Raw genomic sequence first — 57,048 nt, 5'->3', positions numbered from 1 at the left:
TCCGGATCGAGACTGCTCGACCGGATCCTGAGACGATGACGGGTTCCGAGACACCGCGGGACGGCGCGCCCACCACGCTGTCCTGGCTCTGCCACCCCGTAACCCTGGTCGCGCTGGTCCTGCTGCTGGTCAACGACCATGTGCTGAAGGTGGCCGTCCCTGGCCCGGTGACCGGCAAACTCAGCGACGTCGCCGGCTTGGTGCTGGCACCACCGCTTGTCGCGGTGCTGCTGACTCTCCTAGTGCCACAGCTGCCGTCCCGGGCCGCCGCGCTGGCCGGCCTGGTCGCGGTGGGCGCCGGGTTCGCGGTCGTCAAATCCAGTGGGTACGCCGCCGAACTCGCCTCCTCGGCCTGGACCGTGGTGGCCGGGCCGTCGCTGGTCCGGGCCGACTGGACCGACCTGCTCACCCTGCCGGCGCTGGGCCTGTCCTGGTGGAGTTGGACGCGATCACGTCGCCGCCCGGTACGCCGACGGACCGCCCGACTGGTCCGGTTGCTGGTGGTGCTGCCACCGGCGGTGCTGGCGGTGGCAGCGACCAGCCCCGCCTACTGGCCGTACGCGGTGGGCACCGCGATGCTCGACGACCAGCCGGCAGTGTCGTTCGGCGAGGGTGGCAGCAACCAGGACTGGCCGACCGGAGCCGCGGACGGCGAGTGGTGGGTGGGTGAGCACGGGGGAGCCAGTTGGCGGCCCGCCGAGCCCGCCGAGGAGGGGCGGTTGTCCCGCCAGGCCGTCGGGCAACGACAGGCGTGCGTGCCGACCGAGCCTCAGCGGTGTTACCGGGCGGTCGCCGGTCAGCTGCGGGTGGAGCAGAGTGACGACGCCGGCGTCACCTGGCGGGTGGCCTGGGAGGTGTCGGACGCGCGCCGCGAGGAACTGGCTCGCCGATCCTACGACCCGGGTGACGTCAGCGAGCACTTCGCCTCCCGCGATCTGATCGTCTATCCCGTGGTCGGCGGCGGCCACGAGGTGCTGGTCGCCAACGGCCGGGACGGCATCCTGCGCCGGAATTCAGATGGCTTGTGGCGACGGGACGGCTTCCTGGAGCAGCGGTTCTCCACGTTCCCGGTGTGGGAGGAGCCGCCCCCGCTGGACGGCGGTGGCCCCGGCGATCGCCAGACGGATCTGCTGCTCGCCGTCGCGCTCGCGGTGACCCTCGGCTGCGCGGTCACCGTGCTCGCCGGTCACCTGGCGATCCGGCGCGGTGGCGGTCCGCGCTGGTGGGGTTTCGCCGGCAGCGTGTCATTGCTGGTCGTGGGGATCGTGTTGGCTGCCGCCTGGAATCGCGACGACGACACCCGGACGTTCATGGCCCTGCTGCTCGTTCTGGCAGTGGGCGTCCTGGCCGCGCTGGCTCTGCTTCTCCGCGCCCGCTATGAGGGCGTCCTGCGGCAGTGGACCAGGTGGGCCCTCACCGGGTTTCTGCTCACCGCGTTCCTGTCCGGGCTGCCGCTCGTCGGTTGGCTGTACGGCATCCCGGCGCGCACCCGGTTCGCGGTGGCGCTCGCCCTGCTGGCCACAGTGCCGGGCGTGCTGCTGGCCGTCCGGATCGCGAAGCTGGTCGACCCGGCCCGGGGTTTCGAACGCCGGTACCCGCCGCGCCCGCACTATGCGCCCTATCCGCCGCACGGGCCCTATCCGCCTGCGCCCTACCCCGCGCGCCCGCCGACGGTGCCTGATCCGCCCTACCCGCCGCAGTGATCCCTCCGGCGGGCGGCCGGTCAGCGGCGGGGGGCGGGCGGCGCCAGGGCGGCGATCAGCACTGCCACCATGGTCAGCGCGGCCCCGAGCAGGGTGTTCACACCCGGGTGCGAGGCCGCCGTGGGGAGGATCAGGTCCAGTAGGACCGCGCCCACGATCTGACCGGCGATGGTGGCCAGGCCGAGCAGCAGCACACCCGTGAAGCGCACGATCGCGGCGGCGATCGCGATGAACACGATGCCGATCGGGCCGCCCAGGTAGAGCCACGGCTCGGACGGAAACTGACCGCCGGGCAGGCCGCGTACGGCGATGTCGATCGCGAACGCGACGAGCAGGGTGGTGGTGCCGACGGCGAAGTTCACGAGCGTGGCGGTCAGCGCACTGTCGGCCGCCGCCCGGACCCGGCCATTGACGGCCTGCTGCCAGGCGATACCCACCCCGGCCAGCAGTGGTAGCAGGGCCAGCGCCAGCGCGCCAAGGTCGCCAAGACGGTCGCCGACCGCCAGGCCGACCGCCAGCACGGTGAGCACCGCCCCGGCCAGCCGCTGCCGGGTGACCGGCTGCCGGCCGGTCGGCCCGATCCCGGCCCGGTCCACGGCGAGGCTGCTGCCGGTCTGGCCGGCGACCACCGCCACGGTGAACACCGCCACGCCCAACGTGCCGATGGTCAGGCCCTGGGTGGCCACCAGGAAGGCCCCGCACATCCCGCCGAGGCACTGCCAGGGTCGCAGCGTGCCGGTCCGCAGGGCCCGACGCGTCGCGACCAGACCTCGCCGACCACCGGGGGTCGCGGGCACCAGCACCAGCAGCACCAGCAGACCGACGCCGAACGAGACGACCGCGGCGGCGAAACCGTCGTCGAGGCGTACCCCCAGCTCGCCGTTGATGCGCGACTGCACCGCCACGGCGACCCCGGAGGCCGACGCCAGCGCGACGCCGGTGATCCGGCGGGCGGCCGACAGGGTCTGCGGGGTCGCCGTGTCGGTGGACGTCACTCCTGCTCGGCCAGCGGACGACCGTCGAAGTCGACGGCGGAGTAGAGCGCCAACTTCTCCAACCGGTGGTACGAGTCGATCACCCGGATGGTGCCGCTCTTCGAGCGCATCACGATCGACTGGGTGTACGCGCCGCCCGCCCGGTAACGCACCCCGCGCAGCAGGTCGCCCGAGGTGACCCCGGTCGCCACGAAGAAGCAGTTGTCGCCGGTGACCAGATCATCGGTGCCCAGCACCCGGTCCAGGTCGTGCCCGGCGGCGATCGCCTTCTCCCGTTCCGGCTCGTCGCGCGGCCAGAGCTTGGCCTGCATGGCACCGCCCATGCACTTCAGCGCGCACGCGGAGATGATGCCCTCCGGGGTGCCGCCGATGCCCATCAGCACGTCGACGTCCGACTCGCCCCGGGCCGCCGCGATGGTGCCCGCGATGTCGCCGTCGGAGATGAACCGGATCCCCGCCCCGGCCCGGCGGATCTGCGTCACCAGGTCGTCGTGGCGTGTGCGGTCCAGCACACAGACGGTCACCTCGGAGACGTCGGTGCCCTTGACCTTGGCGATCCGGCGCAGGTTCTCGGCGACACCGGCGTTGATGTCGATCACGTCGGCGTACGCCGGCCCGACCGCGAGCTTCTCCATGTAGAACACGGCGCTGGGGTCGAACATCGCACCGCGCTCGGAGACGGCGAGCACCGCCACCGCGTTCGGCATCCCCTTGCTCATCAGGGTGGTGCCGTCCACAGGGTCGACGGCGACGTCCACCTCCGGGCCTGTGCCGTCGCCGACGTGTTCACCGTTGAAGAGCATCGGGGCGTTGTCCTTCTCGCCCTCGCCGATCACCACCACACCGCGCATCTGGATCGAGTTGATCAGCTTGCGCATCGCGTCGACAGCGGCCCCGTCGCCGCCCTCCTTGTCGCCCCGACCGACCCACCGGCCGGCGGCCATCGCCGCGGCCTCGGTGACCCGGACCAGGTCGAGGGCAAGGTTTCGGTCGAGATCCTGCGGGATCCGCGTCCTGGTGTTCGTCATGACGGCTACTCCTCCTCGCGACGGTGCGGGGACGACCGGCGACGGGGAGGCCCCCACTGCCGGCTTTGTCGCTGATCCTCACACGATGGCCGACCGGGCGTCGGCGCGGGGCGGTGATGGCCTGGATACCGCCGGTCGGGCGGCTGCGAAGATAACGGGGTGGAACCCGCACAGCCTGCCGACCGCGTACCCGCCGACAGCACGCCGCCCGACGGCCAGCCGCCGGCCGACGTCCCCGCCGGCCGCGGTGGTGAGCCCGCCGCGACCGACCCGACCCCACCGCCGACGGCGGTGTCCGGCAAGTCCGAGCGGTCGCCGAAGGACATGGCGATCTCGCTGCTGGTGCTGCTCGTCCCGATCGCGCTGCTCCTGGCGTTCTACCGGGGATTCCTCGGCGGCGACCAGGCCACCACCGTCGATCCTGCGCCCGCCATCGAGCAGGCACGTTCGGCGAACGTCTTCCCGGTGAGCCAGCCACAGGGTCTCGGCGCCGACTGGAAGACGGTCAGCGCCCGCTACCAGACCGTCGAGGGCGGTGCGAACCTGCGGCTCGGGTACCTCACGCCGGAGGGGCGGGGCGTCCAACTGCTGCAGAGCAGCGTCCCGGCGGACCGTCTGCTCCCCGCCGAGCTGACCAGTCAGGGTCAGCCGCAGGGCCCCACCGAGCTGGCCGGGCGCGCGTGGCAGCTCTACACGGCCCGGGGGAACCAGCAGGCGCTGGTCCTGCTGGAGCCGACCCGCACGGTGATCGTCGTCGGCGACGCCCGGGACAACGAACTCCGCGAACTGGCCGGCTCACTGCGCTGACCGGACCCGGTGGGGCGGCCCCGCCGGGGCTGAATCTGGGCAACCGGCCCGAAGGGTGATTGTCCGACGCGTCGACAGGGAACAAGGAGGGGGTGATCCGGGCGCGCTGCTCGGCCCGGATCGCGCGACGCAGCCGACGGTGCTGCTGCGTCGCCGGAGTGTCCGGCGCCGTCCAGGTCGTCGGGTGACCCCCTTGGGAGACACGTATGACTGTTCGACGACTCGGCGCCGGCCTGGTAGCCGCCGCCCTGATCACGCCCGCACTGGCCGCCTGCGCCAGCGGAACCGGCACCGCCGGATCGACCCCGTCCCCGACGGTGAGCGCGTCCGGCACGGCGAGCCCGTCCGGTGCCCCGGTCGCGGGCGACGCCAAGCAGGCGCTGCTCGACTCCACCAAGGAGATCAGCAACGGGAACTTCCGGTTCACCCTGGCCGGCGCCGGGTCGACGGCGGAAGGGCTCGTGCACCAGCCGAGCCAGAGCGCGGCGATGAAGATCGCGATCGGTGGTCCCTCGTCCGACCTGGCGATGAAGCTCGACGTGATCCACTTCAAGCCGGACAGCTGGGTCAAGCTGGAGCTGAGCGGCCCCACCGCCAACAGCCTGCCCGCCATCAAGCAGCTCAATCTCGGCAAGTACCAGCACCTCGACCAGACCCGGATCAAGGGCAACCGCAGCCTCGGCTTCGACTTCGAGAAGGTCGACCCGGCCGGCAGCGCGGTGCTCACCCAGGGCATCACCGAGGTCCGCAGCACCGGCACCGGCGCGTACGCCGGCACCATCGACGTCACCAAGGCCGCCGAGGCGGGCTCCTTGAACGCCGCCACGATCGCCGCGCTGGGCACCCAGGCGAAGACCGTCCCGTTCACCGCGAAGGTCGACCCGCAGGGCCGGCTCAGCGAGCTGGTGCTGCAGATGCCGGCCGCCGGGCAGACCGCCGCCCAGGAGATCAAGATGACGTACTCCGACTACGGTGCCGCCACCGCCGCGCAGAAGCCGCCGGCGGACCAGGTCGTCGAGGCGCCGGCCGAGCTGTACAGCCTGTTCAACTGACGTGCCGAGGTGGGGCGGCTCCGGCCGCCCCACCGGCGGTCGGTCAGGAGGCGGGTTCCTGCCGGGCGGCGTCGATCCGCGCCCGCGCGCCATCCAGCCAGCGTTGACAGATCACCGCCAGCGCCTCGCCGCGCTCCCAGAGGGCCAGCGACTCCTCCAGGGACGTGCCGCCGGCCTCCAGCCGCTCCACAACCGAGGCCAGCTCCGCGCGGGCCTGCTCGTAACTGAGCCGCTCGTCCGGCCCGGCCTTCGTGTCGTCAGTCATCGCGTTCATCTCAGCACACCACTCCCCACCGCGCCGCGTCGCCACTCAGCCGTCGACGGTGGCGGCCAGCTCGCCCTCGGCCAGTCGTACCCGCAGCGGGTCGCCCTTACCGACCTCGGCCGCCGCGCGGACCACGTGGCCGTCCGCGCGCTGCACTATCGCGTACCCCCGGTCCAGGGTGGCGGCGGGGGAGAGGGCGCGGAGTCGGGCGAGGGTGTGCCGCAGGTCGTCCTCGGCGGCCGAGAGCCGGTGCTCAAGGCAACGGCTGGCCCGCTGGCGCAACGCGGTCAGCTCGGTCGCCCGGTGCTCCACCATCACCTGGGGTCGGGCCAGCACCGGTCGGGAACGCAGCCCGTCCAGCCGGTGCGTCTCCCGGTCGATGAGGTTGCGCACCGCCCGTTCCAGGCGGTGCCGGGCCTGTCCGATGAGGCGTACCTCCTCGGTGAGGTCGGGGACGACCCGCTTCGCCGCGTCGGTCGGGGTGGAGGCACGGACGTCGGCGACGTAGTCGATCAAGGGCGCGTCCGTCTCGTGGCCGATCGCGCTGACCACCGGCGTACGACAGCCGAACACCGCGCGACAGAGCGCCTCGTCGGAGAAGGGCAGCAAATCCTCGATGCCGCCGCCACCCCGGGCGATGATGATCACGTCGATGCTCGGGTCGGCGTCCAGCACCTTCAGCGCGTCGACGATCTGTGGCACCGCGGACGGACCCTGCACGGCCACGTTGACAGTGCGGAACTCCACGGCCGGCCAGCGCCGCCGGGCATTTGTCAGCACGTCCCGCTCCGCCGCCGACGCGCGGCCGGTGATGAGCCCGATCCGGCCGGGCAGGAACGGCAGCCGACGCTTGCGGGCGCGGTCGAAGAGCCCTTCGGCGGCGAGCAGCTTCTTGAGCTTCTCCAGTCGGGCCAGCAGCTCCCCGAGCCCCACCTGACGAATCTCGTCGGCCCGCAGGCTCAGCGTGCCCCGGGCGGCGTAGAACTCGGGCTTGGCGTGCAACACCACACGGGCGCCCTCGCGTAGCTCCGGCGCGCCGGAGTCCAGGACGTCCCGGTTGGTGGTGACGGTCAGGCTCAGGTCGGCCGATGGGTCACGCAGGGTGAGGAAGACCGTGCTGGCCCCCGGGCGGCGACTGATCTGCGCCACCTGCCCGTCCACCCACACCCAGCCCAGCTTGGCGATCCAGGCCCCCACCTTCTGGCTGACCACCCGTACCGGCCAAGGCTCCTCGGCGCTGCTAGCCCCGCCGCCCCCGCTGCCCCCGCTGCCGCTTCCCACCCGCCCACCCTCGCTCACCCGCCCACCCTACGGACCTCCCCGGCCTGGCCCGTCGATCATGAGGTTGTTGCCCTCCGTGCCGGCGTGTCGCAGCAACAACTTCATGATCAACGCAAGAGGGGGTGGGGCGCGGGCCGGTGGCGGGTGGTGGGGTGGCACGTACGATGGGGGGGTGACTGAGGCTCAGGCGACTCACCGGACCGGCAAGCGCGTGCTCCTGGCCAAGCCCCGCGGCTACTGCGCGGGTGTCGACCGCGCCGTGCAGACCGTGGAGGAGGCGCTGAAGCTCTACGGCGCACCGATCTACGTGCGCAAGCAGATCGTGCACAACAAGCACGTGGTGCGGACCCTGGAGGCCCAGGGCGCCATCTTCGTCGAGGAGAACGAGGAGGTGCCGGAGGGCGCCACCGTCATCTTCTCCGCGCACGGTGTGGCGCCGGAGGTCCACGAGCAGGCCAAGGCGCGTTCGCTGAAGGCGATCGACGCGACCTGTCCGCTGGTCACCAAGGTGCACCACGAGGCGCGGCGGTTCGCGGCCGAGGACTACGACATCCTCCTCATCGGCCACGAGGGGCACGAGGAGGTCATCGGCACCGCCGGCGAGGCCCCCGCGCACATCCAACTGGTGGACGGCCCGGACGACGCCGACAAGATCACCGTACGTGACCCGGAGAAGGTGGTCTGGCTCTCCCAGACCACGCTCTCGGTCGACGAGACGCTGGAGACGGTGGCCCGCCTCAAGCAGCGGCTGCCGCTGTTGCAGTCCCCGCCCAGCGACGACATCTGCTACGCCACCTCCAACCGGCAGCACGTGGTCAAGGAGATCGCCGCCGACTGTGACGTGATGATCGTGGTCGGCTCGACGAACTCCTCCAACTCGGTTCGCCTGGTCGAGGTCGCCGTGGACGCCGGCGCGCGCGCCGGTCACCTGGTCGACTTCGCGCACGAGATCGACGACGCCTGGCTGGAGGGGGCCACCACGGTTGGCCTGACCTCGGGCGCGAGCGTCCCGGACGACCTGGTCCAGGAGGTGCTGGTCCACCTCGCCGCCCGCGGCTTCACCGACGTCGAGGAGATCACCACCGCCAACGAGCGGCTCACGTTCTCGCTTCCGCAGGAGCTGAGGCGGGACATGAAGGCCGCCGCGGGGCGCGGCTGAAGCACGGGAACGAACTCGGGTCGGCGTACGTCAGATTCGGCATGAGGACTCTTCGGCTCGCCGTCCCCGCGCTGGCCGTCTGCGTGGCGCTGAGCGCCTGCGGCGGCCAGGGTGTCGGGGGCGGCACCCCCACCCCGACACCGACGGGAGCACAGCCGGTGACCAGCCAGCCCACGCCCGACCCGACGCCCTCGCCGGAGACCGGCACCCGGAGCGTGCCGCCCGGTCTGAAAACTCCGAAACCGGGCGGCCCGAGCACGCCCCCGGGCGTCGGGGCCACCACCCTGAGCGGCACCGTGCAGGGCGGTGTGGAGCCCGGCTGCGTGCTGCTCGACGGTTACCTGCTGCTCGGCGGCCCGCGAGAGGTACTGACGCCGGGCGCCCGGGTCGAGGTCACCGGTCGCGTGGAGCCCGGCATGATGACCACCTGCCAGCAGGGCACCCCGTTCGTCGTGACGGCAGCCCACCGGTCCTGACCCTCTCCACCCCGACATGCGGGAGCCCGCCCCCGGACGTGGGGGCGGGCTCCTGCCGGTGTTACGAACGGATCAGTTCACCGCACCGATGGACACGGTGCCGCGACCCACGATCGCACCCTCGCTGGTGACGATCGCCAGTTCACCGGAGAGCTGACGACCGTCGGCCGGGACGGCCACCGCGGTCACCGTGCCGGTGATGGTGGCCGACTCACCGTGCATCAGCGGCACCGCGACGGCCGGAGCGGTGATCGTGCCCAGCGACGCGGACGCGAACGCGTCGTAGTAGTCGTAGGCGGTGCTGGTGCCGGGCCCGTCGACCCCGTACGGCTCCACCACGACGCGGTAGGTGCCAGCGGGCGGGTTGGTCAGCGTGACCGCCTCCTCCGAGTCACCGTCCGCGGCCCGGCCGACCTCGGTGGTACCCCGGTAGACGAACAGGTCCAGGTCGGCGCCCGCGTTGGCGGGGTTGCCGATCCGGGCGGTGAACGTCGACGTACCCGCCGGGATCTCGACGGTCCACTCCTGGTTGGGACCGCCCTCGGTGATGGTCGGACGCTCGGTCCGCACACCGGTCAACGCGCCGCTGCGGCCGCTGACCGAGACCGGACCGAAGGCGTTGGTGACCTTCCAGCTCACCGGGGTCGGCTCGGCGGCCTCGACACTGGGCAGCTCGACCAGCGCCGGCTCGACCGTCAGGCCCTGCACCCGCACCTGGAGCTTGAACGGGTTGTTCAGCGCCGGGGACGTCCGCCGCGACTCCACCTCGATCTCCCAGACCCCGGGAAGCGGGTTCTGGTAGTCACGCTCCTGCGGCTTGCAGACGTTGACGTCGGAGAAGTTGGTGTAGCAGACGGTGCTGGTGGTGGCCTCCACCGGCACACCCAACGGGTTGATCGCGATGAACCGGGTCTGCGAACCGGTGGCGATCCCGGAGAGGTTCACCTGGAGTGCCTTGGCGCCCTCCGGCACCGTGACGAAGTACGACGTGAAGCCGTTGCGGTCGACCGAGCCCTCGTTCGCGTACGAGAAGGTGGGCTTCTTCACGTCGTTCGAGGCCACCACCACGGTGGACACCTCGAAGTCGACCACGTTGGTGGCCGGGTCGTCGATTCGCATGATCGCGCCGTGCGCGCCCTCGGCGGTCGGCTTGGCGGTCACGTTGACGGTGACGGTCTTGTTGAGCGGCAGCGCGACGGTCTTCGGCGCCTTGAACGTGCCGTCGTTGCCCTGGAGCGTGACATCGTGCTTGATGGTGCCGGCCGGACCGCTGGTGCGGGTGAGCTTGACCGGGTAGGTCTTGCTCTGGCCGACCTTGTGGCCGCCCTCTGACGAGGTGCAGCGGTTGTAGACGCCGGTGCCCCGACCCGGGTTCGGCACGAACTTCACGCCGTTCCAGATGGTCAGCTGCTCCGACAGGGGGCTGCAGACCGGCGCGTCGGAGACGTACGACCGGGTTTCGACGCCCTGGCGCAGCAGCTGCCAGGCACCCGGAACGTGGACCATGCCGTAGCCCTGCGCGTACGTCGGCACGTCCGCGATCGGCTTGGCGGAGCTGAACAACGCCCGCCGCAGTGCCGCCGGGCTGACGCCCCGGTCGGTGGCCTTGGCCGCCGAGAGCAGCAACGCGCCGGCACCGGCGGTCTGCGGAGACGCCATCGAGGTGCCGTTGAGCATCGCGTAGCCCGGAGGCAGCGCGTAACCGGCCTCGGCGACCGGGGCTCCGAGCTGCCAGGTCGGTGCGGTGGAGATGGCCGAGCCGGGGGCGGCGATGTTCGGCTTGAAGCCACCGTCCTCGCGCGGGCCACGGGAGGAGAAGTTGAACAGGGCGTTCTTCTTCTTCACGACCGAGCCGTAGTTGGCCAGCCAGGTGTCCTTGCTGATGTTGGCGGCAACGCTGATCACGTTGCTGGCCACCGACGGGTCGCCGACGGTGTTGAGACCCGGGCCGGAGTTGCCGGCCGAGATGACCAACTGCACGCCGTACGTCTCGATCAGTTCGTTGTAGAGGTTCGCCCGCGCGTTGTTGCCGTCGTTCAGGCCCGGGAGGCCGCCGATCGACATGTTGACGATGTCGACGCCACGGTTGGCCACCAGATCGATCATGCCGGTGGTGAGGGCCGCCGCGCTGCAGCCGCCGCCCCAGGAGCAGGCACGGGCGGAGACCAGCTTGGCGCCCGGCGCGGCACCGTCGAAGGCGCCGTTGCCGAGCATGTCGTTGGCGGCGGTGATGCCGGCGACGTGGGTGCCGTGGGTGCTCTCGACGATGCCGATGTTGACGTAGTCGTAGGCGCCCGGCAGGCCGATCGGCGTGGTGTTCACGTTCTTGCGGAACTCGACGACGAAGGGCTGCCGCTCGGCGACCGGGGTCGCCGGGTTGTCGGTACCGAAGTAGCCGATGTCGTACTTCTCCTTGTACGGCCGCATGATCGGGTCGTCGGTGAAGTTGAGGTTCTGGTTGGCGTCCACCCGGATGTTGTTGGTGGCCGGGTCGAAGAGCACACCCCAGGTGTCGGTCGTGTCGCCGTCGCGGTTGACGTCGCCCCGGGCGTCGCTCGCGGTGGTGACCGACTCGCTGAACAGGTTGAACCGGTACGAGCCGGCCGGTGCCGTCCAGGTCCCGCCGGCAATGGTGAACGACGGGCCGGTGACCTCGGCCTGCATCCGCCGCCACGAGCCGTCCTCCAGCGGATCGGTCGCGGTGACCCAGTCGACGATCTTGCGCTCGCCGGTGGTGGTCTGCTGCAACGCCGGGTGGGCCAGGTCCACACCGGAGTCCATGATGCCGATCGTGACGCCCCGGCCGTCCCACTCGGGGTGGGCCGCGGTGAACGCCACCGCGCCGGTCTCGTTCGTCGGCATGTAGGGGTTGTCGGCCGGGGTGGTCTCGCCCGGCGCCGCGACCGCGGCCTGCCGCGCGCCGGCGGTGCCGGTGGCGGTGCGCTCCGGGGCCGGGTCCGGCAGTTGGATGACCTCGTCCAGGTCGACGGCCGAGACGCCGGGCAGCCGCGCCGCCTTGAGGACCCGGTCGGTCGGCACCTTGGCCAGCACGAAGCCGACCCGGTCCTGCCGCTGGCTGACGGTGCCGCCGAGCTTGGTGAGGCTGTCGGCGACGTCCCCCGCCTCACCCTTCTCGGTGGCGACGATCAACGTGACGGTCGGAGCCTTCTTGGCGCGGGCCTCACTGAGCAGTTTGGCGTCGTGCGCGCCCAGCGTCTCGGCGGCGGTGGCCGGGGAAGCGTCCGGTGTGGTGGCGGGGGCGGCGGCCGCGGTGGCGGCACCACCCATCGTCGTCATGGCGCTGGCCGCCAGGGCCGACGCGAAGAGCGCGGCTGAGGTGCGCCGGCTCACATTTCGGAGTCTGCTCACGTTCTCTTTACCTCCAGAGAACAGGGCCCTTCTGAGAAGGGCGCTCGGGTGAGCAGAATCTTTCGGGGTAGCGGCGAGCACTGTCACTACTGGTCAGTCCCTTGTGACCAGTTCGTGACATGCGGGTATACGCACTGTCACATGATTGGCGAGCGGTTCGAGACCTCGTCACCGGCCGGATCGGCCAGCTCGGGTGCCTGCGGTTGCCGGGGCGTCAACTCGACCTGGGCCGGGGTGGCCAACTCGTCGTCCGAGACGCCCAACTCGGCGAGCTTGCGGGCGCTGACCAGCACCCGGGCCTCCAGCGAGCCGACCGCCCGGTTGTAGGCGGTCACCGCACCGGCCAGTGAGGACCCGAGCTTGCCCACGTGGTCGCCGAGGGTGGAGAGCCGGCCGTACAGCTCCCGGGCGAGAGTGTGCACGGCGAGCGCGTTGCGGGCCAGTGCCTCCTGCCGCCAGGAGTAGGCCACGGTACGGAGCAGCGCGACCAGAGTGGCCGGCGTGGCGAGCACCACGTTGCGGGCGAAGGCGTGCTCCAGCAGCGACGGGTCCCGCTGGAGCGCGACGTCGAGGAACGGGTCGGCCGGGACGAACAGCACCACGAACTCGGGTGAGTTGTCGAACGCCGACCAGTACGACTTGGCGGCCAGGGCGTCGACGTGCCCCCGAAGGTGCCGCGCGTGCGCGTCGAGGTGAGTGTCCCGGCCGCGCTCGTCGCGGGCCTCCATGGCTGTCAGGTACGCGTCGAACGGGGCCTTGGCGTCCACCACCACCGATCGACCACCGTGCAGGCGAACCACCAGATCCGGTCGGACGACCTGCTGGTCGGTGGTGGCGGTGACCTGCTCGGAGAAGTCGCAGTGCTCCAGCATCCCGGCGGCCTCGACGATCCGGCGCAACTGGTGCTCGCCCCAGCGGCCCCGCACCTGCGGTGCGCGCAGCGCCGCCACCAACTGCTTGGTCTCGGTGCGCAGCTCACCGGAGACCGTGCTCATCGAGCGGACCTGCTCCCGCAGCTCGGCGTACGCGTCGACGCGGTCGTGCTCCAGCTCGGCCACCCGCTGCTCGTAGCGGCGCAGGGTGTCGTGCAGCGGCGCGACGGCCCGGGCTACCGCCTCCTGGGACTGTGCGGTGGCCTCGTAGCTCAACGCCCGCATGGACTGCTCCAGCCGACCCTCGCCCTCCCGGGTGGCGGCCAGGGTGGCATCCAGCCGGGCGATGTCGGCGGCCGACCGGGACCGGGCCGCGAGCCAGCCCACCGCCCCGCCGGCGCCGAGGCACACGATCACCACAAGCAGCGTCGAGACGTCCATCACCGGAGCTTGCCAGACGGATACGACGTGCGACCCGGGGGTACGTTCGATGACATGGAACTTGTGCTCTGCCTCGCCGTTGTGCTGGTCGGCGCGCTGGGTGCCGCCGCCCTCGTCCGCGCCCAGGCCGGTGCCCGTCGGCGCACCGAGCTCGGCGACGCCCGTGCGGAGGCGCAGCGGTGGTACGAGCGCCTCGGCGGCCAGCTGATGAACCTGCACGGTGACGACCCGGCGGTACGCCAGGCGCTCGCCGACGCCGGTGAGCGGTACAACGCGGCGGGCTCCCAGCTGGAACAGGCGACCACCCCGCACCAGTTCGGGCTGGCCCGGGAGACCGCGCTGGAGGGTCTGGCGTACATCCGGGCGGCGCGCACCGCGCTGGGCATCGATCCGGGCCCCGAGGTGCCGACCCTGGCCGCCGCCCGTGGTGCGGGGCAGCTCACCAAGGAGCGTGAGGTCGACGTGCAGGGGCAGACCTTCCGGGCCGGGCCGCAGCCTGGTCGGGAAACGCCCTACTACTACCCGGGTGGGCGTTATCAGGGTCGACCGGTGCCCGCCGGCTGGTATTCGACGCCCTGGTGGAAGACGGCGCTGGGTGCCGGCGCCGGTGTGCTCGGCGGCATCCTGATCGCCGACGCGCTCTTCTCACCCGCGTTCGCCGACCCCGGGTACGGCTACGACGCCGGCTACCAGGAGGGCTTCGGCGACGGCGTCGACCAGGGCGGAGACCAGGGCGGGGACTTCGGCGGCGGTGACCAGGGCGGCGACTTCGGCGGCGGCGACTACGCCGGCGGTGACTTCGGCGGCGGTGATTTCGGCGGCGGCGGCTTCGGCGGCGGTGACTTCGGGGGCGGCGACTTCTGACCCCGCCCAATCGGGTCGATCATGGAGTTGTGGTGGCCGATCAGCCCCTGTTGGCGGCCTTCGCGAAGCACCACAAACTCCATGATCGGCGAGGCCAGGGCCCCGAGGCCCGGGCCTCGGAACCCGCACTCGTACCCGTTGATCAGCCGGTGTTGCGCATTCCGGCCGCGATGCCGTTCACGGTGGTGAGCAGCGCGCGTTCCAGGGCGGTGCCGTCGCTCGGCGCGCGTCGGCCGCCCGGTGCGGTGGCGACCGCCCGCCCGGCGGCACCCGACTCCCGGTACTGCCGCAGCAGCGCCACCTGGAGATGGTGCAGCGGCTCCAGGTAGGTGTCGCGGACGGCCAGGGTGCGCTGGAGCACCGGTGAGTTCTCCAACAGAGCCGGTGAGGCGGTCACCGCCAGCACCTCCCGCTTGGTCAGCTCGTACTCCTGCTCGATCTGCTCGAAGATCGGGTGCAGCTTCTTCGGCACCAGCGTCTCGACGTACCGGCGGGCGATGCTCAGGTCGGTCTTGGTCAACATCATCTCGACGTTCGACAGGAACGTGCGGAAGAAGTGCCAGTTGCGGTGCATCTCGGCCAGCACGTCCGCCAGACCGGCCTCGCGGGCGGCGGCCAACCCGGAACCGACGCCGAACCAGCCCGGCACGATCTGCCGGGTCTGCGTCCAGCCGAACACCCACGGGATGGCCCGCAGCCCGGACAGCCCGGCGCCGGTGTTCGGGCGCTTCGCCGGCCGGGAGCCGATGTTCAGCGCGCCGAGCAGTTCGGTCGGGGTGGACGCCCAGAAGTACGCGGGCAGGTCCGGGTCCTCGACGAGCGACCGGTAGGACCGGAACGCCGACTCGGAGACCACGTCCATGGTGGCGTCCCAGCGCTCCAACATCTCGGCCGGCTGCCGGGGTGCGGTGTGCAGCAGGGTCGCCTGGAGCACAGCGGCGAGGGTGAGCTCCAGGTTCTCCCGGGCCAGCGAGGGCAGGGTGTACTTGTCGGAGATCACCTCGCCCTGCTCGGTCACCTTGATGGCACCGTCCATGGTGCCGTACGGCTGCGCCAGGATCGCCTCGTGCGTCGGCCCGCCGCCGCGCCCGACAGTGCCGCCCCGGCCGTGGAAGAGCCGCAGGTGCACGCCGTGTCGGGCGGCCACGTCGCGCAGCGCGCGCTGCGCCCGGTGGATCGACCACTGGCTGGTGGTGATCCCGGCTTCCTTGTTCGAGTCGGAGTAGCCGAGCATGACCTCCTGCACGTCGCCCCGGGCCCTGACCAGCGCCCGGTACGCGGGCAGCGACAACAGCTCGTCGAGGAGTTCGCCGCCGGCGTTCAGCTCGGCCGGGGTCTCCAGGAGCGGCACGAACCCGACCCGGGCCCGCCCGCTGTGTACGTCCACCAGGCCGGCCTCGCGCGCCAGCACCACCGCGGCCAGCACGTCGTCGACACCGAGGGTCATCGAGATGATGTACGACTCGATCACCTCGGTGCCGAACCGGTCCTGTGCCTCCCGGATGGTGCCGAACACGTCGAACGTCTTGCGGGCCGGCTCGGACAGCGACGTGTCCAGCGTCGACAACGGACGGCGACCGGTCAGCTCGTCGGCCAGCAGCTTGGTGCGCTCCAGCCGGGTCAGCGCCGGGTAGTCGGAGACCTCACCGACCGCCTCGTAGAGCTGCGCCAGCACCGCGTGGTGCGCCTCGGCGTGCTCCCGGACATCCATGGTGGCCAGGTGCAGGCCGAACGCGGAGACCGTACGGATGGTGGAGGCCAGCCGGCCGACCGCGGTGAGCTGCCCGGAGTTGCGGGCCAGCGAGGCGCGCAGCAGGTCCAGGTCGGCGATCAGCTCGGCCGAGCCCCGGTAGTCCCGGCCCGGTACGTGTGCGGTGCCCTGGCGCAACCGCAGCCGGGTGTTGGCGAGCTTCGCCTTCACGCAGCGCGCCTTGAGCCGGTACGGCTCCTCCGCGTTGACCCGGCGGAAGCGCTGTGCCACCTCGGGCAGCGCGTCCAGGTCGGCGGCGAGGCTGGCGGAGAGGTCCAGGGAAACTCCGCGCAGTCGGCGGGACACCGAGACCTCGTTGATCAGGTGGTCCATCGCCTTCTCGGTGGCGGCGATGCCGTGCTCGTGCTGGATGGTCAGCACCTCGCGGGTGACCGCCGGCGTGACGAACGGGTTGCCGTCGCGGTCGCCGCCGATCCAGGTGCCGAAGCTCAGCGGCCGGGCCGTCGGTGAGGTCTCCACGCCGAGCGTGCGCAAGGTGTCGGCCAGGTCGTCGAGCACCTGCGGGGCGGCCTCGGCGTACAGGTCGCGCAGGTAGTAGATGGCGTTGCGGGCCTCGTCGGTCGGGTCCGGCCGGTCGAGCCGCAGCTCGTCGGTCTGCCACATCAGGTCCAACAACTCGGCCAGCCGGCGGTTGGCCGGGCCCTCGTCGCTGGCGCCGTAGAGGATCGCGTTGGCGGTCTCGGTGTCCAACTCGTCGGCGATCGCCCGCAACTTGGACAGGATCGAGCGTCGAGCCGCCTCGGTCGGGTGCGCGGTGAAGACCGGTCGCACCGCCAGCCGGCGAGCCGCGTTGGCGATCTCCTCGGCCGGCACCCCGCGCTCGGCGATCATCTTGGCGGCCTGGTCCAGCCAACCGCCCTGCACGGCGCGGCGGCGGCGCAGATCCCGTGCCCGGTGCACCTGCTCGGTGATGTTCGCCAGGTGGAAGTAGGTGGAGAAGGCGCGAGCCAGCTTGGTGCCGGTGGTCACGTCGAGCCCGCCGAGGCGCTGGGCGGCCGCCGGGGCGTCGGAGCGGACCTGGGCGCGGATCTCCTCGACGAGGTCGAGCAGCGGGCGACCCTCCTGGCGGGCCAGGGTCTGGCCGAGCAGGGTGCCGAGTCGGCGAATGTCGGCGCGCAGTGCGGCGTCCGGGCCGTCGTGGTCGTGCTGGTCGGTCACGATGCGCTCCCTTACGTGGGTACGAAGGACAGCGCTGTCCGACTTACTGGATGGTATCCGCGCGGAGCGGATGTCTGGAGGGCCCCCTGGTGATCCACTGCCCGGGGAAGGCTGTTTTCCGGGGTGATCTCAAACACCGTTCCGGTCCGCCGAGGGGCCCGAGCGGGTCGTCGCAGGGTCGGAGGGGGCGGACCGGCGACCCCGGACCAGGCTCGCGCTGACCAGTCCGAGCCCGCCGAGCACCGCCCAGATCCCGAGGGCGGAAGCCGGCCAGCCGGCCGACCGCCAGTCGAAGTACACGGCGGCCTTGGTCAGGTCGTTGGCGAGCCCGGGGATGTTCCAGCGGTGCATGCCGCGCAGCACGCCGGGCAGGAGCTCGGGCGCGTAGATGCCACCGGAACCCGGGTTGCCGAGCACCACCAACAGCAGGATGACCAGCGCGGTGCCCGCGACGCCGAGCCAGCCCTGAACGGCGCTGGCGAACATGGCAGCGGCGAAGACGGCCAGCGCGCCGATGGCGGCGATCGTGGGGACGTCGCCGTGCCAGATGTCCAGGACGGGTCCGACCACCACCGCGCCGGCGATGCCGAGCAGCACGCTGTAGACCGCCAGGGCGGCGATCCGCAGTCCGGCTCGTCGCGCCGTACGGGGGGTGGTGCCGGCGGATATCCCGAGCACCGTCGAGGCGAGATAACCGCCGAGGACGTACCCGACGTTCAGGTAGAAGGGCACCACCCCGCGCGGGTCGGCCGGGGTGACCGGCACCTTGTCGACGATCTGGAGCGGGCTGCCGGCACGGGTGGTGGCGGTGCCGAGGACCTCCTTGATCGCGCTGGTGGCGGAGGGGCCGGAGGCGCTCGCCACGGTGAGGAGCAGGCCGTTGTCGGCTCCGGTGCTGAGTACGGCGTACACCGCGCGGCTGAGCAGTGCGTGCTCGGCGGCGGCCGGGTCGTCGTACCCGATGGGTTCGAGGATGGTGGTCTGGGCGCGCACGGCGTCGAGCGTCGCCTGGGCGCGTTGGTCGCCGGAGACGACGCCGATCGGCAGGTCGCGGGGCGTCGGCTGGTGCAACGCGCCGACGTAGGCCGCGATGAACGTCGTGGCCAGTACGAGGGTGCCGAGGAGCAGTCCGATGCTGCGCGGAGCCCAGTCGCGAGCTGTGCCGTGCGATTCCTTGTCCACGTTGTCAGCCTATGATCCGTTTTGCGGACCGCAGGGCGGATCCAGCCCGTCGCCCCGGCGACCGGTGGCGACCGCCGTTGGCCCTGGGGCAGGCGTCGCGGGTGATGTCGGGCGTCCCGGGTGGTGTGCGGCGTCACGGGTCGTGTCAGGCGTCGCGGGTGGTGTCAGGATTGACGACGGCGAAGGCGCGGACCGGGAAGGTGCCCATGCCGGCCACCATCGGCGGGGCCGCGGTGAACCGGAAGCCGGTCGGCGGCAAGGCGTCCAGGCCGGTCAGGTGCTCCACGATCGGGATCCCGGCGGCGAGCAGCGCGCTGTGCGCGGGGCGTACGCCAGCGGCCGTCGGGCTCATGTCGTCGATGTTGATCGAGTCGATGCCGACCAGGGCCGCACCGGCGTCGACAAGCGCCTGGGCGGCGTCGCCGGTCAGGTACGGCGCTTCCGGAGCGCCGTACCGTTCGGTGCCGAAGTGCGCGTCCCACCCGGTGTGCAGCAACACCGCCCGGCTACTCACCTCGTACGGGGCCAGCATCAGCCGGTCCACCGCGCGAACGCCGGCCGGAACCCGGACCACCACCCCCGGCAGGTCGGCGAGACGGTCCAGCGACACAGCGGTCAGGTCGTCCCGGCCGGCCCAGCGGTGGGCGGGCGTGTCCAGGTACGTGCCGGTGTTGGCGATCATCTCGATTCGGGCCACGTGGAACTCGGTGCCCGGGGCGTACCGCTCGCGGGAAGCCGCGAAGGTCAGCCAGTCGGTGATCCGGGGGGCCGGCCATCCGGGCAGGGTGGTCATCCCGTCGCGGATCACGTGGCTCAGCTCGACCAGCCGGCGTTCGGTGCCCGATTCGTCGACCGCGACACCCCGGCCGCCCTTGTGCGGCTCCTCGATGACCGTCTTGGCGCTGATCCGTACGTCGGCGACCATCAGCAGCCCGAGGTGCCGGACGAACAACGCCGCCAGGTCGTCGTCGGTGATCTCCCGACCAGGAATGTCGAGCCGGAACCCCTCGGTACGTAGCCCGCCGCCGTTGGCGAAGTTCACCTCCGCGTCGAACTGTGCCCGCCACTGCTCACCCATCCCGAAACCCGACCACGCCGGCCGGCGAGCGTCAAGATCCGCGAGACACGACGGCAGGTCACCGGGTCCGCGGCCCGGCGGGATCTCCGGGCCGGGTGTCCGGCGGGGCGGCATCCGCGAGCCGGTCCGGCCGGGTCCGTGAAGGCCGGGCCCGGCCCGGCCGGGTCCGTGAAGATCCGCTCAATTGCAGGGAAAGTGCTGCCTCGACGTGCTGTGACCCCGCATGTTCCCCGAAGTTGAGCGGATCTTGGCGCGAAGAAGGCCGATCGGCGGCCCACTCGGACCCAAGATCGCACAACATCCAGGATGTAGTGGTTACGGCGCGTCGCCGATGCCACTACATCCTGGTTCGAGCACGATCTTGGGCGCGGGGCGCGGGGCGCGGGGCGCGGGGCGCGGGGCGCGGGGGCGACGCGCCGTGGTGGCGTCGGACCTCGGCGGAAGAGGGTGGCTGTCGGTCGACGGAGCTAGGCTTGTTGTCGCGCCCCCCCGTCCGGCTGGACGAGGGGCCGCCGTCGTGTGCGTCGACTCCCCGGGAAGGATTTCCCTTGCTCACCGGTCTGTTCACCGCCGCCCTGGCCGACCCCGGGCTGGCCCGGGCGCGTGACCTGGCGCGCTCCGGTGCCGCCCAGGTCGACGGCCTCGACATCACCGCTCCGGCGGCACTGCGCCCGTTCGCCGTCGCGGCGGTCGCCGCGGACAACGACGGCGCCGGGCGACCGGTGCTGGCCGTGACCGCCACCACCCGGGAGGCCGACGACCTGGCCGCCGCGCTGGGCGGGTTGCTGCCGGCCGAGCAGGTGGTCGTCTTCCCCTCCTGGGAGACGCTGCCGCACGAGCGGTTGTCCCCCCGCTCCGACACGGTCGGCCGGCGGCTGGCCGTGCTGCGCCGGTTGGCGCACCCGGAGGCGACCGACGCGCACGGCGGCACCGGGCCCCTGCGAGTGGTCGTGGCCCCGGTCCGTTCGCTGCTCCAGCCGCAGCTGAAGGGGCTCGGCGATCTGGAGCCGGTGCAGCTCGCCGCCGGTGAGGAGGCGGATCTGGAAGAGGTCGCCCGCCGGCTGATCGACATGGCGTACGCCCGGGTCGACCTGGTCACCAAGCGCGGCGAGTTCGCGGTGCGCGGCGGCATCCTCGACGTCTTCCCGCCCACCGACGAGCACCCGTCCCGGGTCGAGTTCTGGGGCGACGAGGTGGAGGAGATCCGCACCTTCGCCGTCGCCGACCAGCGGACCATCGAGCAGGTGCCGCTGCTCTGGGCACCGCCCTGCCGTGAGCTGCTGCTCACCCCGGCCGTCCGCGACCGGGCCGCCGCGCTCGCCGAGCAGCACCCCGAGCTGGCCGAGATCCTCGACAAGCTGGCCGAGGGCATCCCGGTGGAGGGGATGGAGTCGCTGGCCCCGGTGCTGGTCGGCCCCGACTCGCTGGAGCTGCTGCTGGACGCCATGCCGGCCGGCACCCACGTCCTGCTCTGCGACCCGGAGCGGATCCGCACCCGGGCGCACGACCTGGTGCGTACATCGGAGGAGTTCTTGCAGGCCAGCTGGGCCGCCGCCGCGGTCGGCGGCCAGGCCCCGGTGGACGTCGGCGCCGCCGCCTTCCGCACCCTCGGCGAGGTACGCGCCGCAGCGGGCAAGCTCGGTCAGCCGTGGTGGACGCTGTCCCCGTTCGGATTGGTGGAGGGGGAGACCGCCGAGACGAGGCAGCCCTGGGAGGACGCGCCGGAAGAGGCCGCCGTCACCCCGGACGACGCCATCGCGGTGACCCTGGCCGCCCAACCGGCGCCGCTCTATCACGGCGAGACCTCGCGGGTGGTGGAGGACCTGAAGCGCTGGGCCGGCGAGGGTTGGTCGATCGCGCTGGTCTTCGAGGGGCACGGGCCCGCCCAGCGGGCGGTGGAGGTGCTGCGCGACGCCGGCCTGGGCGCCCGGTTGACCGAGGAGGTGCCGACCGCGCCCGTCCCCGGCGAGCTGGTGGTCACCTGCGGTGCGCTGAGCAGCGGGTTCGTCGACGAGGCGTCCCGCTTCGTGCTGCTCACCGGCAACGACGTGACCGGCGGTCGGGGCACCTCGACGCGGGACATGCGCAAGATGCCGAGCCGGCGGCGCAACACCATCGACCCGTTGGAGTTGAAGACCGGCGACCACGTGGTGCACGAGCAGCACGGCATCGGCCGCTACGTCGAGCTGGTGCAGCGCACCGTCAACGGTGCCAGCCGGGAATACCTCGTCATCGAGTACGCGGCCAGCAAGCGGGGCCAGCCCGGCGACCGGTTGTTCGTCCCGACCGACCAGCTCGACCAGCTCTCCCGTTACGTGGGCGGCGAGCAGCCGACCCTGCACAAGATGGGCGGCTCGGACTGGCAGAAGTCCAAGGCCCGCGCCCGCAAGGCGGTCCGGGAGATCGCCGCGCAGCTCATCCAGCTCTACGCCGCCCGCAAGGCGTCCAAGGGGCACTCGTTCGGCCCGGACACCCCGTGGCAGCGGGAGCTGGAGGACGCCTTCCCCTGGCAGGAGACGCCGGACCAGCTCGCCGCGATCGACGAGGTCAAGCGGGACATGGAGCAGACCGTCCCGATGGACCGGCTGATCTGCGGTGACGTCGGCTACGGCAAGACCGAGATCGCGGTCCGGGCGGCGTTCAAGGCGGTGCAGGACGGCAAGCAGGTGGCGGTGCTGGTGCCGACCACCCTGCTGGTGCAGCAGCACTACAACACGTTCGCCGAGCGGATGAGCCAGTTCCCGGTCCAGATCCGGCAGCTGTCCCGGTTCCAGACGGCGAAGGAGACCGAGCGCACGCTGGAGATGGTCGGCGACGGCACCGTCGACATCGTCATCGGTACGCACCGGCTGTTGCAGACGGCGACCCGCTTCAAGCAGCTGGGCCTGGTGATCGTCGACGAGGAGCAGCGCTTCGGTGTCGAGCACAAGGAGCACCTGAAGACGCTGCGCGCGTCGGTCGACGTGCTCAGCATGTCGGCCACCCCGATCCCGCGCACCCTGGAGATGGCGATCACCGGCATCCGGGAGATGTCCACCATCGCCACCCCGCCGGAGGAGCGGCACCCGGTGCTCACCTTCGTCGGCGCGCAGGACGACCGGCAGGTGGCCGCGTCCATCCACCGTGAGCTGCTCCGCGACGGGCAGGTCTTCTACCTGCACAACCGGGTCGAGTCGATCGACCGCGCGGCACGGCGGCTGCGGGAGCTGGTGCCCGAGGCGCGGGTGGCGGTGGCGCACGGCCAGATGAGCGAGGAAGCCCTGGAGAAGGTCATGGTCGGCTTCTGGGAGAAGGAGTTCGACGTCCTGGTCTGCACCACGATCGTCGAGTCGGGCATCGACATCCCGAACGCCAACACGCTGATCGTGGAGCGGGCCGACCTGCTCGGCCTGGCCCAGCTGCACCAGATCAGGGGCCGGGTCGGCCGGGGCCGGGAGCGGGCGTACGCCTACTTCCTCTACCCGCCGGAGAAGCCGCTCACCGAGCACGCCCACGAGCGGTTGGCGACCATCGCCCAGCACACCGAGTTGGGCGCTGGCATGTACGTGGCGATGAAGGACCTGGAGATCCGGGGCGCCGGCAACCTGCTCGGTGGCGAGCAGTCCGGGCACATCGAGGGCGTCGGCTTCGACCTGTACGTGCGGATGGTCGGCGAGGCGGTCTCCGCGTTCAAGGGCGAGCGGCCCGAGGAGGAGACCGACGTCAAGATCGACCTGCCGGTCGACGCGCACCTGCCACACGACTACGTGAGTGTGGAGCGGCTGCGTCTGGAGATGTACCGCAAGCTCGCCGAGGCGCGCGACGAGGAGCGGCTGGGCGAGGTGATCGCCGAGATGACCGACCGGTACGGCGAGCCGCCGGCCCCGGTGCAGAACCTCGTGGAGGTGGCCCGGTTCCGTCTGCTGGCCCGCCGCTACGGCCTGACCGACGTGTCCATGCAGGGCAAGCACGTACGGTTCGGCCCGCTGCCCCTACCGGACTCGAAGCAGTTGCGGCTCAAGCGCTACCACCCGGATGCCGTCTACAAGCAGGCCACCGACCAGGTCAGCGTGCCCCGACCGACCACCCGTCGGATCGGTGGCGAGCCGCTGCGTGACCAGGCGCTGCTCCAGTGGTGCGCGCAACTTCTCTCCGATGTGCTCGGTGCGCCCGCCCCACTCGCCGTGGCCGCGAGCGCCTGAGCCGGCGGTGTGCTCTCGACCAGGGGCGGTCAGCGCGTCGACGCCGTCCCTGGTCGTGGCATGAGCGAAGGTGGGGGGTGTCACAACCCCGGGTGACGGCGTGAGAGAGTGACGGCTATGCGTGCTCGCCGTCTTGCCGCCGTCGCCACTGTGGCGCTCGGCCTCGTCGCCCTCTCCGGTTGCCGTGCTGAGCCTGGTATCGCCGCTTACATCGGTGACCAGCGCATCACCGACGTTCAGGTCTCCACCGCGATGAAGGACCTGCGGACGAAGAACCCGACGCCGGAGTCCTCCGCCAGTGGGCAGCCCGGGGCGGCGCAACCGACCCTGCCCAAGGTGGCCGACGTGGTTCGGACCATGGTGCTGACCAAGGTGTGCGAGAAGCTCTCCGCCGAGAAGAACTACCAGCCGCGCGGGCAGGTGGCACCCGACCAGGCCGCCCAGCAGCTCGGCCTCGACCCGGAGACCGGGCACGTGCGGGAGGTGGCGAAGCTCTTCACCTGCCTGTCGGGGTTGCCGGCCGAGCCGGTCGAGCCGACCAAGGAGGAGATCGCCGACGTGATCGCTGCCGGTCGTGCGGCCGGCAAGATCCCCGCCGAGGTGACCGATGAGGCCGCCGCCCAGCAGCTCGACGGTGAGCAGCTGCGCGGCGCGCTGGCGACCAAGAGGATCCTGGCCGAGGCGGCCGGTCGTTACGACGTCACTGTCAGCCCTCGCTACCGTCCGCTCGAGTTCCCGCTGCTCAGCTTCTCCGGCGACGCGCCCGCGGTGAGTGTGCCGCTGGGTGAGCCGGGCTCCGACGCGGTCACCGACATTTCCACCCCGGAGGCGACCGGGGCGCCGGAGGCCGAGGGCACGGCCAGCTGAGCATGACGGCACGGATCGTCCTCCTGGTCACCTCACCCCGGTTGCCCGCCGGCCTGCTGACGGCTGCGGCCTGGGACGTCGTACGCCAGTACCCGGTGTTGGCCGGCGCGGACAGCGAGTTGACCACGGCCGTTCGCCAGGCGGGCGCCGAGGTCACAGTGGTGGACGGCCCGGCGACGCAGCCGTTGCTGGACGCGGTGGCGACGCACGGCACCGTGGTGTGGCTGGCCGGTCCGGCGGGTGACGAGGCGCTGGCCCGCGAGTTGGGTCTGCGGCTGGCCCGGCAGCCGGGGTTGGCCGAGATGGAGTTGATGTACGGCTCGTGGGATCCGCCGGGTGCCCGGCTGCTCGACGCGGTGGCCGTGCTGGATCGACTGGCCTCTCCGGGTGGTGACCCGTGGAAGCGGGCGCAGACGCACCGGAGCCTCGCCGGTTACCTGCTGGAGGAGAGCTACGAGGCGTACGACGCCATCAGCGCCGACGACACCGACGCGCTGCGCGAGGAGTTGGGCGACGTCTTGTTGCAGGTGGTGCTGCACGCACGGCTCGCCGAGGAGTTGCCCGAGGACGAGCGGTGGACCATCGACGACGTGGCCGGTGGTCTGGTCGACAAGATGATCCGGCGTAATCCGCACGTCTTCGCCGGTGCCGAGGTGGGCACCCTGGAGGAGATCACCGAGAACTGGGAGCGGATCAAGCGCGCGGAGAAGGCACGGCACTCGGTGTTGGACGGTGTGGCTCTGAGCCAGCCCGCCCTGGCCCTGGCCGCCCAAATCCTGGAGCGCGCCGCCCGCAGGGGCATCAAGGTTCCACCGGCGTTGGCAGACACCCAGGTGGACGCCGAAGCAAGGTTGGGCGCGAGCCTGCTGGCCACGGTCGCCGCCGCCCGGGAGGCGGGCATCGATCCGGAAGCGGCCCTCCGCCGCGCCACCCTGGCCTACGCAGAGGCCATCCGCCAAGTCGAACCCCCCACCCCCGAGCCCTCTGACCCGCGTTGATCATGAAGTTGTTGCCGCGACACGCCGATGTCGACGGCAATAACTTCATGATCGACGTAACAGCTGGTGGAGGGTGGGGCGGTCGGTAGGGTGGTGCGGTGGAAGCGTTCGGGGTGCTGGCTGAGCGGGTTGTCGAGGCGCTACTGGAGTCGCGGCCGGGGGTTGCCACCGCCGCGGGTGACCACCGCTTCGACGACCGGCTGCCGGATCTGTCCGCCGACGGGTTGGCTGCCGATCGGGCGATGCTCTTCGACGCGGCCAACGCACTGTCCGAGCTGGACCCGGACTCGCTCGACGTCGACGAACAGGTCGACCACGCCCTGCTCAGCTCATTCGTGGACCGGGAGCTGTTCGAGCTGACCGAGATCCGCTCGCACGAGTGGGATCCGCTGCGGCACAACCCCGGCCCGCTGCTGCACCCGCTGCTGGCCCGCCCGTACGCCCCCGCGGACGTGCGGCTGACCCACCTTGCCGGCCGGCTCGCCGCCGTACCGGACTCCCTCGCCAGCGCCCGCGCGACGCTGCGGGACATGCCGCGCATCCATGCCGAAACGGCGGTGGGGCAGTTCACCGGCACGGCCGCGCTGATCCGCGACGAGCTGCCGGCGTTGCTCGCCCAGGCACCGGGCCACCTCGACCGGGTCGAGCCGGCGGCCACCGCCGCGATCGCCGCGCTGGACGAGTTCGTCGCCTGGCTGCGCACCGGTCTGGCCGCCGACGCCGGCCCCGGCCGTGACCCGCGACTGGGCCGACGCCGCTGGGAGGCCCGGCTCTGGCACACCCTCGACACCGAGTTGGGCGCCGCCGAGATCCAGCGCCGCGCCTGGGCCAACCTGGACCGGGTCACCGCGGAGATCCGCGAGGCCGCCGTCGAGCTGGTCGGTGGCCCGGCCGACGACGCGACGGTACGTCGGGCGTTGGACCTGCTGGCCGCCGAGCACCCGAACGACGCGACGATCGTCGAGCTGGCCGGGGTCACCCTGGACGAGGCGACCGACTTCGTCCGCGCACACGACCTGGTCACAGTGGTCGACGACCGGTGCGTCATCCAGGAGATGCCGGAGTTCGCCAGGGGGGTCGCGGTGGCGTACTGCGACGCGCCCGGCCCGCTGGAGACCGCCGTCGTGCCGACCTTCTACTGCATCGCGCCCACCCCGTCGGACTGGCCGGCGCAGCGGGTCGAGTCGTTCTACCGCGAGTACAACGACCACATGATCCGCAACCTGACGGTGCACGAGGCGATGCCGGGTCACTTCCTCCAGCTCGCCCACGCCCGCCGTTACGTCGGCGGCACCCGGGTCCGCGCGTTGGCCGAGTCCGGCCCGTTCATCGAGGGCTGGGCGGTCTACGCGGAGGAGATGATGACGGGGCTCGGCTTCGGCGGTCTGCCGGTGCGGTTGCAGCAGCTCAAGATGCAGCTGCGGATGACCATCAACGCGTTGCTCGACCAGTTGGTGCACGCCGAGGACCTGCCGGAGGCCGACGCGATGGCGTTGATGACCGGGCGTGGCTTCCAGGAGGAGGGCGAGGCGGCCGGCAAGTGGCGGCGCGCCCAACTGACCTCCACCCAGCTCTCCACCTACTTCGTCGGGTACAGCGAGGTGGCCGAGATCGCCGCCGCCCGCCCGGACGGGGTGTCGGTCCGCGACTGGCACGACGCCATGCTCGCCCATGACTGCCCGCCCCCGCGCCACCTGCGTACCCTGCTCGGTCTCTGAGGAGAAGCGCCGGGCCGCGCGGGTTTCAGCGCCGCCCGGCGGTCACCGTCGCGTCGATCCAACCAGCGCGAGATGGAGTACGCGGGCGGCAGTTGCGCCGGCAGCGCATCCAGGCCGAACCACTGAGCCCCGGTCAGCTCCCGCCGGCCTCGACGAAGCCGGCCACCAGCGCCCACAGTCCGGTCGGGCCGGTGGCGTGCCGGACCAGCAGCAGCTCGTCAGCGTGCCCGGGCGGCCCGGGTCGGGTGATCGCCACCAGTACGGCGGCGGAGAGCTGCATCGGCACGTACAGGCCGCAATCGGGGCACTGCCGGGCGGTCTCGCCGGGTCGGTCGTCTAGCTCCGCTCGGCAGGCGCCGCACCACCGGTGGGTACGCCGCCAGGTCAGCACCGCCAGCGCCCGGCCGGCGAGCGTGGCGTGCGGCTCCGGCACCTCGGCGGCGAGTGACGCCCAGCCGCGCGCCCGGCCGGGAAGGTCGGTGGGGGTGGTGGGGAGGAACCTGCCGGGCGGCGCGACGGTGGTGGGCCCGGCCGGTGGATCGGTCACGAGCCGCCGGGGCGGCGGTCGACGACATCGGCGCCGGTGGGTGGTTCGAACGCGCTCTCGTCGACGGCCGCGGAGTAGTTGCTCATCGCCAGCTCCATCGGCTTGCCGTCGACCGGCCCGGTGAAGCTGCCGAGCACGCCCTCGGTGGTCACGCAGGCGGTGAAGTCGCCGGACGACGAGCTCTGCACCGCGACGCAGGCGGCGTGGTGCCCGGCGACCGTGGTGTCGCTCTGCTTGATGACCGCCTGGGGGTCGAGCGCGGCGGCGGTGAGCAGCCCGACCACCACCGGCGGCGTGACGAGGCCCTGCTGGTTGGCCTCGCCGAACAGCGTCACGGTGGGCTTGCTGCCGGGGGTGGGCGGGGTGATCAGCGTGCACTGCGGGCGGGCCCCGGTCGTCGTGCACCGGGTGATGGCCTCCGGGGTGACGGTGAGTTGCCCTCCCGGATAGGTGTACGTGGATCGCGCCGGGTCCTGCGCCTGCACGATCGCGGCGCGTTGGCCACCGGGCAACTGGTAGTCGGCCGAGTAGGTCAACTCCAGCGCCCGATCGAGCCGGGCGGCGAGGTCGTTGACGAGTTCCGAGCGGCCCATGGCGACTCCGGCGTCCTCGAATGTCTGACAGCCGGTGACCGTGAGCGACGCGATGACCGACACGGCGAGCATGCGGAGGGTGGTCGAGGCGGCGGGCATGGCGACCAGCCTGGTGGATTCGGTCCGCGCAGCGCAAACCCGTTGCCGGTTGACGCCCGGAAATCCGGGAATGTCCGTCAGTGCGGGGCGACTCGGGTGCGCGGGCGACGCCGTGCCGTTTCCCGTGGCCCGATACGCTGCGTTCAACACCTGCCTCAGCCGCACCGTCGCGGCCCACCCACGGACCGGATCACAACAACGAGGAGCGACTCAGTGGCAACCATCGAGGGAATCGTCGCCCGGGAGATTCTCGACTCGCGGGGCAACCCCACGGTCGAGGTCGAGGTCGGCCTGGACGACGGCACGGTGGCTCGCGCCGCGGTGCCGTCCGGCGCCTCCACCGGCGCGTTCGAGGCGATCGAGCTGCGCGACGGTGACGCCGACCGCTACCAGGGCAAGGGCGTGGAGAAGGCGGTCTCCAACGTCGAAGACAAGATCGTCGACCAGATCATCGGGTACGAGGCCAGCGAGCAGCGGCTGATCGACCAGAAGATGCTCGACATCGACGGCACCGACAGCAAGTCGGAGCTGGGCGCGAACGCCATCCTGGGGGTCTCCCTGGCGGTGGCGAAGGCCGCTGCCGGCAGCGCCGAGCTGAGCCTCTTCCGCTACCTGGGCGGCCCGAACGCGCACCTCCTGCCCGTGCCGATGATGAACATCCTCAACGGTGGCGCGCACGCCGACTCGAACGTCGACATCCAGGAGTTCATGATCGCGCCGATCGGCGCGCCCACCTTCCGGGAGGCGCTGCGCTCGGGCGCGGAGGTCTACCACGCGCTGAAGTCGGTGCTGAAGAAGAAGGGCCTGTCGACGGGCCTCGGTGACGAGGGTGGCTTCGCGCCGAACCTGCCGACCAACGCGGCGGCTCTGGACCTGATCGCCGAGGCGGTCGAGAAGGCCGGCTACCGGCTCGGCAGCGACATCGTGTTCGCGCTCGACGTGGCGGCCACCGAGTTCTTCGACAACGGCGCCTACACCTTCGAGGGTGCCGCGAAGTCCGCCGAGGACATGAGCACCTACTACACCAAGCTGGCCGACGAGTACCCGATCGTGTCGATCGAGGACCCGCTGGCCGAGGACGACTGGAGCGGCTGGCAGACGCTGACCGCCTCGATCGGCGACCGGGTGCAGATCGTCGGTGACGACCTGTTCGTCACCAACCCGCAGCGCATCGCCCGGGGCATCGCGGAGAAGTCCGCGAACGCGGTCCTGGTCAAGGTCAACCAGATCGGCTCGCTGACCGAGACCCTGGACGCGGTGGACCTGGCGCACCGGGCCGGCTTCAAGTGCATGATGAGCCACCGCTCCGGTGAGACCGAGGACACCACCATCGCCGACCTGGCAGTGGCCACCGGCTGCGGCCAGATCAAGACCGGCGCCCCGGCCCGCTCGGACCGCGTCGCCAAGTACAACCAACTGCTCCGGATCGAGGAGGAGCTGGCCGACGCGGCGCGCTACGCGGGCGCCGGCGCGTTCCCGCGCTACCGTTCGGCCTGAGACGCACGAAGCCTCGGGGGAGGGGTGTGACGATGCAGCAGCGCCGCACACCGGGTGGTCAGCGTCCCGCCCGCCGGCCGGGTCAGTCCGGCCGGCCGGGCGGTGGGCGGGCCACGCGGGGATCGGTCCGGGAGGCCGGCGTACGCGCCGAGCCGCGCGCGGCCGGTCGCGCGCCGGGTGCTGCCCGTGGCGCCGAAGGGGTGCGCTCCGCGAATCGTCCCGCCGCCGCTCGGCGTACCGCTGCCGCCGGTTCGGTGAAGCGCCTCGCCGCACCCCACCCCCGTCGCTTCACCGGTCGGGCCACGGTGCTGTTCGCGGTCCTGATCGCGCTCGCGCTGGCCTACACCTATCCGGTCCGGGTCTACCTCGACCAGCAGGCCGACATCGAGCGGATGGAGGCCGCCCAGGCGGTGCAGGAGCGCGAGATCGCCAAGCTCGCCGCCGAGGCGGCCAACTGGAACGACGACGAGTACATCAAGACGCAGGCTCGGGAGCGGTTCTTCATGGGCGAGCCGGGCGAAAAGATAATGGTGGTCCTGCACGACCCGGAGGGCGCGGCCCGGGATGCCGGGAAGTCGGCCGGTTCGGCCCCACCAGCCGGGCCGGTGACCTGGTACGACACGCTCTGGTCGAGCGTGCGGGCGGCGGACAGCCAGCAGCCGGGCCAGTGATCCACCGACCAGCACACCAGGAGAGATGGGCACCGTGACTGTCGTACCACCGTCGGAGCCGGCTGCGGATTCCGTACCTCTGCCGCAGCGTGAGCCGGCCACCGAGGCCGACCTGGCCGCGGTGGCCGCGCAGCTCGGCCGGACGCCCCGGGGCACCCGCGCGGTGGCCCACCGGTGCCCGTGCGGCCTGCCCGACGTGGTGGAGACGACCCCCCGCCTCGCTGACGGCACCCCGTTTCCGACGCTCTACTACCTGACCTGCCCCCGGGCCACCGCCGCGTGCAGCCGACTGGAGTCGGCGGGGCTGATGAAGGAGATGGCGGACCGGCTGACGACGGATCCGGAGTTGGCCGCCCACTACCGCGCGGCGCACGAGGACTACCTCACCCGCCGGGAGGCGATCGGCGAGGTTCCGGAGATCGCCGGCATCTCGGCCGGTGGGATGCCGGGCCGGGTGAAGTGCCTGCACGTGCACCTGGGTCACGCGTTGGGCGCCGGCCCCGGGGTGAACCCGTTCGGCGACGAGACGTTGGAGCTGGTCGACCCCTGGTGGTCGGCGGGGCCGTGCGTGGACGTGCCGGCAGCCGAATGAGCACGCAGGCCGCGGATCAGATCACGGTACGGCGGGCCCGCACCGGGGACGTGCGGGGCATCCGACGACTCGTCGACACCTACACCGACGACCGGCGGCTGCTGAGCAAGGCCACCGTCACCCTCTACGAGCAGGTGCAGGAGTTTCGAGTAGCGGTCCGCGCCGAGGACGACGTGGTGGTGGGCTGCGGCGCGCTGCACGTCATGTGGGAGGACCTGGCCGAGATCCGTACGGTGGCCGTCGACCCGTCCTGCCGGGGCCGGCGCATCGGCCACCGACTGGTCGGAGAGCTGATCGACGCGGCCCGCGAGCTGGGTGTGGCGCGGATCTTCGTGCTCACCTTCGAGAACCGGTTCTTCGGCTCGTTCGGTTTCCGCGAGATCGACGGCGCTCCGGTGCCGCAGCCGGTCTACGAGCAGTTGCTGCGCTCGTACGACGAGGGTGTCGCGGAGTTCCTGGACCTGGAGCGGGTCAAGCCGAACACGCTGGGCAACACCCGGATGCTGCTGCGTCTGTAGGTCAGGCCGTGCGGGGGTGGGCGGCGAAGAACTCCCACATCAGGTCGGTGGCGGACAGCCCCGCGGAGGATGCGGCGAGTTGGCCCGATGTCGCTCCCGGCCAACTGTGACCCATACCGGCGATCGTGTAGACGCTGACCTCGCTGCCGTCCGCGCAGCCCGCCACCGTGTGCGTCACCCCCGGCACACCGGACGCCTTCGGGCTCGGCCGGCACTGGAGCCTCTGCTGCCAGGTCTGCATGCCGGCCTGGAAGATCGAGGCGTAGCGGTCCTGGCCGCCGATGAAAGTGATCACGGAGACCGGGCTCTTCGGCACGTAACTGTCGGCGGTGGTCACGTTTCCGCTGTATCCACCGCTGACCACCCCGATCGCGGCGAACATGCCAGTGCTCTCCACCGCCGCCCGGAAGCTCATGTCGCCGCCGTTCGAGATGCCGGTGAGGAACACCCGGTTCGGGTCCGCGTGCCAGGTCTGCACCAGATGATCGGTGAGGGCCTTGAGGAAGCCGACGTCGTCCTCGCTTCCGCAGCAGATCAGCGCGTTGAAGCCGCCGCCCTGCCCGTCGGGGTAGGCGACCAGCACGTTGTCCTTGTCGGCTCGGGCGTCCAGGCCCGCCAACTCCCGCATCGACGATCCAAGGCCGGGATAGAAGTGCAGCGCGATGACCAGCGCGGAGGGTCTGCCCGGGTCGTACCCCGGTGGCGCGTGCAGCAGGTAGGTGCGGTCGCGTCCGTCGTGCCGCAGGGTGAGGTGGTGGTCGCCGGCCGCCGGTCGCTCGCTCGACGCGGACGGTGAGGCTGGTGGGGCCGACGAGGGTTGCCCCCGCTCACCACAAGCTGCGGCGACGATCATCAGGCAGAGCCCCGTTAACACCACCAGTGCTCGCCGCACGCCGGCCACCCCCCGTCGACCTCGCCGTCCACACTGGAGTTCGCTCGACCGCGGATCAACCCTTTCGGTCCTGGCCGAAGGCAGGCAGGCTGTTGCCATGCTTCGCCTCCAGCTCGGGTCGGCCGACCTGTGCCGGGTGCGGTTCGCCGATCGGCTGCATCCGGTCGGGATCGCGCTGCTGGCCGGTCAGTGGTTGCGCGATCCCACCGTCGCGGCGATGGCCCCGACCCTGGCCGAGCGGGTGGCGGTGGCCGAGGGCACGGCTGCCGCCCAGGCTGCCACCGCGATCCTGCGGCATCTGCTGCCCGACCGGGGACGTCTACCGGACTTCGTCACTCCGTTCGACGGCCTGGAGTCGGTGGAGGCCGGGCTGGAGGCGATCCGGGCCACCCCGGCGCGGCGGGTCCGCGACGAGGTCACCCTGGCGTACGCGGACACGTCGCCCAGCCCGTTGCGGCGGCGGTTCGCGGCGGCCGACCCGGAGGTGCTGGACCTGTTCGGCGGGGCCGTGCGGACCTGGTTCGACGCGGTGCTCGAACCGCACTGGGCCGAGCTGGTGTCCGCGTACCGTCAGCAGGTGACGTCCGCCAGCCAGCGGCTGGCGCAGCACGGTCTGGCCAGCCTCTTCGCCGGTCTGCACCCGGGGATCCGGTGGCGGGAGCCGGTGCTGGAGGTGCGGACGTGGTGGGACGGCGACCTCCCCGGCACCGGCCACGGGATCATCCTGCTGCCCTCACCGTTGGCCGGGCCGCGGCCCCGGGTGCTTGTCGAGGAGGGCTACCCGATCCTGCTCGTCTACCCGGTGGTCGTGCCCACACGCGGGGCCCCTGTCGACGACGATGCCCTCGGTCGGTTGCTCGGCGTCACCCGGGCGCTGGTGCTGCGCCGACTGGCGACCGACGGGGGTCTGACCACCACCGTGTTGTCCCAGGCGGTCGGGATCAGTCTCTCCTCGGCCTCGGAACACGCCCGTGCGCTGCGCACCGCCGGTCTGGTGACCAGCGAGCGCGAGGGCGGGGCCGTCCGACATCACCTGACCTCGCTCGGGGTGGCGTTGTTGCGGGGCCCGCCGGGCGACCTCGGCGAGTCGTGGCCCACCGCCAACCAAGCCGCCGGGTGGCCGCCCGTCCTGCCGTAAGGTTGCTGCCGTGACGACGCGTGTGGCGGCCATCGACTGCGGAACCAACTCGATCCGACTGCTGGTCGCCGACCTGCCCGACGCCTCCGCCGGGCCGCAGGCACCGCTGGTCGACCTGACCCGGCGGATGGAGATCGTCCGGCTGGGGCAGGGCGTGGACCGCACCGGCCGACTGGCGCCGGAGGCGATCGAGCGGACCAGGGTGGCGTTGGCGTCGTACGCCGCGGACATCGAGAAGCTGGGCGCGCAGCGGGTGCGGATGTGTGCCACCTCGGCCTCCCGCGACGCCGACAACGCCGCCGACTTCACCGAGATGGTGCGGGCCACTCTCGGTGTCGCGCCCGAGGTGGTCAGCGGCGACGAGGAGGCCCGGCTGTCGTTCACCGGTGCGGTGCGCGGGCTGCCCGCCGACGCGAAGGAGCCGTTCCTGGTCGTCGACATCGGTGGTGGTTCCACCGAGTTCGTGGTCGGCGACCGGGCCGCCGGGGTGCGCTCGGCGATCTCGGTGGACATCGGCTGCGTCCGGATGACCGAGCGGCACCTGCCCGCTGACCCGCCCACGCCCGAGCAGGTCGCGGCAGCGCAGGCCGACATCGCCGCGGTGGTGGACCGGGCGCTCGCCGAGGTGCCCGGTCGCGAGGCGGCCACCCTGGTCGGCCTCGCCGGGTCGGTCACCACGGTGGTCGCGCTCGCGCAGGGCCTGCGGGAGTACGACCCGGAGCGCATCCACCACGCCCGGGTGTCGTACGAGGAGGTCGCCCGGGTGACCGCGGAGCTGCTGGGTCAGACCCGTGCGCAGCGGTTGGCGAACCCGGTGATGCACCCCGGCCGCGCCGACGTGATCGGCGCCGGTGCGCTCGTGCTACGCGTGATCATGGAGCGGGCCGCGATGCCGTCGGTGGTCGCCTCGGAGCACGACATCCTGGACGGCATCGCCTGGAGCCTCCAGCCGACCACGCGGCGCTAGCGATCTCGATCGACTCGTCTTCATTGAATCCGCGGTCTCCGAGCGCCTCGAACAGCCCGACTTTCTGAAAACCGAGTTGATCAACATTCGGCACGCCCCGGCGTGTCGGAGCCATCTCGTTGACGCTACTACGCATTGCGTACTAGTGTGCAATGCGTGGACACCACACAGTTGTTGAAGGGCGTGCTCGATCTGGCCGTCCTGGCCGTGCTCCGGGAGGAGGACGGTTACGGCTACGACATCCTGCGCCGGCTGCGCGAGGCCGGCCTGGAAGAGGTCGGTGACGCCTCGGTCTACGGGACGCTGCGCCGCCTCTTCGCCGCCGGCCTGCTCACCACCTACGTCGTGCCGAGCGAATCCGGCCCGCACCGCAAGTACTACTCACTCAACGCGGCGGGGCGTGACCAGCTGACCCGCTCCGGCAAGCTCTGGCGCTCGTTCGCCACCACAATGGACACCTTGCTCGACGATCGGGGGTTGGCGGCATGACCGTCGCGGAGCAGGAGATCATCGACTATGTGGCGCGGGTCCGGGCCGCTCTGGCCGACCTGCCGCCCGGGCAGCGCGACGAGTTGACCGAGGATCTCGCCGACCACCTCACCGAGGTCGCCGCCGAGTCCGAGGGCACCCTGGTCGAGCGGTTGGGTGAGCCCGAGACGTACGCCGCCGAGCTGCGCGCCGCAGCGGGCGCGGCACCGGGCAGCGGGCGCAACCTCGACCAGCGGGTGGCGAGCGCGATGGCCCGGGTCCGCGGCCGGCTGCGCACCGTCGACACCCGGCTCGGCCCACCCCTGGGGTACGCGACGGCCAGCGACTTCCTCCGACTGTTGCGCCCGGCCTGGTGGGTGCTGCGCGGCTATCTGGCGGCGATGCTGGTCACCGTGATCACCACCGGTGGCGAATTCGGGCTGCTGCCGAGGTTCGGCGGCGAGCTGCTGGCCGGCCTGATCATGCTGATCGGTTTCGTCCTCGGCTCCATCTGGATCGGTCGTAGCTCGGCCCAGCTGACCCGCTGGCCGCGCTCCGCCGTTCAGGTCGGCAGCGCAGTGCTCGTGGTCTTCGCGCTCGCCGCTCTGGTGCAGGCCGAGGATCGGATGCGCTACGGCGACTACGGCTACGACCAGACCTCGGTCGACAGCCCGTACGACCGGGTCCGGGACGTCTTCGTCTACGACAGCGAGGGCCGCCTGGTGGAGAACGCCCGGCTCTTCGACCAGAACGGCAATCCGATCCGGCTCGGCTACCCGGACTGCTCCGAAGACGCCTATGCCAAGCAGGTACTGCGGGCGTACCCGTACTGCCCGGAGCAGGCGCCCTTCGTGCCACGTGCGCCGGGCGCGCCTCTCCCGGCCGGGTCACCGACAAGCACACCGGACCCGAGCGGCACGGTGGACCCGACCAGCACGCCGGACCCGACCAGCGCACCGGAGCCCGGCGGCACGCCGGAGCCGGGCGGCGCACCCGGACAGATCGGGACACCGCTGCCGGCCGGTACGGCCACCGGCGTGCCGTCGAGCGGAACGCCAACCCCCACCCCGACGAGCTGAACCACGGTGTGAACTGGATCATGCGGGTGATGCTGGGAAATGGCTGAACGGACGAGGCGAGCGGGACGGCACCGGAAATCAATGATCGTTACGGTGTCGTCTGCTCATCAACCCCTCGGAAGGAACCCCCGTGCCAGAGCAGGTCGCACCGCCCCCCGCGCCCGACGCCGCACATCCTGAGCCGGCCGTCGAGACGCCGCAAGCGGCCGCGCCGCAGCCTGCCGTGCCCCAGCAGCGGTCGGTCGAGCCGGACCCGGCCGCCGGAACGCCCGAAGCCGCCGCGACGCCGCCAGCGGCCGGGACGCCCGAAGCGACCGCGACGCCGCCTGTTGCCGGGACGCCCGAAGTGGCCGCGACGCCCCAGGCCGCCGAGACGCCGCAGCCGGCCGGTACGCCGGCGGCCGAGATGTCGCAGGCCGCCGAGATGTCGCAGGCCGCCGAGATGTCGCAGGCGTCGGAGCCGAAGGCGGAGAAGTCCGGTGGGAAGAAGGTCCTCGGCATCGTCGGCGCGATCCTCGCCGTCGTCGTCATCGCCGGCCTGAAGTTCGGTGTCGCCTCGGCGATCGGCGACTTCTTCAACAAGGACGCGACGGCGGACGCCAAGACCGGCGACTGCATCGCCGAGCTGCCCGAGGTCACCGGCACCGAGCAGGAGGAGGTCGACGGCGCCAAGGTCGTGGCGTGCACCTCCACCGACGCGGCGTACAACGTGGTCGGTCGGGTGGACGGCCAGAGCGAGGCGCAGGCGAAGGCCGACACCACCTGCACCCAGTTCTTCAAGGAGGGCGAGGAGGGGTACATCTTCTCCAGCATCGAGCCGGGCAAGACGGGCTACGTGCTCTGCCTGACCAAGAAGGTCTGACGACAGCGGCAGCTCGGCATCGACGGCGGCGGGGGCGGACCTCGCCGCCGTCGGCGTACCCGGTCACCGGGGGCGAGCAGCCGTCGGCGTACCCGGAGTCACCGGGGGGCGAACAGGAGGTGAATGCCACTGTTCCGGCGTCTTCCGGAGGGCCGCGTGGCGTGGCAGGCTACCGGCACGTAGGACCACTGGGCGACCAGCCAACGATGACTGACCGCTAGGAGGACGGCCCATGGGCGAAATGGTGAGCTACCGCAGCAACGGGGGCGCGAGCGAGGGGTATCTCGCGATACCCGCCAGCGGCACGGCCAGCCCCGCCGTCATCGTCATTCAGGAATGGTGGGGTCTGGTCCCGCACATCCGGTCGGTGGCGGACCGGTTCGCCGAGGCCGGTTTCGTCGCCCTCGCCCCGGACTTCTACCACGGTGAGACGACCAGTGAGCCGGACGAGGCGCAGCGGCTCCTGCTGGGGATGCGCATGGACGAGGCGGCGAAGGACATCGCCGGAGCGGCCGACTATCTCGCCGGGCGGCCCGAGGTCACCGGTAAGGTCGGTGCCGTGGGCTTCTGCGCTGGTGGCAGCCTGGCTCTCTGGTCGGCCACCATCTCCGAGCGGATCGTCGCGACCGCCGGTTTCTATCCCGTGCTTCCGTGGGAGTCGATGCGTCCCGACTGGGCCGACTACGCCGGCAAGGCGGCTGTCATCCACTGCTCCGAAGAGGACGGCACCTCGGCCACCGAGGGCGTACAGATTGCCCGGCGGGCCATCGAGGAGGCCGGCGGCGACTGCCACCTCTACGACTACCCGGGCACCTCGCACGCCTTCTTCAACGACGACCGGCCGGAGGCGTTCGACCAGCGCGCCGCTGCCAGCGCCTGGGCCCGCACCCTGGAACTCTTCCGGGCCAAGCTTGGCTGAGACGCGTACCCCCGCACAGGTGGTCGCCCGCGCAGCGCGGGCGACCGACCTGGCCGACCTCGACGCGGCGGTGAGCGACTGCTTCGCCTGCCCGCGGCTGGTGCGGTGGCGGGAGGAGGTCGCCAGCACCCGCCGGGCCGCCTTCCGCGACCAGGAGTACTGGGGTCGACCGGTGCCGGGCTTCGGCACCGCTGACGCCCGGATCGCCATCCTCGGGCTGGCGCCCGCCGCGCACGGTGGCAACCGCACCGGCCGGATCTTCACCGGTGACCGCTCGGGCGACGTGCTGTTCGCCGCGCTGCACCGGGCCGGGCTGGCCAACCAGCCGACCAGCGTCGCCGCCGACGACGGGCTCACAGTGCGCGACCTGCGGATCTTCTCGGCCGTCCGGTGTGCGCCTCCGGACAACAAGCCGACCCCACCGGAACGGGACACCTGCGCGCCGTGGCTGCACCGCGAGGTCACGTTGATCCGGCCCACGCTGCGGGTCGTGGTCGCGCTGGGCGCGTTCGCCTGGGCCGCGTGGTGGCCGGTGCTCCGCGCGGTGTACGGGCAGCGCCCGCCCAGCCCGCGACCGGCGTTCGGTCATGGGGCACACTGGTCCGGCACGAACGCTCCGGACTTGCTCGGCTGTTACCACGTCAGTCAGCAGAACACTTTCACCGGGCGGTTGACACCAGAGATGTTGGACGATGTCTTCGGCCAGGCCAAACAGCTGGCCGGAGTGGACTGAGGCGACGCGTGGGGTGGTGGCGATGACAGACGGAACACGCCCGCCCACACCGGTACCGCCCGCCGAGCCAGGTGTGTTGCGGCCGGTGCTCGGCCTGTTCCGCCGGTGGTGGCCGATCGGCGCGGTCGCCGCCCTGCTCGCCGGTGCCGCGCTGGCGTCCGCCCACTCGTCGATCGGGGCCAGTCGCATTCCGCCGGCCGCGGACAACGTGCCCTGGGTTCCCGAGTATCCGACCGCCGAGCCGTCGCCGTCCATCCCGATCGAGCCCCGCGACGCCGGCGAGGCCACCCAGGCGCACATCCCGCAGTGGGTCGGCACCGTGGCTGTGGTCCTGCTCGGGTTGGCCATCCTCGCCGCGCTCGGCTACCTCAGCTGGGTCCTGATCCGGGGAGCGCTGCGCCGCACCACCCGGGCACTACCGGCGCAGCGGGCCCGCCGTACCGCCGAGGGCACCGCCCGTGAGGTGGTCGCCGCCCTCGACGCCGGTCTGGTGGAGCTCGACGACCGGGACACCGACCCCCGGGTGGCGGTGATCGCCTGCTGGGTGCGCCTGGAGGAGACCGCCGCCGCAGCCGGTGTGCCGAGGCTCGCCGGGGACACTCCCACCGACCTGGTCAGCCGACTGTTGCAGGGCGACCCGGCGGCGGGCGTGCCGGCCATCGCCAGCACCGACGTGCTGGCCGAGTTCGCGCACGTCTACCGGGAGGCCCGCTACGCCACCCACCCGGTCGGCGAACGCACCCGGGACCAGGCCCGCGCCGCGCTCGGTCGGCTGCGCGGAGAGCTCACCGCGGCGGTGACCTCATGAGCAGCACCAGCATCGACGATCTGCTCGCGTTCGAGGAGGAGGCCGCGCCGGTCGGTCCGCAGGCGCGCCCGTCCCGGTGGCGTCCGGTGCTGCGTTCGCTCGCGTGGGCCGCCGCGGTGGTCGCGGTCCTGCTGGTCGGCCTCCGCGCGGTGGGCCTTCAGGTCTCGCTTCCGGTACTGGTCGCCGGGGTGCTCGCCGTGCTGGCGGTCCGCCGGGTCACCGCCCTGCTCGCGCCGCCACCCCCGCCGCCGCCGGCCCGCCGGGCCGGCGCGGGCGAGGAGGACGGCAGCTACAACTGGGACGCCCGGGACGCGCTGCGAGGCGCCGTCAACCAGTGGGAACGGCCCCTGGACTGGTCCTCGAACCGAACCGAGCGTTTCACCGAGGTGGTCCTACCCCGCATCGGTGAACTGGCCGACGAGCGGATGCGGCTGAAACACGGCGTCACCCGTGAGTCGGATCCCGCCCGCGCCCGCGTCCTGCTGGGTGACCGCCTGTGGACGTTCCTGGAGACCCCGCCTCGCCGCACCCCGTCGCCGCGCGACCTCGCGGTGATCGTCGCCGAACTGGAGAGCATCTGATGAACGACGTGGACCGGAGCATTGCCCCCGCCGAGGTCGGGCACCTGGCTCGGGCGGTCCTGGACGCGGTCGGCACCGTCGTGGTCGGCAAGCGGGACGCGTTGGAGCTGGTCCTCGCCGGCATCCTCGCGGGCGGGCACGTGCTCCTGGAGGACCTGCCAGGGCTCGGCAAGACACTCACCGCCCGCTCGTTCGCCCAGGCTCTCGGGTTGGACTTCCGCCGGTTGCAGTTCACTCCCGACCTGCTCCCCGCGGACGTCACCGGCTCCTTCCTGTACGACCAGCGCAACGGTGACTTCACCTTCCGGGCCGGCCCGGTCTTCACCAACCTGCTCCTCGCCGACGAGATCAACCGGACGCCGCCGAAGACCCAGTCCGCGCTGCTGGAGGCGATGCAGGAGAAGCAGGTGTCGGTCGAGGGTGTGACCTACAAGCTCGACGAGCCGTTCCACGTGCTGGCCACCGCCAACCCCATCGAGTACGAGGGCACCTACCCGCTGCCGGAGGCGCAGCTGGACCGGTTCCTGCTGCGGGTCTCGTTCGGTTACCCGCAGCACGAGGAGGAGTGGGAGGTGCTGCGCCGCCGGATGAGCCGCCGCCGGGAGGAGGCGGACATCAAGGCGGTGGTCGACGCGGCGACGCTGCGGGCCATGCAGGCCGCCCTGGAGGACGTGGTCGTGGAGGACTCCATCGGCCGCTACATCGTGTCGCTCACCGCGGCCACCCGGGAGCACCCGTCGGTGCTGGTCGGCGCCTCACCTCGTGGTTCGCTGGCGCTGCTGCTGCTGGCCCGGGTCCGCGCGGTGTTCGGCGGACGGGACTACGTGGTGCCGGAGGACGTCAAGTCGGTGGCGGCCCCCGCCCTGGCCCACCGGATCACCCTGCGCCCGGAGATGTGGTTGCGCCGGGTCGACCCGGCGTTCGTGGTGGGCGAGGTGCTGGAGGCGACTCCCGCCCCGGCCAGTGGCGCGCTGCCCAGCTACGCCGCCGGCGGGCCCCGGCACTGATGACCGGACCGACAGTGCCGACGGCCACCGAGGCGGAACCGGCTGCCGGCTGGGCACCCACCCCGGCGCTCGGTCGCGCGGTGCTGCTCGCCGGCCTGCTGCTGGTGGCCGGGGTGCTGCTGGGCCGGGTGGACCTCATCGTGCTCGCCGCCCCGTTCGCGTTGGGCACCGCGTACGCGCTGCGTCGACGCCCCACCGCGCTGCCGCAGGTGTGGATCACTCAGGGTGATGGTGGGCCGCTTGTCGAGGGCGGTGACGTGGCCGCGGCGGTGAGCGTCGGCAACCCGGACACCGTCGACTACGACCTGGTGGTGACGCGTACCCGCGTGTCGCAGTGGCTGCGGATCGACCGGGCCGGCTTCGCCCGCGACGAGGCCGCCGACGACGGGGAGCCGAGCGCCGCCCTGGGAACCGCCGCGACGGCGCCGGGCGACGGCAGGCGCCGATCCGTCGCGGACCGACCGTTCGTGACGTCGGTGCCGAGTGGCGCGGCGGTGGACCTGGAGCTGGCCGGCAAGGCCCTGCGCTGGGGTCGGCACCCGGTCGGCCCCGCCGGCGCGCGGGTCGCCACGGCCGGGGGTCTGCTGGTCTCCCGGGCGGTGATCACCGAGCCGGTACGGGTGCGGGTGTACCCCCGTACCGAGCCGTTCGAGGCGGTCGAGGCGATGCCCCGCGCCGCCGGTCTGGTCGGGGCGCACCACTCTCGCCGACCGGGAGAGGGCGGCGAACTCGCCGGCGTACGCGTCTTCGCTCCCGGTGACCGGCTGCGCCGGGTCGACTGGCGGGTCTCGTTGCGGGCCCGGCAGCTGCACGTGGCCGCCACCCTCTCCGACCGGGACGCGGAGGTGGTGGTGCTGCTCGACGTGCTCGCCGAGGCGGGCCGCTCCGGTGGGGCTGACGGTGCCGCCTCGGTGTTGGACACCACGGTCCGGGCCACCGCCGCGATCGCCGAGCACTACCTGCACCGTGGTGACCGGGTCTCGCTGCTGGAGTACGGGCCGTCCGCCCGCCGGCTCCGGCCGGCCGCCGGGCGGCGGCAGTACCTGACCGTCCTGGAGTGGTTGCTCGACGTCCGGGTCCACGCGTCCGCACACGAACCGTACGACCAGGTCTTCGGCCCGCAGTTGCTCTCCTCGGACGCGTTGGTGGTGGTACTCACCCCGCTGCTGGACGAACGGTCGGCGCAGATGCTCGCCCGGTTGGCCCGTGGTGGGCGGTTCGTGGTGGCGGTCGACACGTTGCCGACCGACCTGGCGTCGCCGAAGGACCGGGGTTGGGCCGAGGTGGCGTACCGGCTGTGGCGCCTGGACCGGGAGACCATGATCGGGCAGCTCCGGGAGCACGGCGTACCGGTGGTGCGCTGGGCCGGTGCCGGCAGCCTGGACCAGGTGTTGCGGGACGTGGCCAGGTTGGCGACGGCCCCGAGGGTGGGTGGCCGGTGAGCGCGAGGAGTGAGCTTGCGAGCCCCGCAGTCGCGAACAGAAGGCGGGTGCGGTGAGCGCGAGGAGTGAGCTTGCGAGCCCCGCAGTCGCGAACGGAAGGCGGGTGCGGTGAGCGCTCTGGTGGAGCGGTTGCGGGCGGCGCAGTACGCCGTTGCTCGCGTCAGCGTGGCCCCGCTGCTGGTGCGGGCGGGGATCTTCGTCATCGTGTTTGCCGGGTTCGCGCTGGCGTTTCCCGCGGAGGTGCTTTCCGGCCGGCCGATCTTCTTCCTGGCGGTGGCCGCCCTGTTGCCCGCGTTCGGGCCGCGCAAGGTCTGGATGACCTTCACGGCGTTGGTCACGGTGGCCGGCTGGCTGCTCGCCACCGACGGGTACGGCCGTCCGGTCGCCCTCTGGCGGCTGCTCGCCGTCGCGGCCCTGCTCTACCTGGGTCACACCCTCTGCGCGCTGGCCGCGTTGTTGCCCTACGACGCGATGGTGGACCCCGAGTTGATCACCCGGTGGTTGGTGCGGTCGTCGGCCGTGCTGTTGGGTTCCGCTGTGCTCGGCGTGCTGTTGTTGCAGGCGACGGGGACGGGTGGGGGTGCCGGGCACCAGTGGGTGACAGTGCTGGGGCTGCTGGTGGCGGTGGGGACGGCAGTGTTGCTGGGCTGGCTGTTGCGGCGTCGGTGACCACTGCGATCTGAGGGTTACGCAGGTCACATGGGTTGTGCTCCGTCACAGATGGGGGCCGCGAGCGGGATTACCTGAGCCGGCCGGGGAAAGATAGACAACGTGAATCCGAAGCGGATCCTTGTGGTTGGTGCCGGGCACGTCGGTCTGTACGCGGCGCTGCGCCTGTCGAAGAAGCTCAGCTCCCGTGAGGCTGAGGTCATGGTGGTTGACCCCCAACCCCACATGACCTATCAGCCGTTCCTGCCCGAGGCGGCGGCGGGCAACATCTCCCCGCGGCACTCCGTGGTGCCGCTGCGACGGGAGTTGCGCCGGTGCAAGATGGTGGCCGGCACGGTCACGCGGATCGAGCACGACCGCAAGGTGGCCACCGTGCAGCCGATCAGCGGCCCGGCCCGGGAGATCACCTACGACCACGTGATCGTGGCCCCGGGTTCGGTCTCCCGCACCCTGCCGATCCCTGGTCTGCACGAACAGGGCATCGGGTTCAAGACCATCGGCGAGGCGATCTACCTGCGTAACCACGTGCTGGATCGGCTCGACGTGGCGGCCGCCACGCCGGATCCGGACGTCCGCCGTTCGGCGCTGACCTTCACCTTCGTCGGCGGTGGGTACGCCGGCATCGAGGCGCTCGCCGAGATGGAGGACATGGCTCGCGACGCCCTGCGGTACTACCCGGAGCTCAAGCAGGACGAGGTCCGCTGGGTCCTGGTCGAGGCCACCCAGCGGGTGCTGCCCGAGGTCGACCGGGACATGGGCGCGTACACCGTGCAGCAGTTGATGAAGCGCAACATGGACATCCGGCTGGACACCCGCCTGGAGTCCTGCGTCGACGGGGTGGTGAAGCTCTCCGACGGTGACAGCTTCCGCTCCGACACCATCGTCTGGACCGCCGGCGTGAAGCCGTCGCCGATGCTGGACTCGACCGACTTCCCGCGCGACGACCGTCGACGGATCACCTGCCTGCCCACGCTCCAGGTGGTCGACGGTGATCAGGTGCTCGAGGGCGCCTGGAGCGCCGGGGACTGCGCCGCCGTGCCGGACCTGACCAAGGAGCCGGGCAACTTCTGCTCGCCGAGCGCGCAGCACGCGGTGCGTCAGGCCGCCCGGATGGCCGACAACATCGCGGCCGTGATCCGGGGTCGCGAGCCGGTGAACTACAAGCACAAGCACGTCGGCAGTGTGGCGAGCCTCGGCCTGCACAAGGGCGTGGCCCAGGTGTACGGGATCAAGATGACCGGTTGGCCGGCCTGGGTGATGCACCGGACGTACCACATGAGCCGGATCCCGTCGTTCAACCGGAAGGTCCGCGTGGTGGTGGACTGGTCGTTGGCGTTCTTCCTCAAGCGCGAGGTGGTCGCCCTGGGCCAGCTGCACGACCCGCGCGAGGAGTTCGTCGAGGCCTCCCAGCCGGTCGGCGCGCCCCGCGTCTAGCCGCGGTCCGTCCCAACCACACCCCGTCGATCTTGCACTTTCGGATGCCTTGATGCGCCTTTTGGCGCGTCTTGTCCCCACAGTAAGTGCAAGATCGACGGGGTTTTGGTTGGTCTAGACCCGCCACGTCCAGGCGTCGGCGATGCGGGTGGGCGGGCCGTAGAGGCTCTCCAGGGTTTTCCGTAGGGCGTCCGCGTGCGGGGTTTCGTCGGTGAGCGCGACGCAGGAGGCGCCCCAGAAGTCCGCGTCGCGGACGGCTTGGCGGCGCTGCTCGTCGCCGATGGCCGGTTGGTCACCGCGGCGGGCGACATCCGCCAGGAGCGCGGAGGTGGGCTGCTTGAAGGTGCCCATCGCCGCGCCGCCGCCCCTCCCGTAGGGGCCGATGAAGAAGCCTTCCGGCAGCCCGAAACCGGCGTCGGCGGCGGTCGCCCAGCGCATCGGCCAGGGCTCCTTCGGGGTGGGCAGTGGCACCGGGACCAGCACCCCGCCCGGCGGTACGCACTGCCGCCAGTGGCCGCCGGTGACGAATTCCGGCACGGCGGGTCGTCCGGCGGTCGGCAGGGGGGTCGGGAAGATCGGCAGCAGCGCCGCGCCGACGGCCAGCGGCACCAGCCGCCGCGCCCGGCCGGAGCTGCGCAGGGCCCGGTCCACCGCGAGCGCCAGCAGCGTCGCGACGAGCGGCAGCAACGCCAGCGCGAACCGCATCGGCAACGCCCCGTCCACCAACGGCAGCCCTCCGATCAGGGCGTACGGGCCGGGGATCGCCGTCTTGGTACCGCCGAGCACCACCTCCGGGCCGAGCGAGAGCGCCCCCATCACCAGGCCCGCCACGACGCAGGCGAAGACCAGCCGGCGCCGCCCTGCCCAGATCGCGCTCACCGCGGCGACCAGCAGCAGTGGCCAGCCGAGGAACGTGTTGTACTCGGCGGGCCCGGTGGTCAGCCGGGCGGATTCGTCGCTGCCGGCCACCGACAGTGGGGACAGCGCCCACCAACTGCTCAGGTCGGCGGAGAAGTAGGCGGGGGTGAACATCCCGTTGGCGACTCCCTGCGGCCCGGCGAACTGGAACCACAGCGGATAGCCGAGCACCAGCAGGGCGAGCCCGGCGGCGATCGCCAACCCGCCGGCGAACCCGGGAAGCGCCCGGCGGGCCAGGTCCCGGTCCGCCACGGCGTAGCTGATCGCCATCGCCAGCAGCGTGATCGCGGCGAGGAAGAGCACTTCCTCGCCGATGAAGACCTGCGCGCTGACCGCGCCGGCCAGCCCCGCGGCCGAGGTGAACAGTCGCCGGCGGTCCGGCCCGGCGGCTCGGACACTGCCGGCTTCGTTAGGGATGCCGGGCCCCGGGTCGGCCGCCCGCAACAGTCGGACCACCAGCCAGACGATCACCGGCACCAGCCACTGGGCGGTCATGTGCAGGTGGCTGTTCGTCTGCGACACCATGCCGGGTCCGAATCCGCACAGCCCGCCGCCGAGTGCGGCGGCCAGCCGGCGGACGCGCAGCGTCCGGTGGAACAGCAGGTACCAGGCGAGTGCGGTGCCGGCCAGGTTGCCGGCGGCGAGCAGCGCGAAGGTGACCGGCGCGCCGAGCAGCAGGGTGACCGGCGAGAAGACGACGCCGAGGGCGATCACGGTGGTGTTGGCCATCAGGTTCACACCATCGGGAGCGTTGAGCCGGTCGGTGAGCAGGTCGAAGTCGCCGAGCAGCGCGCGGGCGTCCACCGCCAGGAACCACTCGTAGAGGGCCTGGTCCTCCGGGTTGAGCGCCAGGATGCGCCCGCCCGGGTCGGGCCACAGCCCGTGGGTGAGCCAGCCGGCCAGCACCGCGAAGATCACAGCGGCCAGCAAATCCGCCCGATGGCGGCGGACGGCGGCCAGCAGCCGGGTGGCCCGGGGTCGGCGATTGGCCCGATCGGCGAGGCGGAATGCCTGCTCAGGGGCGGCGTCGGGGGCCGTGGGGGCTGCGCTGCTCACGGCATCGACCCTAATGTGGCCAGGCCGTCGGGGTACGCCGGGTCGCCGTAGACCGGCTACGGTGACACTGCACCAGGCGTGTCGGCGCGCCGGTGCCACTCGCCCGGGTGGTGGAAAGGCAGACACGGCCGCCTTAAAAGCGGCTGCCGAAAGGCGTGCGGGTTCGACCCCCGCCCCGGGCACCGGTCGACTCACACATTCTCATCCGTGATCTCCAGGACTTGGCTCTGCCGTTTACTCTTGGAGGGCACGTTCACGTGCAAACGACCCCCTGAGGGAGGCCAGACAGTGAAGACCTCGAACCCGGTGCTCGCCCGGCTCGGCCAAGCGGCCGAGCGGGAGCGCTCCGCCGGGTACGCCCCGGCCGGGCCGTACGGACAGCCCGGCATTCCCCAGCAGTACCCGTCCCAGGCCGACTACCCGGCCGCGCCACCCACCGTGGCGCCGATGACCCTCGACGACGTGGTCGTCAAGACGGTCGCTCTGCTCGGCATCCTCGGCATCACCGCCGCGGCCGCCTGGGTGCTCGTGCCCGACGCACTGGTCGGTACCGCCTGGATCGGCGCGGCAGTCGTCGGTCTGGTGCTCGGCTTGATCATTTCGTTCTCCCGGATGGCCAACCCGGCGCTCGTGATCGCGTACGCGGTCGTCGAGGGTGTTTTCGTCGGCATGGTCAGCAAGGCGTTCGAGACGGCCTACGACGGCATCGTGCTCCAGGCCGCCGCGGCCAGCTTCGGCATCTTCTTCCTGATGGCGATGCTCTACCGGGCGAAGGTCATCCGGGCCACCCCGGCCTTCGTCAAGGGCATGATCGCCGTGATGGTCGGCCTCTTCGCGGTCATGATGATCAACCTGGTGCTGGCGCTGTTCGGCGTCAACACCGGTCTGCGTGACGGCAGCCCGCTGGCCATCGGCTTCAGCCTGGTCTGCATCGTGGTCGCCTCGCTGAGCTTCGTGCTCAGCTTCAAGGAGATCGAGGACGGCGTCCGGATGGGCCTGCCCCAGCGCTACTCCTGGACGGCCGCCTTCGGCATCCTGGTCAGCCTGGTCTGGCTCTACATCGAGATCCTGCGCCTGCTGAGCTACTTCCAGGGCGACGACTGACCTCGTCCGCACTGCCGACCGGCGCCCGTCCCCACTCCGGTGGGGGCGGGCGCCGTCGTCCGCGCCGTTTGCCCGCCGCCGCCGGTCCGCCCGGGGCAGAGTGACTGCGAGGGCAGGTGTCAAAGCCTCGGCCGAGCGGGGCCTTTGACACATGCCCTGGGGGTACGTGGGCGAAGGAGGCGGCGGTGCGCAGCAACAACCCGGTGCTCAACCGGCTGGACGAAACCGGCCGGGTGGAGGCTCGGGTGCTCGGCGCCCGGGACGTCGAGCCGATGACCGTCGACGACGTGGTGGTCCGTACCGTCGGGTTGCTGCTGGTGACCGGCGTGGCCGCGGCGGTGTCCTGGGCGGTGATCCCCGACGCGGTGTGGCTGGGCGCGGCGCTGGCCGGCAGCGCGCTCGCCTCGATCGCGCTGGTCCTGGTCATCTCGTTGCGGGGGATCACCAACCCGGTGCCGATCGTCGGCTACGCCATCCTGCAGGGGCTGCTGCTGGGGGTGGCGAGCCGTACCTTCGAGCAGGTCTATCCGGGCATCGTGGTGCAGGCGGTGGCCGGCACCTTCGGTGTCTTCCTCGGCATGGCGGTGCTCTACCGGGCCAGAGTGATCCGGGCGACGCCCCGCCTGGCCCGCCTGGTGATCGGCACCCTGCTCGGTATCGCCGTGCTGAGCGTGGTCAACCTGGTGTCGTACCTGATCACCGGGCGGTCGGGCCTGGCGGTCTACAGCGTCAGCGGGCAGGTCGGCTGGCTGCCGTACGCCTTCTCGGCGGTGGCCATCATCGCCGGGGCGTTCAGTTTCATTCTCGACTTCGACCTCGTCGAGCGTTCGGTGCGCGACGGCCGGGCCCGTCGGTACGCGTGGCTGAGCGCGTTCGGCCTGCTCACCGGGTTGGTCTTCCTCTACTGGCAGTTGCTGCGGCTGCTCAGTTATCTGCGCCGCTGACCGGCCCGACCCGGACACGGACGGTGTCGGCCGTAGACTCGGCGGCGATGAGCGCAGCGGAGTTGGACAAGGCCGTGCAGTTGCTGGTCCGTCAGATCGCGCACTGGCAGCAGCCCCGGTGGGCGGCGGTCGCGACCGCCGGCAACGTGTCCCGCGCCGACCTGGTGCACCGCCTGGTGCAGGAGGTCGCCAACCTGGCCGCCGACGCCGAGGGGCAGCCCCGTCGGGTGGTGCCCCGGCTCGACAACGACCTGGCCCTGCCCGATCAGCTGCGGGTGGTCACGGCGGACCTGCTGGCCGCCCACCCGGGGCCCGAGGCGCTGGCCCGGGCCGCCGCCGAGGTGACGGCGACCCGCAGCGCGCTCTGAGGGCAGCTCAGCTGAGCCGTTCCAGCACCATGGCCATGCCCTGGCCACCGCCCACGCACATGGTCTCCAGACCGATGGTCTTGTCGTGCCACTCCAGTGCGTTGAGCAGGGTGCCGGTGATCCGGGCACCGGTCATGCCGAACGGGTGGCCGACCGCGATGGCCCCACCCATCACGTTCAGCTTCTCCTCCGGAATGCCCAGCTCGCGGTAGGAGGGGATGACCTGCGCGGCGAACGCCTCGTTGATCTCGACGAGGTCGACGTCGTCGATGGTCATGCCGGCTCGGCGCAGCGCCTGCCGGGACGCCTCGACCGGTCCGAGTCCCATGATCTCCGGCGACAGGGCGGTCACGCCGGTCGACACGATCCGGGCCAACGGGGTGAGCCCGAGTTCCTCGGCCCGCTGGGCGCTCATCACCACCACCGCGGCAGCGCCGTCGTTGAGCGGGCAGCAGTTGCCGGCGGTGATCCGACCGTCCGGGCGGAACACCGGCTTCAGCCCGCCGACCGCGTCGAGGGTCACGCCGGCCCGGGGCCCGTCGTCGGTGCTCACCACTGTGCCGTCCGGCGTGGTGACCGGGGTGATCTCCCGGGCCCAGAAACCGTCGGTGATCGCCTTCTCGGCGAGGTTCTGGCTGCGTACGCCGAACTCGTCCATGTCGGCGCGGGTGACGTCGTACACCTGGGCCAGGTTCTCCGCGGTCTGCCCCATGGACAGGTAGATGTCGGGCACCTCGCCGGCCTCACGCGGGTCGGTCCACACCTCGGCGTCGCCCTGCGCGCGGCGCTTCGAGCGCTGCGCGGCCGTCCCGAAGCGGGGGTTCTCCCAGCGGCCGCCGACCAGGGCCTGCGCCTCGGGCGGCAGCCCGTCGGAGCTGCCCCGGGCGTAGCGGGAAACCATCTCCACCCCGGCGGAGACGAACACGTCGCCCTCGCCGGCCCGGATGGCGTGCATCGCCATCCGGGTGGTCTGCAACGAGGAGGCGCAGTAGCGGGTCAGCGTGGCGCCGGGCACAGTGTCCAGACCGAGGAGGGTGGACACCACCCGGGCCATGTTGAAGCCCTGCTCTCCGCCGGGCAGGCCGCACCCGAGGTAGAGATCGTCGATCGTGGTCGGATCGAGGGCGGGGATCTTGTCCAGCGCGGCCTGGACGATGGTCGCGGCGAGGTCGTCGGAGCGGACGTCGCGCAGAGAACCCTTGTGCGCCCGACCGATGGGGGAGCGGGCGGTGGCGACGATGACGGCGTCGCGGGACGACTCAATCGGCATGGACCAACGTTAACCGCCGGTAACATGGCGCGGAAGAAGCCGGCGCGGCGGGAAATGTCACCCCGGCTAGCGCCGGGTCGTGGCCGCCGCCGCGGCGACGATGGCGGGCAGCAGCGCGTGCGCCCACACCCGGTAGCCGTCGGCGGAGGGGTGGAAGCCGTCCTGGCAGAGCGTCCCGGCGTCGGCCCGGAACACCGGCCCGGTCTCGGTGGCCAGGTCGACCACCGAGCCGCCCGCCTCCAGCACGGCAGTGGTCTGGGCACGGGCCACCCGACGCCCGGACCAGCCGACCACCTGGCGCAGCGGAGGCGCGATGGCACGCACCGCCCCGAGGTCGGGGCAGGTGCCCACGACCACCTCGACGCGCGCCTCGCGCAGGCGGTGCACCGCGGCGCCGAGATAGGCCGCCGCGTCGGAGGGCCGGCGCAGCCCGGTGGCGTCGTTCGCGCCGATCAGGATCAACGCCACGTCGGGCCGCTCGCCGAGCAGGGCCCGGGCCACCTGGGTGGCGAGGTCCGTCGAGCGGGACCCGGAGACGCCGACGCTGGACAGGTGCACCCGGCGGCCGGCCGGGCCCTCGGCCAGCAGGTTGGCCAACTGCCCGCCGATGGTGTCCTCCAGACGGTCGACACCGACGCCCAGTGCCGACGAGTCGCCCAGCAACACCAGCCGCAGCGGGGCAGCGCCCGCCCGGCCGATCGTGGCGCGCAGGGCAAGGCCGAACTCCGGCTCGGCGTAGCGTCGGTGCCGGGCGATGAACGCCTCGCCTGCGAGGACGGCGGCGCCCCCGACAGTGCCGGCGAACAGCGAGATCGCCGCCGCCCGACCCAGTCGGCCGGCGAGGCCGGAGGTCACGCTCCGCGCGCTGCGCTCGTTCATGCCAGTCCCTCCACTGTCGAGGTGTCCGAGGCGGACCCGTGCTGCGGCACCGCGCCGACACCGAAGAACGCCCGTCGGCGCAGCTGCGCCCACCGGCCGGCCGGCCCCCGATCGCGGCCTCGCACCTGGACGCCGCTGACCTCCGTGCCGGCGTGCCGGGCCGCCTCCTGCGCGGCCCTCGGCAGCGACCGTACGCCCTCCCCGAGCGTCGGTGTGACCCGTCGTTCCGGGGTCGCGCCGAGGGCGGAGAGCATCGTCGGCAGGAGCGCCGCGGCGGCCATCGCGTACCCCTCGGCGGAGGGATGGAACCGGTCCCAGGCGAACATCCGGGTCGGCTCGGCCGCGAACCGGGGGCCGAGCAGGTCACCGAGGGAGACCGTCCACCCGCCCGCCTCGACCACGGCCACCGTCTGGGCGGCCGCGAGCTGGCGGCTCCAGCGGTGCGCCAGCCAGCGCAGAGGAGGCTGGATCGGGCGGATCGCGCCCAGATCGGGGCAGGTGCCGACGACCACCTCACACCCCGCGTCACGCAGGGTGTGCACCGCCTCGACCAGGTAGCGCACCGCCAGGCCGCGCGGGGTGCGGTTGGTGATGTCGTTGCCACCGATGAGGATCACCGCGATGTCGGGTCGGCACTCCAGCGCCGCCTCCACCTGGTGGCGCAGCGCCGCCGAGATGGCGCCGACCACCGCGAAGCGGTGCAGCTGCACCGGCCGGTGCAGTCGACGGGACAGACCGGTGGCCAGCAGCGCCCCGGGCGTCTCACGACGGCGGTGCACCCCGTAGCCGGCCGCCGACGAGTCACCGAGCACGACCATGGTGAGCGCCGGGCCGGGAAACTTCGCGCCGTACATCCCGTCGCAGCGGGGCGGCGGTGCCTCGGCCATCGGGATGGTCCGTCGCGCCTGGCGGGCCTGGCCGACCAGCACCCCACCGGTCGCCACCACGGCCGCCGCTGTGGCGCCCGTCCCGATGGCCGCCAGCAGGGCGACGCGCCTGGCCTGCCGCCAGCGCTCATCGGGTACGACGAAACCTGCCACCCCCATATCTCGACATTATCGCGCTGGCCCGACACACCGCTGTCGTCGTGACGGCACCGGGGTGCCTGGAAACCGACGCGACGGGGTACCAGGGTTGCGGAGGCCGGCCGACTTGCGCCGACCCGCCACGCTGATCCGGCGGAGAGGAGCGCGACGATGGGTAAGACACTGAAGCGCAGCGCGGCGTTCACGGCCCTGGCGCGGGCCCTGGCGGCCGGGGCGCGCAACGGGCCGTCGATCGGCACGCGGTTGGCGGCGCTGCCCCGGATGATCAGGGCCACCACCAAGGGGGAGTACGACGGCGGCCTTCGGCTGGCCCTGATGACCGCGGCGACGGCGTACATCGTCTCGCCGATCGACCTGCTCCCGGAGATCCCGCTGGCGATCTTCGGGCTGGCCGACGACGCGGTGATGGTCACCTGGTTGGCTGGCAGCGTGCTCGCCGAGACCGACCGGTTCCTCGAGTGGGAGGCCCGCCGCAGCTCGGTCATCCCCGGGGGGTTGGTGCCCTGACGACACGTACGCTGGGCGGTGAGCAATCGTCTTCCGGCCGCCCACCGCCGGCGCCGCAACGAAGGGCACACCGTGCAGTACTACGACAACGTCGTCGACATGATCGGAAACACCCCGCTGGTGCGTCTGCGTAACGTCACCGAGGGCATCCAGGCCACCGTGCTGGCCAAGGTGGAGTACGTCAACCCGGGCGGCTCGGTGAAGGACCGGATCGCGCTGCGGATGGTGGAGGACGCCGAGGCCGCCGGCCTGCTCAAGCCCGGTGGCACCATCGTCGAGCCGACCAGCGGCAACACGGGTGTCGGGTTGGCCCTGGTGGCCCAGCTCAAGGGTTACCGGTGCGTCTTCGTCTGCCCCGACAAGGTCAGCCAGGACAAGCAGGACGTGCTTCGCGCGTACGGCGCGGAGGTGGTGGTCTGCCCGACCGCCGTCGCGCCGGAGGACCCGCGCTCGTACTACAACGTCTCGGACCGGCTGACCCGGGAGATCCCCGGCGCCTGGAAGCCCAACCAGTACAGCAACCCGGCCAACCCGCGCTCGCACTACGAGACGACCGGTCCGGAGCTGTGGAAGCAGACCGACGGCGAACTCACCCACTTCGTGGCCGGCGTCGGCACCGGCGGCACCATCTCCGGCATCGGCCGGTACCTCAAGGAGGCGTCCGAGGGTCGGGTGCGCGTCGTCGGGGCCGACCCGGAGGGCTCGGTCTACTCCGGTGGCACCGGTCGTCCGTACCTCGTGGAGGGCGTCGGCGAGGACTTCTGGCCGGAGACGTACGACCGGGGTGTCGCCGACGAGATCGTGGAGGTCTCCGACAAGGCGTCCTTCGAGATGACCCGGCGGCTGGCCCGCGAGGAGGGGCTGCTGGTCGGCGGTTCGTGCGGCATGGCGGTGGTCGCCGCCCTGGAGGTCGCCCGTCGGGCCGGGCCGGACGACGTCGTGGTGGTGCTGCTCCCCGACGGTGGTCGCGGTTACCTCTCCAAGATCTTCAACGACTCGTGGATGGCCCGGTACGGCTTCCTCGACAACTCCGGCGCGGAGCCGACGGTGGCCGACGCGCTGGACAGCAAGCCGGGCGGCCTGCCCGAGCTGGTGCACGTGCACCCGACCGAGACCGTCCGCGACGCGATCGACTACATGCGCGAGTACGGCGTCTCGCAGCTGCCGGTGCTCAAGGCCGAGCCGCCCGTGGTGACCGGTGAGGTCGCCGGCTCGATCGCCGAGCGGGACCTGCTCGACGCGCTGTTCACCGGCCAGGCCCACCTGCACGACACGATCGAGCGGCACATGGGCGACCCGCTGCCGATGATCGGCGGTGGTCAGCCGGTGAGCGAGGCGGTGGGCATGTTGGAGAAGTCCGACGCCGCGCTGGTCCTGGTCGACGGCAAGCCCAAGGGCGTCCTGACCCGCCAAGACCTCCTGGCCCACCTAGGAGCCCACTAACCCCCCAACCCCGCCCCCGCCCCGCCCCCTCGCCCCGTCGATCTTGCACTTACTGTCGCCCGAACGCGCTTCTTGTCAGGTTTTGTCCCGACAGAAAGTGCAAGATCGGCGCGGGCTTGAGGGCGCGGGCGAGGGCGGGGGGTTTAGAGGGGGCGGGTGTAGCGGATTTGGGGGGTTGGGGCGGTGCCTATGTGTTCTTCGCGCTCGGCGCCGGTGGGGGTCCAGCCGCCGCGTTCGTAGAAGGAGCGGGCGTGGGCGTTGTCCCGCAGCACCCAGAGCACGGCACGCCGCCAACCCTGCGTCCGCATGGCGTCCAGGGCGTCCACCATCAGGGTGCGACCGACGCCGCGGCCCTGCTCGGCCGGGTCGAGATGGATCGCGTTGAGCAGCCCGGTGGCGGGGTCGTCCTCGTCGTCGGGGCCCAGGTGGCTGAACCCGACCAGCGCCCCGGCCCGTTCGGCCACCGTCATCCGGTGGGTGTCCCGCTCCCAGATCCACCGCTCGACCCAGTACCGCCCCATCGCCTCCGGTGTGGGTTCGGCCAGCGCCTCGGCCGGTACGAAGGCGGAGTACGCGGCGACCCGGGAGCGCTGGTGCAGGGCACCCACCGCCATCAGGTCACCTTCGGTCGCGGGGCGGAGCGTGACGGTCACCCGGCCGAGGCTACCCGGCGGGGCGGAACCTGCACCGTGGTCAGATCCTCGGCGATGATCAGTTCGCCGTCGAAGTGCGCGCGCGCCTCGTCGTGGAACCGGCGCGGGTCGGGATAGCGCTGGGAGAAGTGGGTGAGCACGAGCCGGCGTACCCCGGATTCGGTCGCCACCCGGGCGGCCTGCGCCGCGGTCAGGTGGCCGACCTCGGCGGCGAGCGCGGCCTCCGACTCCAGGAACGTCGACTCGATGACCAGCAGGTCGGCGTGCTCGGCGAGGGCGTACACCCCGTCGCAGAGGCCGGTGTCCATCACGAACGCGAACCGCTGCCCCGGCCGGGGCACGCCCACATCGGCCCGGGTGACGCGGCGTCCGTCGAGGTCCAGGTGCCCGACGCGGATCAGCTCGCCGACGGCCGGCCCAGCGATGCCGTACGCGGTCAGCTTCTCCGGCAGCATCCGGTGCCCGTCCGGCTCGACCAGCCGGTACCCGTACGTCTCGATGGGGTGCCGTAGCCGGCGTGCCTCCAGCGTGCCGCAGCGCAGGTCGATCCGCTGCCCGTCCGCCTCGATGGGCTCGACCCGCAGCTCGGCGGTCTCGTAGAAGGAGGTCGCGTGCCGCAGCCGGGCGAAGTATTCGGCGCCGCCGGCGGGGAAGTGCACAGCGACCGGGTGCGGCACCCGGTCCAGGGAGAGCCGCTGGATGGTGCCGGGCAGGCCCAGGCAGTGGTCCCCGTGGAAGTGGGTGACGCAGATCCGGGTCAGGTCGGTGGCGGTGACGGTGGTGTGCAGGAGTTGGCGCTGGCTGCCCTCACCCGGGTCGAAGAGGATCACCTCGTCGTCCCAGCGCAACACGTACCCGTTGTGGTTGCGCTGACGGGTCGGCGCCTGGCTGGCCGTCCCCAGCACCACCAGCTCGCGCATGGACATGGCCACTCCCGCGGATATGGAGCGACCCCCGGGGCGCTCCGCGCATGTGCGCGGGCCGGCTGGACTTGGCCGGCACCCCGGGGGTCGGGTGGCTGTCGTGGATTCGCCGCACCGCTGCCACACGGTCTCGACGATGGTGCTTGTGCCCGCCTTGCGGCAGGCCGATCACTGTCGAGGACAGCGGCTAGCTGACAGCCACCTCACGAGTCCGATTGCTATACAAGTCTGGACCACCTCCTTTCACGTGTACGGCCACGTTATCGAGTTCTCGTCGGGCTCGGCAACGGATTTCGATCACAGGGCCGAACGGGAATGCCCGGACACCTCCGAAGGTGGCCGAACGACGGTCACTCAGGTGGCGAAGGTCGGGTCGGCGTACCCCATCGCCCTCATCTTCGCGGCGGTGAAGACGATCAGGATCTCGTCGCCCGGGATCAACACGTCGTCCACCTGGGGAAACCGTGGCATGCCGGCGACGAACCACACCGGCCCCGCGTCGAAGTCCAGCCGGAGGGCGGTCGGAAGGCGCACGTCACGCGGCGGGGCGACCACTTCGCCGTCCCACCGCGTGGCGGGCCCGAACGTGAGCGTGTCCCACCGGATCGTCGCGGCCCGGATCGGTTGGCCCAGGAAGGCGTCCCAGCGCGAATCGGCTGCCGGCCCGGCCCGCTGCGACTCGTCCTCATCGAGGTGGCGGGCGATGGGCTCCAGGAACACGTCGACGCCGTACGGGTGGAACGTCGCGTCCCAGGTGATCGTCACCGGGCCGGCTACGGTGGCCAGCTCGACCCCCAGGACGGCGCGGTGCCAGTCGCCGTAGTCCCAGTCCGGGTCGGGGCCGCTGGTGTGCAGGTCCCAGTAGTCGACGGCGAGCAACCGACGGCCTCGCAGGGCGTCGATTCGGCGCTCGAAGGCGGCCCGGACATCGGCCTGCTCGTTGGTCACGGCGGTCATGGTCCCGGGTGGCCCGTCGCTCCGCAATCGGATCGGGGCCGCACAGCCGTCGGGGGGGGGGGGCGCGCCCCCCCCCCCCCCCCCGGGGGGGGGGGGGGGGCCCCCCCCCCCCCCCCCCCCCCCCCCCCCCCCCCCCCCCCCCCAACCCCCCCCCCCCCCCCCCCCCCCCCCCCCCCCCCCCCCCCCCCCCCCCCCCCCC

The 57,048-nt window shown here is 72.0% G+C and carries 50 protein-coding genes, 1 tRNA gene and 1 pseudogene; 33 read left to right on the top strand and 19 right to left on the bottom strand.

What is annotated here, in order from left to right:
* The first annotated feature begins 35 nt into the window (after window positions 1-35).
* Entirely contained in the window at window positions 36-1,703 is a 1,668-nt protein-coding gene (locus ACZ6NZ_RS00260) for a hypothetical protein (RefSeq protein ID WP_465854500.1), read from the top strand.
* A gap of 20 nt (window positions 1,704-1,723) precedes the next feature.
* On the opposite strand, the gene ACZ6NZ_RS00255 is transcribed toward ACZ6NZ_RS00260, so the two are convergent.
* Both ACZ6NZ_RS00255 and glpX read right to left on the bottom strand, forming a co-directional pair.
* Window positions 1,724-2,698 (bottom strand): DMT family transporter, encoded by a 975-nt coding sequence (locus ACZ6NZ_RS00255; protein ID WP_465854498.1) that lies wholly within the window; start codon window positions 2,696-2,698, stop codon window positions 1,724-1,726.
* A complete protein-coding gene (glpX, locus tag ACZ6NZ_RS00250) occupies window positions 2,695-3,726 on the bottom strand; it encodes a class II fructose-bisphosphatase (protein ID WP_465854496.1) in 1,032 nt (343 codons plus the stop codon). The genes ACZ6NZ_RS00255 and glpX overlap by 4 nt, the downstream gene beginning before the upstream one ends.
* 159 nt (window positions 3,727-3,885) lie before the next feature.
* On the opposite strand from glpX, the gene ACZ6NZ_RS00245 reads away from it, so the two are divergent.
* The gene (locus ACZ6NZ_RS00245) at window positions 3,886-4,533 is read left to right on the top strand and encodes a DUF4245 domain-containing protein (RefSeq protein WP_366612633.1); all 648 of its coding nucleotides are present in this window, start codon (window positions 3,886-3,888) and stop codon (window positions 4,531-4,533) included.
* A gap of 206 nt (window positions 4,534-4,739) precedes the next feature.
* On the top strand, window positions 4,740-5,585 hold the full coding sequence (locus tag ACZ6NZ_RS00240; protein ID WP_465854494.1) for a hypothetical protein: 846 nt from the start codon (window positions 4,740-4,742) through the stop codon (window positions 5,583-5,585).
* A 43-nt stretch (window positions 5,586-5,628) separates the two neighbouring features.
* On the opposite strand, the gene ACZ6NZ_RS00235 is transcribed toward ACZ6NZ_RS00240, so the two are convergent.
* Together ACZ6NZ_RS00235 and xseA are read right to left on the bottom strand one after the other, a co-directional pair.
* Complete coding sequence (locus ACZ6NZ_RS00235; protein WP_030328827.1) at window positions 5,629-5,850, bottom strand: exodeoxyribonuclease VII small subunit; 222 nt, start codon at window positions 5,848-5,850, stop codon at window positions 5,629-5,631.
* Window positions 5,851-5,895: 45 nt separating this feature from the next.
* Complete coding sequence (xseA, locus tag ACZ6NZ_RS00230; protein ID WP_465854492.1) at window positions 5,896-7,149, bottom strand: exodeoxyribonuclease VII large subunit; 1,254 nt, start codon at window positions 7,147-7,149, stop codon at window positions 5,896-5,898.
* A gap of 154 nt (window positions 7,150-7,303) precedes the next feature.
* Here xseA and ACZ6NZ_RS00225 point away from each other — a divergent pair, with 154 nt between their 5' ends.
* A complete protein-coding gene (locus ACZ6NZ_RS00225) occupies window positions 7,304-8,290 on the top strand; it encodes a 4-hydroxy-3-methylbut-2-enyl diphosphate reductase (RefSeq protein ID WP_465854490.1) in 987 nt (328 codons plus the stop codon).
* Window positions 8,291-8,331: 41 nt separating this feature from the next.
* Window positions 8,332-8,766 (top strand): hypothetical protein, encoded by a 435-nt coding sequence (locus tag ACZ6NZ_RS00220; protein WP_112581935.1) that lies wholly within the window; start codon window positions 8,332-8,334, stop codon window positions 8,764-8,766.
* 72 nt (window positions 8,767-8,838) lie between these two features.
* Here the strand turns inward: ACZ6NZ_RS00220 and ACZ6NZ_RS00215 are convergent, their stop codons facing one another.
* Complete coding sequence (locus ACZ6NZ_RS00215) at window positions 8,839-12,135, bottom strand: S8 family serine peptidase (RefSeq protein ID WP_465854488.1); 3,297 nt, start codon at window positions 12,133-12,135, stop codon at window positions 8,839-8,841.
* 137 nt (window positions 12,136-12,272) lie between these two features.
* Window positions 12,273-13,448 (bottom strand): DNA recombination protein RmuC, encoded by a 1,176-nt coding sequence (rmuC, locus tag ACZ6NZ_RS00210; protein ID WP_465854486.1) that lies wholly within the window; start codon window positions 13,446-13,448, stop codon window positions 12,273-12,275.
* 54 nt (window positions 13,449-13,502) lie between these two features.
* Here rmuC and ACZ6NZ_RS00205 point away from each other — a divergent pair, with 54 nt between their 5' ends.
* Window positions 13,503-14,312 (top strand): hypothetical protein, encoded by an 810-nt coding sequence (locus tag ACZ6NZ_RS00205; RefSeq protein WP_465854485.1) that lies wholly within the window; start codon window positions 13,503-13,505, stop codon window positions 14,310-14,312.
* A gap of 142 nt (window positions 14,313-14,454) precedes the next feature.
* On the opposite strand, the gene ppc is transcribed toward ACZ6NZ_RS00205, so the two are convergent.
* The 3 genes from ppc to ACZ6NZ_RS00190 form a co-directional block, all read right to left on the bottom strand.
* A complete protein-coding gene (ppc, locus tag ACZ6NZ_RS00200) occupies window positions 14,455-17,241 on the bottom strand; it encodes a phosphoenolpyruvate carboxylase (RefSeq protein WP_366612626.1) in 2,787 nt (928 codons plus the stop codon).
* Window positions 17,242-17,370: 129 nt separating this feature from the next.
* Window positions 17,371-18,423, bottom strand: coding sequence for a hypothetical protein (locus tag ACZ6NZ_RS00195; RefSeq protein WP_465854483.1), 1,053 nt, complete (start codon window positions 18,421-18,423; stop codon window positions 17,371-17,373).
* 145 nt (window positions 18,424-18,568) lie between these two features.
* Entirely contained in the window at window positions 18,569-19,501 is a 933-nt protein-coding gene (locus ACZ6NZ_RS00190) for a cyclase family protein (protein WP_465854481.1), read from the bottom strand.
* 548 nt (window positions 19,502-20,049) lie between these two features.
* On the opposite strand from ACZ6NZ_RS00190, the gene mfd reads away from it, so the two are divergent.
* The 4 genes from mfd to ACZ6NZ_RS00170 all read left to right on the top strand — a co-directional run bounded on the left by mfd (window position 20,050) and on the right by ACZ6NZ_RS00170 (window position 27,265).
* Complete coding sequence (mfd, locus tag ACZ6NZ_RS00185) at window positions 20,050-23,682, top strand: transcription-repair coupling factor (RefSeq protein ID WP_465854479.1); 3,633 nt, start codon at window positions 20,050-20,052, stop codon at window positions 23,680-23,682.
* A 117-nt stretch (window positions 23,683-23,799) separates the two neighbouring features.
* Window positions 23,800-24,549, top strand: a complete 750-nt coding sequence (locus ACZ6NZ_RS00180; RefSeq protein ID WP_465854477.1) for a hypothetical protein — start codon at window positions 23,800-23,802, stop codon at window positions 24,547-24,549.
* A 2-nt stretch (window positions 24,550-24,551) separates the two neighbouring features.
* Window positions 24,552-25,547 (top strand): nucleoside triphosphate pyrophosphohydrolase, encoded by a 996-nt coding sequence (locus tag ACZ6NZ_RS00175; RefSeq protein WP_465854475.1) that lies wholly within the window; start codon window positions 24,552-24,554, stop codon window positions 25,545-25,547.
* A 98-nt stretch (window positions 25,548-25,645) separates the two neighbouring features.
* On the top strand, window positions 25,646-27,265 hold the full coding sequence (locus ACZ6NZ_RS00170) for a DUF885 domain-containing protein (protein ID WP_465854473.1): 1,620 nt from the start codon (window positions 25,646-25,648) through the stop codon (window positions 27,263-27,265).
* A gap of 133 nt (window positions 27,266-27,398) precedes the next feature.
* On the opposite strand, the gene ACZ6NZ_RS00165 is transcribed toward ACZ6NZ_RS00170, so the two are convergent.
* Both ACZ6NZ_RS00165 and ACZ6NZ_RS00160 read right to left on the bottom strand, forming a co-directional pair.
* Complete coding sequence (locus ACZ6NZ_RS00165) at window positions 27,399-27,812, bottom strand: NADH pyrophosphatase zinc ribbon domain-containing protein (protein WP_465854471.1); 414 nt, start codon at window positions 27,810-27,812, stop codon at window positions 27,399-27,401.
* Window positions 27,809-28,504 carry a hypothetical protein gene (locus ACZ6NZ_RS00160; protein ID WP_366610301.1) on the bottom strand — a complete coding sequence of 232 codons (696 nt, stop codon included), beginning with the start codon at window positions 28,502-28,504 and terminating at the stop codon, window positions 27,809-27,811. The genes ACZ6NZ_RS00165 and ACZ6NZ_RS00160 overlap by 4 nt, the downstream gene beginning before the upstream one ends.
* A 213-nt stretch (window positions 28,505-28,717) precedes the next feature.
* On the opposite strand from ACZ6NZ_RS00160, the gene eno reads away from it, so the two are divergent.
* From eno to ACZ6NZ_RS00140, 4 genes are read left to right on the top strand one after another with little or no spacing between them, the layout of a single operon-like run.
* The gene (gene eno, locus ACZ6NZ_RS00155; protein ID WP_465854469.1) at window positions 28,718-30,001 is read left to right on the top strand and encodes a phosphopyruvate hydratase; all 1,284 of its coding nucleotides are present in this window, start codon (window positions 28,718-28,720) and stop codon (window positions 29,999-30,001) included.
* 32 nt (window positions 30,002-30,033) lie between these two features.
* Entirely contained in the window at window positions 30,034-30,672 is a 639-nt protein-coding gene (locus ACZ6NZ_RS00150; RefSeq protein WP_366610303.1) for an FtsB family cell division protein, read from the top strand.
* Window positions 30,673-30,706: 34 nt separating this feature from the next.
* Window positions 30,707-31,264, top strand: coding sequence for a DUF501 domain-containing protein (locus ACZ6NZ_RS00145; protein ID WP_465854467.1), 558 nt, complete (start codon window positions 30,707-30,709; stop codon window positions 31,262-31,264).
* Complete coding sequence (locus ACZ6NZ_RS00140) at window positions 31,261-31,782, top strand: amino-acid N-acetyltransferase (RefSeq protein ID WP_366610306.1); 522 nt, start codon at window positions 31,261-31,263, stop codon at window positions 31,780-31,782. The genes ACZ6NZ_RS00145 and ACZ6NZ_RS00140 overlap by 4 nt, the downstream gene beginning before the upstream one ends.
* Before the next feature lies 1 nt (window position 31,783).
* On the opposite strand, the gene ACZ6NZ_RS00135 is transcribed toward ACZ6NZ_RS00140, so the two are convergent.
* Entirely contained in the window at window positions 31,784-32,674 is an 891-nt protein-coding gene (locus ACZ6NZ_RS00135) for a CE1 family esterase (RefSeq protein WP_465854464.1), read from the bottom strand.
* A gap of 97 nt (window positions 32,675-32,771) precedes the next feature.
* Between ACZ6NZ_RS00135 and ACZ6NZ_RS00130 the strand changes: the two genes are divergently transcribed.
* The 13 genes from ACZ6NZ_RS00130 to ACZ6NZ_RS00070 all read left to right on the top strand — a co-directional run bounded on the left by ACZ6NZ_RS00130 (window position 32,772) and on the right by ACZ6NZ_RS00070 (window position 44,781).
* Window positions 32,772-33,812: a winged helix-turn-helix transcriptional regulator gene (locus ACZ6NZ_RS00130; RefSeq protein WP_465854462.1), complete on the top strand. Its 1,041-nt coding sequence runs from the start codon at window positions 32,772-32,774 to the stop codon at window positions 33,810-33,812.
* A gap of 22 nt (window positions 33,813-33,834) precedes the next feature.
* Window positions 33,835-34,779, top strand: coding sequence for a Ppx/GppA phosphatase family protein (locus ACZ6NZ_RS00125; RefSeq protein WP_465855873.1), 945 nt, complete (start codon window positions 33,835-33,837; stop codon window positions 34,777-34,779).
* Between the two features lie 156 nt (window positions 34,780-34,935).
* Window positions 34,936-35,268 carry a PadR family transcriptional regulator gene (locus ACZ6NZ_RS00120; protein ID WP_088986312.1) on the top strand — a complete coding sequence of 111 codons (333 nt, stop codon included), beginning with the start codon at window positions 34,936-34,938 and terminating at the stop codon, window positions 35,266-35,268.
* A complete protein-coding gene (locus ACZ6NZ_RS00115; RefSeq protein ID WP_465854460.1) occupies window positions 35,265-36,326 on the top strand; it encodes an HAAS signaling domain-containing protein in 1,062 nt (353 codons plus the stop codon). Before ACZ6NZ_RS00120 ends, ACZ6NZ_RS00115 begins: the two co-directional genes overlap by 4 nt.
* Before the next feature lie 130 nt (window positions 36,327-36,456).
* Window positions 36,457-37,188 carry an LppU/SCO3897 family protein gene (locus ACZ6NZ_RS00110; RefSeq protein ID WP_465854458.1) on the top strand — a complete coding sequence of 244 codons (732 nt, stop codon included), beginning with the start codon at window positions 36,457-36,459 and terminating at the stop codon, window positions 37,186-37,188.
* Between the two features lie 232 nt (window positions 37,189-37,420).
* Complete coding sequence (locus ACZ6NZ_RS00105; RefSeq protein ID WP_465854456.1) at window positions 37,421-38,107, top strand: dienelactone hydrolase family protein; 687 nt, start codon at window positions 37,421-37,423, stop codon at window positions 38,105-38,107.
* Window positions 38,108-38,126: 19 nt separating this feature from the next.
* On the top strand, window positions 38,127-38,840 hold the full coding sequence (locus ACZ6NZ_RS00100; RefSeq protein WP_366610317.1) for a uracil-DNA glycosylase: 714 nt from the start codon (window positions 38,127-38,129) through the stop codon (window positions 38,838-38,840).
* A 22-nt stretch (window positions 38,841-38,862) separates the two neighbouring features.
* The gene (locus tag ACZ6NZ_RS00095) at window positions 38,863-39,648 is read left to right on the top strand and encodes a DUF4129 domain-containing protein (protein WP_465854454.1); all 786 of its coding nucleotides are present in this window, start codon (window positions 38,863-38,865) and stop codon (window positions 39,646-39,648) included.
* Window positions 39,645-40,229: a hypothetical protein gene (locus ACZ6NZ_RS00090; RefSeq protein WP_465854452.1), complete on the top strand. Its 585-nt coding sequence runs from the start codon at window positions 39,645-39,647 to the stop codon at window positions 40,227-40,229. The genes ACZ6NZ_RS00095 and ACZ6NZ_RS00090 overlap by 4 nt, the downstream gene beginning before the upstream one ends.
* The gene (locus ACZ6NZ_RS00085; RefSeq protein WP_091394243.1) at window positions 40,229-41,236 is read left to right on the top strand and encodes an AAA family ATPase; all 1,008 of its coding nucleotides are present in this window, start codon (window positions 40,229-40,231) and stop codon (window positions 41,234-41,236) included. Before ACZ6NZ_RS00090 ends, ACZ6NZ_RS00085 begins: the two co-directional genes overlap by 1 nt.
* Complete coding sequence (locus ACZ6NZ_RS00080; RefSeq protein ID WP_465854450.1) at window positions 41,236-42,678, top strand: DUF58 domain-containing protein; 1,443 nt, start codon at window positions 41,236-41,238, stop codon at window positions 42,676-42,678. The genes ACZ6NZ_RS00085 and ACZ6NZ_RS00080 overlap by 1 nt, the downstream gene beginning before the upstream one ends.
* 108 nt (window positions 42,679-42,786) lie before the next feature.
* Window positions 42,787-43,347, top strand: coding sequence for a hypothetical protein (locus tag ACZ6NZ_RS00075; RefSeq protein WP_465854448.1), 561 nt, complete (start codon window positions 42,787-42,789; stop codon window positions 43,345-43,347).
* Between the two features lie 102 nt (window positions 43,348-43,449).
* Window positions 43,450-44,781: an NAD(P)/FAD-dependent oxidoreductase gene (locus ACZ6NZ_RS00070; protein ID WP_145787284.1), complete on the top strand. Its 1,332-nt coding sequence runs from the start codon at window positions 43,450-43,452 to the stop codon at window positions 44,779-44,781.
* Window positions 44,782-44,895: 114 nt separating this feature from the next.
* Here the strand turns inward: ACZ6NZ_RS00070 and ACZ6NZ_RS00065 are convergent, their stop codons facing one another.
* Entirely contained in the window at window positions 44,896-46,755 is a 1,860-nt protein-coding gene (locus tag ACZ6NZ_RS00065) for a hypothetical protein (RefSeq protein WP_465854446.1), read from the bottom strand.
* Between the two features lie 101 nt (window positions 46,756-46,856).
* On the opposite strand from ACZ6NZ_RS00065, the gene ACZ6NZ_RS00060 reads away from it, so the two are divergent.
* The 4 genes from ACZ6NZ_RS00060 to ACZ6NZ_RS00045 all read left to right on the top strand — a co-directional run bounded on the left by ACZ6NZ_RS00060 (window position 46,857) and on the right by ACZ6NZ_RS00045 (window position 49,171).
* Window positions 46,857-46,937 (top strand) — tRNA-Leu (locus ACZ6NZ_RS00060).
* A gap of 106 nt (window positions 46,938-47,043) precedes the next feature.
* Entirely contained in the window at window positions 47,044-47,859 is an 816-nt protein-coding gene (locus ACZ6NZ_RS00055) for a Bax inhibitor-1/YccA family protein (RefSeq protein WP_366610326.1), read from the top strand.
* 185 nt (window positions 47,860-48,044) lie between these two features.
* Window positions 48,045-48,803, top strand: a complete 759-nt coding sequence (locus tag ACZ6NZ_RS00050) for a Bax inhibitor-1/YccA family protein (RefSeq protein WP_465854444.1) — start codon at window positions 48,045-48,047, stop codon at window positions 48,801-48,803.
* Window positions 48,804-48,850: 47 nt separating this feature from the next.
* Complete coding sequence (locus ACZ6NZ_RS00045) at window positions 48,851-49,171, top strand: hypothetical protein (RefSeq protein ID WP_465854442.1); 321 nt, start codon at window positions 48,851-48,853, stop codon at window positions 49,169-49,171.
* 7 nt (window positions 49,172-49,178) lie between these two features.
* On the opposite strand, the gene ACZ6NZ_RS00040 is transcribed toward ACZ6NZ_RS00045, so the two are convergent.
* The 3 genes and pseudogenes from ACZ6NZ_RS00040 to ACZ6NZ_RS00030 form a co-directional block, all read right to left on the bottom strand.
* Window positions 49,179-50,441: an acetyl-CoA C-acetyltransferase gene (locus tag ACZ6NZ_RS00040; protein WP_465854440.1), complete on the bottom strand. Its 1,263-nt coding sequence runs from the start codon at window positions 50,439-50,441 to the stop codon at window positions 49,179-49,181.
* A gap of 66 nt (window positions 50,442-50,507) precedes the next feature.
* Complete coding sequence (locus ACZ6NZ_RS00035; protein WP_366610331.1) at window positions 50,508-51,320, bottom strand: SGNH/GDSL hydrolase family protein; 813 nt, start codon at window positions 51,318-51,320, stop codon at window positions 50,508-50,510.
* Window positions 51,306-52,366 (bottom strand): annotated as a pseudogene (locus tag ACZ6NZ_RS00030) (SGNH/GDSL hydrolase family protein); the annotation flags it as partial. The gene ACZ6NZ_RS00035 and the pseudogene ACZ6NZ_RS00030, both read right to left, overlap by 15 nt.
* Before the next feature lie 150 nt (window positions 52,367-52,516).
* Here ACZ6NZ_RS00030 and ACZ6NZ_RS00025 point away from each other — a divergent pair.
* Window positions 52,517-52,873 (top strand): YkvA family protein, encoded by a 357-nt coding sequence (locus ACZ6NZ_RS00025; RefSeq protein WP_112582466.1) that lies wholly within the window; start codon window positions 52,517-52,519, stop codon window positions 52,871-52,873.
* 72 nt (window positions 52,874-52,945) lie between these two features.
* The gene (locus ACZ6NZ_RS00020; RefSeq protein WP_465855871.1) at window positions 52,946-54,316 is read left to right on the top strand and encodes a cystathionine beta-synthase; all 1,371 of its coding nucleotides are present in this window, start codon (window positions 52,946-52,948) and stop codon (window positions 54,314-54,316) included.
* A gap of 143 nt (window positions 54,317-54,459) precedes the next feature.
* Here the strand turns inward: ACZ6NZ_RS00020 and ACZ6NZ_RS00015 are convergent, their stop codons facing one another.
* The 3 genes from ACZ6NZ_RS00015 to ACZ6NZ_RS00005 form a co-directional block, all read right to left on the bottom strand.
* On the bottom strand, window positions 54,460-54,969 hold the full coding sequence (locus ACZ6NZ_RS00015) for a GNAT family N-acetyltransferase (RefSeq protein ID WP_366610333.1): 510 nt from the start codon (window positions 54,967-54,969) through the stop codon (window positions 54,460-54,462).
* On the bottom strand, window positions 54,966-55,895 hold the full coding sequence (locus tag ACZ6NZ_RS00010; protein ID WP_465854438.1) for a ribonuclease Z: 930 nt from the start codon (window positions 55,893-55,895) through the stop codon (window positions 54,966-54,968). Before ACZ6NZ_RS00010 ends, ACZ6NZ_RS00015 begins: the two co-directional genes overlap by 4 nt.
* 351 nt (window positions 55,896-56,246) lie before the next feature.
* Window positions 56,247-56,840 (bottom strand): hypothetical protein, encoded by a 594-nt coding sequence (locus ACZ6NZ_RS00005; protein WP_465854436.1) that lies wholly within the window; start codon window positions 56,838-56,840, stop codon window positions 56,247-56,249.
* Window positions 56,841-57,048: the final 208 nt, after the last annotated feature.

This window comes from Micromonospora sp. NPDC047756, assembly GCF_055587245.1.
The sequence above is the reverse complement of the archived record's forward strand: the minus strand, read 5'-3'. Positions and strand labels throughout refer to the sequence as shown.

Excerpts from the sequence above, each read along its gene's own strand:
- ACZ6NZ_RS00035 (WP_366610331.1), bottom strand. The coding sequence starts at position 51,320 with ATGAACGAGCGCAGCGCGCGGAGCGTGACCTCCGGCCTCGCCGGCCGA.
- ACZ6NZ_RS00040 (WP_465854440.1), bottom strand. The coding sequence starts at position 50,441 with ATGCCGATTGAGTCGTCCCGCGACGCCGTCATCGTCGCCACCGCCCGC.
- ACZ6NZ_RS00095 (WP_465854454.1), top strand. The coding sequence starts at position 38,863 with ATGACAGACGGAACACGCCCGCCCACACCGGTACCGCCCGCCGAGCCA.
- ACZ6NZ_RS00260 (WP_465854500.1), top strand. The coding sequence starts at position 36 with ATGACGGGTTCCGAGACACCGCGGGACGGCGCGCCCACCACGCTGTCC.
- ACZ6NZ_RS00205 (WP_465854485.1), top strand. The coding sequence starts at position 13,503 with ATGGAACTTGTGCTCTGCCTCGCCGTTGTGCTGGTCGGCGCGCTGGGT.
- ACZ6NZ_RS00140 (WP_366610306.1), top strand. The coding sequence starts at position 31,261 with ATGAGCACGCAGGCCGCGGATCAGATCACGGTACGGCGGGCCCGCACC.
- ACZ6NZ_RS00240 (WP_465854494.1), top strand. The coding sequence starts at position 4,740 with ATGACTGTTCGACGACTCGGCGCCGGCCTGGTAGCCGCCGCCCTGATC.
- ACZ6NZ_RS00150 (WP_366610303.1), top strand. The coding sequence starts at position 30,034 with ATGCAGCAGCGCCGCACACCGGGTGGTCAGCGTCCCGCCCGCCGGCCG.
- ACZ6NZ_RS00045 (WP_465854442.1), top strand. The coding sequence starts at position 48,851 with ATGAGCGCAGCGGAGTTGGACAAGGCCGTGCAGTTGCTGGTCCGTCAG.
- ACZ6NZ_RS00090 (WP_465854452.1), top strand. The coding sequence starts at position 39,645 with ATGAGCAGCACCAGCATCGACGATCTGCTCGCGTTCGAGGAGGAGGCC.
- ACZ6NZ_RS00085 (WP_091394243.1), top strand. The coding sequence starts at position 40,229 with ATGAACGACGTGGACCGGAGCATTGCCCCCGCCGAGGTCGGGCACCTG.
- ACZ6NZ_RS00160 (WP_366610301.1), bottom strand. The coding sequence starts at position 28,504 with ATGCCCGCCGCCTCGACCACCCTCCGCATGCTCGCCGTGTCGGTCATC.
- ACZ6NZ_RS00105 (WP_465854456.1), top strand. The coding sequence starts at position 37,421 with ATGGGCGAAATGGTGAGCTACCGCAGCAACGGGGGCGCGAGCGAGGGG.
- ACZ6NZ_RS00115 (WP_465854460.1), top strand. The coding sequence starts at position 35,265 with ATGACCGTCGCGGAGCAGGAGATCATCGACTATGTGGCGCGGGTCCGG.
- ACZ6NZ_RS00180 (WP_465854477.1), top strand. The coding sequence starts at position 23,800 with ATGCGTGCTCGCCGTCTTGCCGCCGTCGCCACTGTGGCGCTCGGCCTC.
- rmuC (WP_465854486.1), bottom strand. The coding sequence starts at position 13,448 with ATGGACGTCTCGACGCTGCTTGTGGTGATCGTGTGCCTCGGCGCCGGC.
- ACZ6NZ_RS00025 (WP_112582466.1), top strand. The coding sequence starts at position 52,517 with ATGGGTAAGACACTGAAGCGCAGCGCGGCGTTCACGGCCCTGGCGCGG.
- ACZ6NZ_RS00010 (WP_465854438.1), bottom strand. The coding sequence starts at position 55,895 with ATGTCCATGCGCGAGCTGGTGGTGCTGGGGACGGCCAGCCAGGCGCCG.
- ACZ6NZ_RS00190 (WP_465854481.1), bottom strand. The coding sequence starts at position 19,501 with ATGGGTGAGCAGTGGCGGGCACAGTTCGACGCGGAGGTGAACTTCGCC.
- ACZ6NZ_RS00130 (WP_465854462.1), top strand. The coding sequence starts at position 32,772 with ATGCTTCGCCTCCAGCTCGGGTCGGCCGACCTGTGCCGGGTGCGGTTC.
- ACZ6NZ_RS00235 (WP_030328827.1), bottom strand. The coding sequence starts at position 5,850 with ATGACTGACGACACGAAGGCCGGGCCGGACGAGCGGCTCAGTTACGAG.
- ACZ6NZ_RS00175 (WP_465854475.1), top strand. The coding sequence starts at position 24,552 with ATGACGGCACGGATCGTCCTCCTGGTCACCTCACCCCGGTTGCCCGCC.
- ACZ6NZ_RS00220 (WP_112581935.1), top strand. The coding sequence starts at position 8,332 with ATGAGGACTCTTCGGCTCGCCGTCCCCGCGCTGGCCGTCTGCGTGGCG.
- ACZ6NZ_RS00080 (WP_465854450.1), top strand. The coding sequence starts at position 41,236 with ATGACCGGACCGACAGTGCCGACGGCCACCGAGGCGGAACCGGCTGCC.
- glpX (WP_465854496.1), bottom strand. The coding sequence starts at position 3,726 with ATGACGAACACCAGGACGCGGATCCCGCAGGATCTCGACCGAAACCTT.